Origin of the sequence: Mesorhizobium sp. M6A.T.Cr.TU.016.01.1.1, from assembly GCF_003952585.1 — a bacterium.
GTDB classification, from domain to species: Bacteria; Pseudomonadota; Alphaproteobacteria; order Rhizobiales; family Rhizobiaceae; genus Mesorhizobium; species Mesorhizobium mediterraneum.
The window spans coordinates 4,834,365-4,889,227 of sequence record NZ_CP034452.1 but is presented as its reverse complement, the minus strand read 5'-3'; the positions used below and the strand labels follow the sequence as shown (position 1 = coordinate 4,889,227).

The following is a 54,863-nucleotide window of genomic DNA, read 5'->3' as shown; positions in this document are numbered from 1 at the left end:
AGCTGGACCTCGTCCGCATCGATCGTCGCTTTGTCGGCGTCGACCGTGGCCGCGGCGGACTTCTGCGCGGCGATCGCCTGATCGTAGGTCTGCTGCGTGCCGGCCTGCCTGGCGACAAGATTCTTGGCGCGCTGAAGATCGGCCGTGGCACTTGCAAGCAACGCCTGGTCCTTGGCGAGTGTCGCCTGGTCACGGGCCAGTTGCGCCTTCAGAGCACGATCGTCCAGCGAGAACAGAAGGTCGCCAGCCCTCACCATTTGCCCGTCCTTGACGGCGATCGATGTGATCTGGCTCGAGATCCGCGCGTTCACGCTGACCACGGCGGGGGAGGATACGAAGCCGATGGCGTAGCGCCGGATCGGGAAGTCGGCCTTCGAAGCGGTGGCGGCAACCACCGAGGTAGAACGTGCGGCATTTGCGGCGGCCGCCGGTTTGTTAGGTGCCGCCTGCTCCGCTGACAGCATCTGCCGGACCTTCTCCGTTGCGGCGGGCGAAAGATAGAGCCCAGCCGCGACAAGGCAGGCGACCGCAAGCACCGCAAGCACGATCTTTCCACGCATCGCCAAAAAGCCTTCTATCCGACACGCCGTGGTTCGGTGGTCATATCTGGCAAAACTCGCAGCCTGGTGCCGCGGTTTCACCAAATAGATAGAAGGCGCCGAGGGCGAAAAAGTGCCAAAACCCGGCATTACGAAGATTTAATGTGCAGTGCACAATAAAGCGACAGCTACCGCAGCATCGGCCATAGCGTCGCCGCCAGCAGCACGCCCATGGCGATGTTGAACCATTTCAGCCGCACCGGATCCGAGAGAAAACCGCGCAGCGCCATGCCGAAACCTGCCCACGCCGAAACACTCGGCAGGTTGACGACGGTGAAGGCTATCGAGATCAACGCCACCGAAAGAAACGGATGCTCCGGAATGGCATAGACGGCCATGGCGGTGATCGCCATCACCCAAGCCTTGGGATTGACCCACTGGAATGCTGCCGCATCGATGAACCGCATCGGTCGCGCCTTGGCCTCGCCCTTACCGCTGAGCGAACGCGACATGGCGATCTTCCAGGCGAGGTAGAGCAGGTAGACGCCGCCCGCGATCTTCAACCCGGTGTGCAGCACCGGAAACGCAGTCAGCACGGCGCCCAGACCGAAGCCGACGGCCAGCAACAGCACGAGAAAGCCGATGCTGATGCCCAGCATGTGCGGAATGGTTTTGGCGAAACCGAAATTCACGCCGGAAGCCAAAAGCATGAAGTTGTTCGGACCCGGCGTGATTGAGGTCACGAAGGCATAGACCAACAGGGCGAGGAATGCATCGAGGGTCATGGCTTCCTCCAAGCAGGTCAGCAATATTGTCCTTTTACCTCAGACGCACAAAGGCCACCTCACGGCGGCAGCCGGGCCAGAAGATCAGGATCAAGGCGACAGAATAAATACAGGCGGCGCCAGAGCACTGGACCCAAAGCGCCGGGCGATCACATCCCTTGCGGACCGCGGTTCAACGCCGCCACGCCGGTGCGGCAGATTTCAACCAGGCCGAGCGGCTTCATGATGGCGATGAACTGGTCGATCTTGGAACCCTTGCCGGTGATCTCGAAGATGAAATGCTCGGTGTTGGCGTCGATGACGCTGGCGCGGAAGGCATCGGCCAGCCTCAGCGCCTCGACGCGGGCTTCGCCGGTGCCGGCCACTTTCACCAGCGCGAGCTCGCGCTCCAGAGGCCGATCCTGGCCGAGCTCATGCGAGCGCACGGTGAGATCGACAACACGGTGCACCGGCACGATGCGCTCGAGCTGGTGCTTGATCTGCTCCAGCACATGCGGCGTGCCGCGCGTCACGATGGTGATGCGCGACAAATGCTTCTCATGCTCGGTTTCGGAGACCGTCAGGCTTTCGATATTGTAGCCGCGTCCGGAGAACAGGCCGATGACCCGGGCCAGCACGCCCGGCTCATTGTCGACCAGCACGGAAAGCGTGTGAGTCTCCGGCTTTTCCGTTTCCTTGGCGATGAAGTAGGCGGAGCCGGTCGGTTGAAGCTGTGCGTTCATGACATGAATCTCGATTTCAAACTTTTGAGCTAATTCTCTGTTTCCGCACGGCTTCTTCCAACAAGCCCTGCCTCGGCCTGGGGGCTACACCAGTTCCCTGCCCTTGGCGTCGATGGCGTTGGCCACCGCCTCGTCGGTCGCCTCGTCCGGCAGAAGCATCTCGTTATGCGCCTTGCCCGACGGGATCATCGGGAAGCAGTTGGCAAGTGTGGCGACCCGACAGTCGAAGATCACCGGTTTCTTCACCGCGATCATCTCCTTGATCGCGTCGTCCAGCTCGTCCGGTTTCTCGCAGCGAATGCCATGGCCGCCATAGGCTTCGGCGAGCTTGACGAAATCCGGCATCGCCTCGGTGTAGGAATGCGACAGCCGGTTGCCGTGCAGAAGCTGCTGCCACTGCCGCACCATGCCCATATACTGGTTGTTGAGGATGAAGATCTTGATCGGTGCGTCGTGCTGCACCGCCGCGCTCATCTCCTGCATCGTCATCTGCACCGAGGCATCGCCGGCAATATCAATGACCAGCGCATCCGGGTGTGCGATCTGCACGCCGAGCGCCGCCGGCAGGCCGTAGCCCATCGTGCCGAGCCCACCGGAGGTCATCCAGCGGTTCGGCTTCTCGAAATGATAGTGCTGCGCCGCCCACATCTGGTGCTGGCCGACCTCGGTGGTGATGTAAGTGTCCATGTCCTTGGTCAGCGCGTAGAGCCGCTGGACGGCATATTGCGGCATGATCACATCGTGATTCATCTTGTAGGCAAGCGAATCCCGCGCGCGCCATTTCGCGATCTGCTCCCACCATGGGTGGAGCGCCTTCTTGTCGGCCTTGGCAGTCGCCCGCCACAGCCGCACCAGATCCTCCAGCACCCGGCCGACGTCGCCTATGATCGGCACATCGGTGTGGACGTTCTTATTGATCGAGGACGGATCGATATCGATATGGATCTTCTTCGAGTTCGGCGAGAACGCGGTGAGCCGGCCGGTGATACGGTCGTCGAAGCGCGCGCCGATGCAGACCATGACGTCGCAATCATGCATCGCCATGTTGGCTTCATAGGTGCCGTGCATGCCGAGCATGCCCATCCAGTTCTTGCCCGATGCCGGATAGGCGCCAAGGCCCATCAGTGTCGAGGTGATCGGGAAGCCGGTGAGGTCGACCAGTTCGCGCAGCAAATGGCTGGCTTCCGGGCCGGAATTGATGACACCGCCGCCCGTATAGAGGATCGGCCTTTTGGCGTTGGCCATCAGTTCGACCGCCGCCTTGATCTTTTCCAGGTCGCCCTGGACCTTAGGCTGATAGCTCGTGCGCGGCGCCGTCTGCGGCGGCACATAGATGCCCTTGGCGAACTGCACGTCCTTCGGGATGTCGACGACGACCGGACCGGGACGTCCTGTCGTCGCGACATGAAACGCCTCGTGGATGATTGCCGCGAGCTCGTTGACGTCCTTCACCAGCCAATTGTGCTTGGTGCAGGGCCGCGTGATGCCGATCGTGTCGCACTCCTGGAAGGCATCCGAGCCGATCAGCGATGTCGGCACCTGGCCGGTCAGGCAGACCAGCGGGATCGAATCCATCAGCGCATCCTGCAGCGGCGTCACCGCATTGGTGGCGCCCGGCCCCGAAGTCACCAGCATGACGCCGGCCTTGCCGGTCGAGCGCGCATAGCCCTCCGCCGCATGGCCCGCGCCCTGCTCGTGACGGACAAGGATGTGCTCGACCTCATCCTGCTGGAAGATCTCATCATAGATCGGGAGAACCGCGCCGCCCGGATAGCCGAAAACATGCTTGACGCCATTGTCCTTCAGCGCCTGCACCACCATTTCGGCGCCGGTCATTTCGCGCCGCTCGTTCTGTCCACTGCTCATCGGTCTGGTCCCGTACTGTCCGCCATCAGGCGATTGCTGGTCGTTTAGTCGTGTTTCGGGCAATAAAAAAGGCCCCCGAGGGAGCCTGTGTGTGCGCATGGGAGGTTTTCGCCCGGCGGTTACACCGCCTTGCCCACGCGCTTTCCTACTACGAGAATGAGTGCCGTTTTCATGGTGGCGGACAATAGAATTGGTTTTGCGCCGCTGTCAACGGCCAATGTGCACAACGCCAAAACGGTTCGGGGCGGTTGGCCGTGTCAGACAGGCCCGTTGGCGCCCATCGCGTTGAACCACCGTTCCGGTACGACCGCCGGCAGGATCAGTGTCCGCGATCGTCCCGATAAGCCATTGAAACCACGCCAAACTATTTGACGACGTGACGCGGCGCATAGTTTGCCGCGATACTCCGGCCAACCGGACTGGGAGGGTCCGGCAAAGCCACGATGACGACCAGGACTTCACGGGAGGAAATTTGATGCTCGACAAGGCCCCAGCCCAGAAACTGACCGACCTGCTCGACCAATTCGGTGCAGCGCTCGCCGCCGGCGACATCGACAAGGCGGTCGGGTGCTTTCAGGAAGACTGCTACTGGCGCGACCTGGTGACCTTCACCTGGAACATCAAGACCATGGAAGGTCGCGACCAGGTGCGCGACATGCTGATGAGCCAGTTGGCGAAGACAAAACCTTCGAACTGGGCGATCGCCAAGGGCGAGGACGCCAGCGAAAACGGCGAGCTGCTGGAGGGCTGGATCAGCTTCGAAACGGAGGTTGCGCGCGGCTTCGGCCATATCAGACTGAAGAACGGCAAGATCTGGACGCTGCTCACCACCATGGTCGAGCTGAAGGGCCATGAGGAACCCGCCGGCTTCGCCCGGCCGTTGGGCGCCAAGCATGGCCACGGCAAAAATCGTCCAACCTGGAAGGAGGAGCGCGAGAAGGAGGCGACTGAACTCGGCTTTATCAGTCAGCCCCACACGCTCATCGTCGGCGGCGGCCAGGGCGGCATCGCGCTCGGTGCCCGGTTGCGGCAGCTCGGCGTGCCGACCATCATCGTCGAGAAGAACGAGCGCGCCGGCGATTCATGGCGCAAGCGTTACAAGTCGCTCTGCCTGCACGACCCGGTCTGGTACGATCATCTGCCCTATATCGATTTTCCGAAGAACTGGCCGGTCTTCTCGCCCAAGGACAAGATCGGTGACTGGCTGGAAATGTACGCCAAGGTCATGGAGCTGAATTACTGGTCCTCGACCGAGGCCAAGAGCGCCACCTATGACGACAAGAAGAAGGAATGGACCGTCATCGTCCACCGCGACGGCAAAGATATCACGTTGAAGCCGAAGCATCTGGTGCTGGCGACGGGACAGTCAGGCAAGGCCAATTTGCCGAAATTCAAGGGCATGGACAACTTCAAGGGTGATCAGCACCATTCCTCCAAGCACCCCGGCCCCGATGCCTATGCCGGCAAGCGCGCCGTCGTCATCGGCTCGAACAACTCAGCCCATGACATCGCCGCAGCCCTTTGGGAGGCCGGCGCCGATGTCACCATGGTGCAGCGCTCGACCACCCATATCTCCAGATCCGACACGCTGATGGAAATCGGACTGGGTTCGCTCTACTCGGAAAAAGCCGTGCAAGGCGGTATGACCACGGCCAAGGCCGACCTCGTCTTTGCGTCCCTGCCCTACAAGATCCTGCATGAATTCCAGATCCCGGCCTACGCCGAGATGAAGAAGCGCGACGCCAAATTCTACGAGGGGCTGGAAAGGGCAGGATTCATGCTCGACTGGGGCGATGACGATTCCGGCCTGTTCATGAAATATCTCAGGCGCGGCTCAGGCTACTACATCGATGTCGGTGCTTCCGACCTCATCATCGATGGCTCGATCAAGCTGAAAAGCGGCGTCGAGGTCAAGGAGGTCCGGGAGCATTCGGTCCTGCTTAGCGACGGATCGGACCTGCCGGCCGACCTCATCGTCTACGCCACCGGCTATGGCTCGATGAACGGCTGGGCGGCCGACCTGATATCCAGGGACGTTGCCGATAAGGTCGGAAAATGCTGGGGCCTCGGCTCCAACACTACCAAGGATCCCGGCCCCTGGGAGGGCGAATTGCGCAATATGTGGAAGCCGACGCAACAGGAAGCACTGTGGTTCCATGGCGGCAATCTGCACCAGTCGCGCCACTATTCGCAATTCCTGTCGCTGCAGTTGAAGGCGCGGCACGAAGGCATCGCAACGCCGGTCTACGGGCTGCAGCAGGTCCATCACAAGGGATAGAAATTCAGAGCAGTCACCGGGACTGGCCGATGCGCTTCCAGTAGATAAGCGTACCGGTCAGCCCGCCATGCGGCTTCAACGCGTAGTCCGGTATTTCGCCGGCTAGCGTGAATCCCAGCCTCTCATAGAGGCCGGAGGCGCCCTCCTCTGCCGCTGTATCCAGGACCAGCAACGTGCGGCCTTTCTCGACAGCGAGGCTTTCGGCCGCCCGCATCAGGCGAGTCGCCACGCCCTTGCCGCGATGATCGACACGGGTCATCAGCTTGGCGATCTCGGCCCGGTGCGGCTGGTTGGGAGGACAGTCGTGCAGCAAGGTGACGGTGCCGACCAGAGCCTTGCCATCCCATGCACCGAGCACCGCTCTTTCGCCTCTTGCCGCGGCCATAAGCGATCTGGTCCAGAAGGCGCCTGCAGCTTCCGGCGCCAGCGGATGCATGAAACTGACTGATCCGCCGGTCGCAACCGTCTCAATCAGCATATCGACCAGCATTGCCTGGGCTCCCGCAGCCTGGGTCAGAGCCTTGATTTCGATGGAGCTCATGCGTGCGATGTCCTTTGACTGCGTGGAGCGATCTGCGTGTTCCAGCCGTCAATCCAGACGACTGACTCGGCGTCGCTTTCGTGCTGCCTTGATCGCGGCGATGCGATCGGTGTCCTTTGGCTGCAGATGCAGCCCGCGTTCCAGGATTTCGAGCGTATATTCCTCATAGGTCAGGCCCAGCCGCTCGGCCTTTTCCATCCGCATCAGCATCACGTCGCGGCTCGGCGCCTTCCACGCCTTGGCATGCGCAGCCTGCCAGGCAAGGAAGATATAAGGGTCGCCCTTGCCCCATGGAGGTCCCTTGTAGTCGTCGAGTGGCGGTCCGCCATTGTCGGTGCGTTTGGGACGGCGTGCCATGCGTTCAGCCTCTTGCCAGCGCAACCAAATAGTCGGCGGCGTCCGGTCCAGGAGCATGGAAGGTGCAATTCGACGGCGCGCCAAGCGCCAGGCAGTCACCGGGTTCGAGACTATGCACGACATCGCCCTCGGTGAATTCCAGCCGTCCGGAAATCAGCCAGATCTGCTGTCTGATGAAGGCGTAGGACGCGGCCGGAAAACTCACCTTGGCTCCCGCCGGCAATTGCACCCGGATCAGTTCGAGCGGCATGTCCGAGACCGGCGAAAGATGCCGCCTGATATAGCCGGTGGCGGGATCGCGCCAGACCGGCTGATCGCTTTGGCGAAGCAGCCCGCCGCCCTGCAGCTCCGCCCGCGCGATGAGGGTGGAAAGCGTCATGCCGAAGGCCGCTGCGATGCGCACCAGAAGTGCTGCGGTCGGGCTCGTCTTGCCGCGTTCTATCGTGCTGAGCATGGCCTTAGACACGCCGGAGCGGTCCGCGAGCTCCGCCAGTGACCAGTCCTTCAAAGCCCTTTCGGCGCGTATTCTCCTGCCGATGGTCGAGGAGATATCGTTCGCTATAACAGTCATTAATCCGATATATCGAAATTTCGGATTCGAGCAAGAGGCCGATCGGTTCAATTTTCGCGAATGGCTTAATGCCCTCTACACCATCCGACCTCACCCCACCTTAACCTCGCCGCCGTAAGGTCGATCGCCTGGGGAAATGGGAAACAGCCTGTCCATGTTCGTCGACCGCGAAGCCTCCGTTGGAGAGCCGGCATTGCAGGAGCGCCGCAAGGCGGAGCAGAGCGACAAGCGCATTCTGGGCAATGTCGTCCAGTGCGACGGCGCGCGCGCCACCATCAGCGCCTATGCCGCCGATGTCGAAGGCACGGTCACCGGCCATTGGAGCGTCGGCAAGATGATCTCCATCAATCTTGGCACCACGCGAACCGTCGGCCTGGTCTACGAGATCGGCAAGTCGGATCGCGCCTGGAGCAATGAGGGCCAGAACCCGATCGAGGTCAGCATCGAGCTTATCGGCGAGGTGCGCGACGGCGCCGAGCCCGGCGCCAAACCGATTTTCGACCGCGGCATCACCATCTATCCGCATATCGGCGCCATCGCCCACCGCATTCGCAGCCGCGACCTGCAGGCAGTCTATGATCTCGCCGGACGTCATTCGATCACCATCGGCACGCTGTCACAGGACGAGGCGATCGACGCCAACATCGCCATCGACGACACGCTGGCGCGCCACTTCGCTATTGTCGGCACCACCGGCGTCGGCAAATCCACCGCCGTCTCGCTGCTTTTGCGCAAGTCGATCGCCGCCCGGCCCGACCTGCGCGTCCTTATCCTCGATCCGCACAACGAGTTCGCCGCATCCTTGCCCGAACACTGCGTCAGGGTCGATTCGACGACGCTGGACCTGCCCTTCTGGATGTTCAAGCTCGAGGAATTTGCCGAAGTGCTGTTTCGCGGGCGCGAGACCGTGCCGGAAGAGATCGATGCCTTGCGCGATCTCATACCCGCCGCCAAGAACCTGTACCGCAATCCGAATTCGGGCGGCTATCTCAGGCGCGGCAGCGATGCGCTGACCGCGGATACGCCGGTGCCCTATCGCGTTGTCGATCTCATCAAGCAGATCGACGAGCGCATGGGACTGCTGGAAAGCAAGAACGACCGCCCCACTCTCAAATCGCTGAAGACGCGCATCGAATCGGCGGCCTCGGATCCGCGCTACCGCTTCATGTTCAACTCGCGGCTGATCGAGGACACTATCCACGAGACGATCGGCAATATTTTTCGCGTGCCGCATCACGGTCGCCCGGTGACCTGCTTTGAGATGGCCGGCATGCCGTCGGAAGTGGTCAATTCGGTCTGCTCGGTGCTGGCGCGCCTGGCCTTCGACCTAGCGTTGTGGAGCGAAGGCCGGCTGCGATTGCTTTTGCTGTGCGAGGAAGCCCACCGCTATATGCCGGCCGATCCGCGCCTCGGTTTTGCTCCGACCCGGCACGCGCTGTCGCGCATCGCCAAGGAAGGCCGCAAATATGGCTGCTATCTTGGTGTCGTTACCCAGCGCCCGGGCGAGCTCGATCCCACCATCCTGTCGCAGTGCTCGACCTTCTTCGCCATGCGGCTCGCCAACGAGCAGGACCAGGCGATCATCCGCTCGGCGATCGCCGATTCCTCGGCCTCGACGCTGGCGTTCCTGTCTTCCATGGGCCAGCGCGAAGCCATCGCCTTCGGGGAAGGCGTTGCGACGACCATGCGGCTGAAATTCGAAAAACTGTCCGAGGATCTGATCCCCGGCACGGCCAAGCGCGAGGAAGCCTTGCCTTCCCAGGTCGGCAACGATGTCGATCTGGTGGCGATCGTCGAAAGGCTGCGCAACGTGCCAAAACCGCAGCAGGCGATGGCCTTCGCCGAAGTTGTCGATTCGAGCCGGCAGGCCGGCGATCCCAACTATCGCAAGCCGCCCGCCCCGACTGTCGCACGCGTCCAGCCGGACGACGATTTCGACATGCGCTACGGCCTGAAACCCGCGACCTTCGGCCTGCGCCCGCAGAACGATTGAGCCCAGCAGCGAATAAATCCTGAAAACTTTGTCAGTCTCTAAGCTTGGGTAAATCCCGGAAGGGAATTCATCAGGCCGGATCGAATGACGTGGCTTTCGAGAACCGGAGCGGAGCGGACATTCGAGTCCGTGAGCACGCGCATGCCCCCGAAAATCGGAATCGATTTTCGGAAAGGATCATGCGCAAACTAAAAGTGCTACAGCGTCCTTTGCGCGTCCAAAGGACGCGCGGCGCTGTAGTAGCGCAGAGAGCTGCGTCAGTCGGCCGGCCTCATGAATTCTTCTCCGGGATTTCAGGCGCAGACGCGGTTGCGGCCTTGCCTCTTTGCCTCATAAAGCTGGCGATCGGCGCGGCGATAGAACTCTTCGGCGGTTTCCTTGCGATCCCAGACGGCGAGGCCGACGCTGGTGGTGATCTTCAGACGAACATTGCCTGACAGTATCGACATGTTGGCGATTGCCTTGCGGATGCGCTCGGCGAATTTGGACAGCAGTTCGGCGTCCATGTTGGGGGTGACTACTGCGAATTCCTCGCCACCCAGGCGCGCAACCACGTCGTGATAGCGCGTCATGTCCTTGAGACAATTGGCGACTGCCCGCAACACCTCGTCGCCGACATCATGGCCGTGGGTGTCGTTGACCTGCTTGAAATGGTCGAGATCAAGGATCATCAGCCCGACCGGCTTCTCGATGCGGCGGAACTCTTCGAGATATTCCTTCAGTGCATCGTCGAAATAGCGCCGGTTCTGCATGCCGGTCAGGCTGTCGGTCAGCGCCGCATGCTCCAGCGTTTCCGAACGGGCGCTGAGCGAAACCGTCATGGCGCGCAGCTTGCCTTCTTCCGTCGCCTGCTTGCGGATCAGTGGGTAGATGAAGAAAATGCCGAAGAACAGGGCAGTCGCCAAAAGAACGCCGGTCGCAAACAACAGTTTGTTGAGATAGATGATCTTCTCAACCCCGGAAGGCGTATTGATCTCTGCCGCGAAGGCCTGCAGAAGCCCATAGGCGTGAAGCGTCACCAGGCCGGCGGCCAGGATCACAAAGATAAAGACGAAAAAGGCTGATTCCGCCTTGTGAAAACGCATCTGCTCCCCGTTGGAAAATTCCCAAAGGCTTTATGGCACGGACGACCTTACGGACGGTTAATTAGGACAACTTCGACGGGAAGTCTCCCCTCAAGATCAACTTTTCAGGTTGCACTGGAAAAGGCGTCCGAGATCGTGGATCCCGCACGATCATCGGGGCGCAGTCTCAGCCATTCCGGACCCAACTGATGCCTGAACCAGGTCGCCTGGCGCTTGGCATATTGTCGCGTCGCGATCTTTGCGCGCTCGATCGCTTCCGGAAAACTCAGCTCCCCGGCTATTGCGGCTTGGAGTTCGCGAACGCCGATCGCCTTCATCGCCGGCAAATCGGAATCGAGACCAAGACTGGCGAGTTGCTTGACCTCATCGACGGCGCCCTTCTCCAGCATGCGGTCGAACCGCGCCTCGATCCGCTCCACCAGCGCCGCCCGGTCCGGTTCGATCACGAAGAAGCGTGCGCTGTCCCTGTCGATCAGCGGGCGGCCACGCGCCGCCTGCCATTCCAGGATGGAACGGCCTGACGCGTCGAGCACCTCCAACGCCCGCACGATGCGCTGGCCATCGGTCGGCTTCAGCATCATGCCTGCTGCGGAATCCTCGCGCAGCAAGATGCGGTGCAGCTTGGCCGCGCCCTGCTCCCGGAGTTCGTAGCGCCAGCGGTCACGGATCGGCTGCGGAATGTCGGGCATTTCCGAAATGCCTTGCGCAAGCGCCCGGAAATAAAGCCCGGTGCCGCCGACGAAAATCACCGGCCGCTCTGAGAGCGTGCCCTCGTCGATGAGCTTCATCACGTCGCGCAGCCAGGCGCCGGTGGAATAGGCGATGGAGGGATGGACATGCCCGTAGAGATAATGCGGGACGCGAGCGAGTTCGGCAGCGGTCGGCCGCGCCGTCAGCACGTCGAGCACAGAATAGCCTTGCATGGAATCGGTGTTGACGATGACGCCGCCCTTGCGCTCGGCGAGATCGAGCGCGAGAGCGGACTTGCCGCTGGCGGTCGGCCCGGCTATCAGGATCGCGTTCTCAACGCGGCCCTCGCCCGCCTGCCCGCCGGAATTTTTGATGCCGCTGATCGCCACGCTCGTATCCCATCCCGCCGGCCGCGCATTGTCGCCGGCGCTTGCGAATATGGCGTCACGGTCGGTCGGCGCAAGCACTGTTCGCTGGCTGGCCGAAGGCATCGCCTGCGAATTCGCTTTGCCCGAGGCGGCCGGAGCCGCTGAAACGACCGCCAGCCTGCGCGCCGTGCTCGCACCCGAACCGGTCGACGTGATCGTTCAGCAGGTCGAGGCAAGGCGAAAGAAAATCCTTATCGCCGATATGGATTCCACGATGATCGATCAGGAGTGCATCGACGAGCTTGCCGATGAGATCGGCGTCAAGGATTACGTCGCCGCCATCACGGCGCGATCGATGAATGGCGAGATCGCTTTCGAGCCGGCCTTGCGCGAGCGGGTGGCGCTGCTGAAAGGCCTCGACACTGCCGTGGTCGACCGCGTCATCACCAACCGCTTGACGCTGGCTTCCGGCGGCCGCGCGCTTGTCCAGACCATGCGCGCCAATGGCGCATGGACTGCACTCGTGTCGGGTGGCTTCAACGTCTTCACCGCACGCATCGCCGCCATGCTCGGCTTTCAGGAGAACCGCGCCAATCGGCTGATCGAGCAGGGCGGCCACTTCACCGGGCTGGTGGCCGAGCCGATCCTGGGGCGCGCCGCCAAAGCCGATGCGCTACTCGAGATTTCGGCCCGCCTGGGGCTGACGACCGCAGACGCCATTGCTGTCGGCGACGGCGCCAACGACCTCGACATGATCCGCCTTGCCGGCGCGGGTGTGGCACTTCATGCCAAGCCTGTCGTGGCGGCGGAGGCAAAATTCCGCATCGACCACGGCGACCTGACCGCGCTTCTCTATCTGCAGGGCTACCGGCGGGAGGAGTTTGTAGAGTGACGCCGATCCGCACCGAGCGGCTAATCCTGCGCAACTGGGAGGATCGCGACCGCGAGCTCTTCCACCGGATCAATTCCGACGAACGCGTCATGGAATTCTTTCCATTTCGCCGCGACCGCGCTGCCGCGGACGCCAAAATGGACGAGTTCCGCGCCTGGATCGCCGAGGATGGCTACGGTTTCGCCGCCGCCGAGATAATTGAAACGCGCCAATGCATCGGCTTCGTCGGCCTCCTCGATACCGATCATTTGCCCTTCCTGCCCGCCGGCACCGTCGAGATCGGCTGGCGGCTGGCGCCCGAATTCTGGGGCCATGGCTATGTCACCGAGGCGGCCGAAGCGTGGCTCGCCTACGGCTTCGAAACGCTCGGCCTCGACGAAATCGTGTCCTTCGCCGTTAGGGATAATCACCGTTCCACCGCGGTCATGAAGCGCCTGGGCATGATCGCCGACCCGGCCAGCGATTTCGACCACCCCGGCATTCCGGACAGCCACGCCGCGCTCAAGCAGCATGTGTTCTACAGGCTGACAGCCAAGGATTGGCGAAAAAACCGACCCTAATCAGTGCTTGTCAAACGGAAGCTCGTCGCCGGGTTGCGGCGGTTTGACGCCGACGCGATCGAGCACTTTCGAGAAATCATCGCCCGATGCATCACCAGCCCGTCGACGCAGGAAATCGGCCGCTGTCTCCATGGCTCCCACCTTTTGCGCCACAGCCGAAGCGATCCACTGGTTCAGCGACACACCATCAGCCTTTGCCAGACGTGCAGCCGCCTCCTTGATCGACAAGGGAAGTTTCAACGGATAAGTCGCCTTGCTCATATTCGAAATCCTTCTAACAATTCGGCGGGGCTGACGACTGGAACTTCAAAACGGCCTGCCGCAGTCACAAAATCGCGGCGATTGTGAGTGACCAATGCGTCTGCCCGACCATTGATCGCTGCCTCAAGCACCATCTCATCCTTCGGGTCATTCAATTGCGGGCGCCAGAAAAAGTGCAGTTCGACCGGCTCTGCCAAGACAGCGAAGCCGGCCAGCAAACGATCCAGATCTGCAAGCGACAATCCGTGAATTGCCCTTTGCTCAGGGCGGGTCAGCACGGTTTCATATTCAAGAAACAGCGCTGTTGTCACCAATGGGCAAAACTGTCGATTTGCGACCAACCGCAAAACGGCAAATGACGCACCATTCCTGCTGCGCAGACCTGCGGTCAGAACGTTTGTGTCCAATGCGATCCGCTTCACAGGTCAAAATAGTACATCCCATGGGATGTTTCAACGTGCCTGTGAAGCTACCAGACTCAATCCATCCGGATCGTCACAAACCGCAACTCGCCGGTCTTCGACGCCAGCATCAGCAGGGCGTTCTTGCGTCCCTGCTCCTTCAATGCGGCAATCCGGTCCATGACATCCTTGGGCGTGGCGACCGATTCCTGCGCGATCTCGGTGATCACCTCGCCGGCCTGGATGCCGCGTTCGGCGGCGGCCGAATCCTTGGTGACCTCGGTGATGACGACGCCGGAGACTTCGGCGGCGATGCCGAATTTCGTCCGCGTCTCGTCGTTGAGCTCGCCAACGGTCATGCCGAGCACGGAAGCCGTCGAAACGGCAGGCGCCTTGTCGCCATTGTCCTGATCGGTGCTGCCGTCCTCGCTGCTGGCAAGCTTTTCGCCATCTTCGAGCCGGCCGAGCGTCACCTTCACGGTCTGCTCGACACCCTTGCGCACGATGACCACGTCGACAGCCTTGCCGACCGAGCTTTCCGCGACGACACGCGGCAGGTCGCGCATTTCATTGACGTCCCTGCCGTCGAACTTGATGATGACGTCGCCCGCCAGGATGGTGCCGTTGTCGACGGGTCCGCCCTTGATGACGCCAGCGACCAGCGCGCCCTTGGCCGTCGCCATGCCCAGGCTTTCGGCAATGTCGTCCGTCACCGGCTGGATGCGCACGCCGAGCCAGCCGCGCCGCGTCTCGCCAAATTGACGGAGTTGGTCGACGACGCCCAACGCGAGCTGCGAGGGAATGGAAAAGCCGATGCCGATCGAGCCGCCGGACGGCGAGATGATCGCCGTATTGATGCCGATTACCTCGCCGCTGCTGTTGAACAGCGGTCCGCCGGAATTGCCGCGGTTGATCGCGGCATCGGTCTGGATGAAATCGTCGTAGGGACCGGAATTGATGTCGCGGTTGCGGGCCGAGACGATGCCCACCGTTACGGTGCCGCCAAGGCCGAACGGATTGCCGATCGCCATCACCCAGTCACCAACACGCATCTTGCTGGAATCGCCGAATTTCACCGCCGTCAGTTTGTGCCCTTTCGGATCGACCTTCAGCACCGCCACGTCGGTCTTGGTGTCGGTGCCGACCAGCGTCGCCTTTAGCGTCACGCCGTCTGAGAAATTCACCTCGATGTCGTCGGCATCGGCGATCACGTGGTTATTCGTCACCACGATGCCCTGCTCGGCGTCGACCACGAAGCCGGAGCCCAGCGACTGCACCTTTTGCGAGCGATCGCCCTGTTCGCCGGGACGGTTCTTGAAGAAATCGTCGAAGAAATCCTGAAAGGGCGAGCCCTCTGGAAGCTGCGGCATCGGCACCGCGCCAGGCCCCTCCGTGCCCTTCACCCTCTGCGAGGTCGATATGTTGACCACGGCACCCAGCAGGCCCTGCGCGAGATCGGCGACCGAAGCCGGGCCATCCGCGGCGGCCGTCGGCGTCACCAGCGACGGGACGGTAGCGGCGCCAATAAGAAGTGCTGCAGCACCCGAAGTGAACGTCCGCCTCGCCGCGCGCAAAAAGCTGTTGGATGTCATCGAGAAGTCTCCCGGTGTCTCAGAAAGGAAAAGCGCTCGCCGAAAACGCTGCGTCGAGTCATGTTGGCAAGAAATACGGCACGTTTGCGGCTATGGCTATCGGCATAGGATAAATCCTCCGTTATCCGAAATCATAGTCCGATCACGTCACCCACCACGCACCAGCCAGACGATGCCGACGCCAACGGCGATTGCGATCAGCCCGGCGATCCGCAGCGCACTCTCCGGCATCGACAGAACTTCGCCGGCAAGTTTCTTGGCGAGGCCAGGAAAGCCGCCATAGACCAGGCCCTCTACGACGAGAACCAAGCCTATTGCCGCCAGAAAATCCTGCACCGGCCGTTACTGGCCGGTGCCTGGCTGCGCTGCCGGCGCAGCAGATGCTGCGGGCGGCGCTGTCGGTGTATCCGCGCCGGCAGGGTTGCGGAAGAAACGGAAGAATTCCGAATTCGGCGACAGCACCATCGTCGTCCCGGTATTATCCAGCGCCGTGCCGTAGGCATTCATCGACCGGTAAAAGCCGAAGAAGGCCGGATCGCGCTGGTAGGCGTCCGCGAAGGTGGCGCTGCGTTGAGCTTCGCCTTCACCACGCAGGATTTCAGACTCCCTCCGTGCCTCGGCGACGATCTCCACCACCTCGCGGTCGGCGCGAGCCCTTATGCGCTGCGCCGCCTCGTTGCCGCGCGCCCTCAGCCGCTCGGCTTCGGCCAGACGCTCAGCCTTCATGCGGTCGTATGTCTGTTGCGAGACTTCCGCCGTCAAATCGGTTCGGCGAATGCGGACATCCTCGATCTGCAGGCCGAGCGACGTGGCGTCGGGCCTCAGTTGATCGCGCACTTCACGCATCATCACGGCTCGCTCTTCCGAGAGCGCCGCCTCGAAGTCGCGCAGACCGTAAACACGGCGCAAGGCGGCGTCGAGACGCGTCCTCAATCGTGCCTCGGCCAGCTCGATCTGACCGGACACAGCGGAGCGGAATACGCGCGGATCCGAGATCCGATAGGCGATGAAGGCGTCGACCTCATAGAACTTGCCGCCCGAAACCTGGACGCGGATGTTGTCGAGGTCGAAGCGCAGCACCCTGTTTTCGATCAACTGCACGCTGTCGGCATCGAAGAAGGCGAACGGCGCCTTGAAATAGATGCCCGGCTGGCTCTTGACGTCGACGATCTCGCCGAACCTGAGCACCAGCGCCTGCTGGCGCGCATTGACAACGAAGACCGACGAATAAAGCAGGAACAGGATGACCGCTGCGATGACGGCGATGATGGGAAGACGGTTGGCCATCACTGGGTTCCTCCGAGGACCGGCGCCGGCGCCTTCTGCTGCAATGCCGGCAGCGGCAGATAGGGAACAACCCCTTGTCCGTTGCCTTGCTCGATAATGACCTTGCTGGAATCCTTCAGAACCCTCTCCATCGTTTCCAGATAAAGCCGCTGGCGCGTCACATCCGGCGCTTTGGCGTATTCGTCATAGACCGAGATGAAGCGCTGCGCCTCGCCTTCGGCCTCCTGCACGACCCGGTTCTTGTAGCCGGCCGCCTCCTCACGGATCTGTGCGGCCTCGCCGCGTGCCTGGCCGAGCTTCTGGTTGGAATACTGGTTGGCCTGCTCGACGAACTTGTCCTCGTCCTGTTCGGCGCGCTGCACCTCGTCGAAGGCATCGGCCACTTCGCGCGGCGGTGCGGCATCCTCGATCGAAATCGCGTTGACGTTCAGGCCGGCCTTATAGCCGTCCAGCGTCGTCTGGATGATTTCGCGCACTGACGCCGCAATGCCCTCGCGATCGTCGCGGAAGATGTCCTGCGCCGGCCGTCGACCAACCGCTTCGCGCATGGCGCTTTCGGCGACCTGCCGCAGCATGCCATCGGGATCGGACACGTCGAACAGATAGGCCCGAGGATCGGAGACCTGATAGGCCACAGAGAACTGGACATTGACGATGTTCTGGTCACCAGAGAGCATCAGGCCTGAACCGTTGCCTGAGGCCGTGCCGCCACCGATGTCGACGAGTTGTTCGGCGATGACGGCGGTCTCGACCGTTTCAATGGGCCACCAATGGAAATGCAGGCCTGGCTGGGAGAGCTCAGCCTTTGGCACGCCGAATCTGAGTTCGACCGCAACCTCGTCGGGCTGCACGGTATAAACCGCCTTGAACGCCCACAGCACGACAAGCGCTGCCGCGATCAGCCCGAACACGGCTGGGCTTGCGCCACCGCCACCCGGCAAAGCACGCCGCAACCTGTCCTGGCCGCGCCGGATGATGTCTTCGAGATCGGGAGGCGAGCCCTGCGGACCGCTTGGCCCCTTTGGTCCCTGCCCCCAGGGTCCTGGATTGTTGCCGCCGCCCCATGGGCCGCCGCCTCCGCCGCTTTTGTCATTCCAGGGCATGAATGTCCTTTCGCTCCCTCACGCGCCGGCCTGACGACGCAAAAATCCAGTATGGTTCTTCTATAGGGACGCGACGGCGCGCTTTCAACGCGATCGGTCGTCGTCACCGTCCGTTTTGGACCGTCGCGACCCTTTATCGTCTCTCAATGCACGTCGCGGCGTCGCTCGTAAACCGAATAGCGTGTCGCATGGCTATCCTTTTCACCGGCAGGAATGTCCTGCGAGCGGACGATGCGCCACGAATCCGGGTCGATAGGCGGGAAATGCGCGTCGCCGTCGACCGCGGCAAGGATATGGGTGACATGCAAGCGGTCGGCCAGCGGCAGCGCCTGGGCATAGATCTCGCCGCCGCCGATGATGCAGATTTCGTCGGCGCCTGCCATGCAGCGCCCGCGCACCTTCGCCAGACCGATCGCGTCGTCGAGCGAATGCACGACTTCGACGCCCTCGGCGCGCCAGGTCTTGTCGCGGGTGACCACGACGTTGAGCCTCCCAGGCAGAGGCCTGCCGATGCCTTCATAGGTCTTGCGGCCCATGATGATAGGTTTGCCCATCGTGTCGGCCTTGAACCGCTTGAGATCGCTGGAAAGTCGCCACGGCAAACCGCCGTCGCGCCCGATCACGCCGTTTTCGGCGATGGCGACATAGATCGCGACGTCCATCAGCCACCGCTCCCGCCATCGCCGCTATCGGTAGGCACCAGCAGCAAAATGTCGATGTCGCGCTCGGGGTAGAAATTTTGCGCCGTCATCTCGAAACGCGTCGGCCCGACTTTCCTGACGTTTTCGCCACAGAACGAGACCAGGTTCTTCGGGTCGCCCTTGTCGACAGTCAGCTTGAATTTGCCGATGGTGCCCGTCGCCCAGTTGCCGCCAGTGGTCAGGATATAGGCGATGCGGTTTTCGAAATATCTCGGAGTGCCGTCGGGATTGCCCTTCGCTGCCTTGCGGATCGCATTCTCGAACGTCTGGTCCATGCAGTAGCGGGTCTTATAGGCGGCGTATTGGCCCTGGAACTGGCCGTCATAGAAGAAGCTGACCGAGGAGGTGCCGCCAACGCTCGGCTTGTAGCGGTGGGCGACGCGGACTGCCTTGTTGGCTGGAAAGGTCGAGCGCCACCAATAGGTCGAGCGCAATTGCCAGAACGGCACGTAGACGGTCTTCATGCCCGAACCGTCGTCGGCGGTGTCCTCGATGATAAGGCCGCGATCGACCCAGTCGTCGGCAACCGCTTGCGGCAGCTTTGCCAATGCCGCCTTGGCCGCGTCGCCGAACGGGTAAAACGGCACGTTATGCGCCTTCAGATCGGCGCTGATGTCGATGCCGAGCGCAAACGCCTTCTGCTCAAGCTGCGGTTTTGCCACCACGCCGTCGATCGTCACCTCGAAGCCGAGGAAATTGTCGCTCTGACCGTCGGGAATCGCCGGCATCTCGTTGGGGTCGCCTTCGATGTCGGGCATCGGGAAGGCGACGATCGCGTCGACATCCCTGTCGGTGTTGTTGCGGAAGACATAGTCGACCGTCACCTTTTCCGGCGAGATATAGAGATCCTCGCTCTCCATCGCGACGGCGTCGCTGCGCGACAGGATCAGGCCGCCCGTTCCCAATTCGGCGATTGAATCATTGGCGAATACGGGCGTGGCCGAGAGCGCCAGCGCTGCGGTCAGGACATAACGGAACATGGAAGCTCCCTTGGCGAGAATGCCGGTATGACTCTAGCCGTTTCAATGTGGAGTTTCAAAGCCCTTCCGCGTACTCGTCGGCGCTTGCCAGGCTTGTCTGGACACCGACGTTCCGATCGGGCAGGAGTTCGGCCATGCGCAAGCTTCTCGTCATCGGCATCGGCGCCGGCAATCCCGACCACATGACCGTGCAGGCCATCGACGGCTTGAACCGCGCCGAGGTGCTGTTCATTCCCGACAAGGGCGCGAAGACGAACGATCTCGCAGAACTGCGCCGCCAGATCTGCGACCGATTCGTCACCAATCCAAACTCGCGCCGCGTCGAGTTCGACGTGCCGGTGCGGGCCGAGCCGGCCCCCTCCTATCGCTCGACCGTCGACGACTGGCACGAGGCGATCGCCGCGATCTATGAAGGCCTGATCCGCGATGAGCTTTCGCAAGACGGCTGCGGCGCCTTCCTGATCTGGGGCGATCCCTCGCTCTACGACAGCGCGTTGCGCATCCTGGAGCGTGTGCGCGTGAGAGGCAATGTCGCGTTCGAGCTCGAGGTGATCCCAGGCATCACCGCTGTCCAGGCGCTTGCCGCCAGCCACAGAACCGCGCTGAACCGCATCGGCGATGCGGTTCAGATCACCACCGGCCGTCGGCTCACCGAGGAAGGTTTGCCCGACAATGCCGGCAGCACCGTCGTCATGCTGGACGGCAAATGCGCCTTCAACACGCTGGACGACAAAGACCTCGTCATCCACTGGGGCGCCTATCTCGGCACGCCCGACGAGATCCTGATTTCCGGCCGCCTCGGCGATGTCGGCGACGAGATCGCGAAGACACGCGAGGAAGCCCGCCGGAAAAAGGGCTGGATCATGGACACCTATCTGCTGCGCAAGCCCGGCGAGCCTGAGGAGTAGGAGGGGTAGGCTTGGCCGGCACAGACTCCACCGACCTCACCCGGCATCGATCTCCGCCTGCAGTGCCTCCATATGCGGCGCCGCCGCGGAAGCCGCAGCCCGTTCGATGGCGCGAAAGCGGCTGACCACCGCGAGCCCCACCGAGGTCAACTGGGCGCCGCCGCCCTTTTTCCCACCGGTCTGCGCCGCGACCAGCGGCTTGCCGAACACCCGGTTCATGTCCTCGACCAGATCCCAGGCGTGTTTGTAGGACATTTCCATGCCGCGCGCCGCAGCCGAGATCGAGCCGAAGGCGGCGATCTGCTCCAGGAGCTCGATCTTGCCCGGCCCGATGCGCCCTTCTGGATCGAGGTTTATCCGCAAGCTCAGCGACGGCATTTGCTCCTCCGCAGTCACGCCACATCCATCCTAGAAGCTCTCCAGCGATACCGCTATTCTAAAATGATATAGCGACAATCATCCGGTGGTCATCCATCCGCCTCGACAGGCAAGCCGGCGCCCGTGTTCGCCCGGTCGAAGCTTACCGTCTTGACCACCGCGTAGACCTTTCGACCGAGCCGAAGTTTCAGCGTCTGTCGCGATTGCTCGGTGATCCGGGCAAGCACGGTTGCGCCATTGCAATCGATGCCGATCTCGACCGTAGGCCCCTCACCCGGTTCTATCGCCACGATCGTGCCCGGCAAGATGTTGAGCGCGCTGAGGCCCGTCGGCTGTCCGGTGGCGATCATCACATCGCGGGCACGGATGCGGATGCGCACCAGCGCGCCGACCGGCGTTGTCAGAAGCGGCACGCGGATCTCGCCCGCTGCAGAGCCAAGCACGGTCATGCCAAAGACTTCGTCGTGGCGCAGCACCGCGGTGTCCAGCACCGCGCCGCCCTCGCCGCGCTCTTCTGCCGGCAACAGGTCGAGCCGCTGCATGATCGCCCCGGTCGGGCCGCAAGCAGCGACTTTGCCTTGCGCCAGCACAACGACGTCGCTTGCCAGCCGCGCCACCTCAGAGATCGAATGGCTGACATAGACGATCGGGATTTTCGTCTCGTCGCGCAGCCGCTCGATATAGGGCAGGATTTCTGCCTTGCGAGCCTCGTCGAGCGAAGCCAGCGGCTCGTCCATCAGCAACAATTTCGGGCTGGCGAGCAGCGCCCGGCCGATCGCCACGCGCTGTTTCTCGCCGCCGGAGAGCTTTGCCGGGCGCCGGTCGAGCAAAGGACCGATGCCGAGCAGTTCGACCACCGCATTCATGTCCGCATAGCGTTCCGCCGTCGGCGTGAACCAGTGGCCGTAGCGCAGATTGCTGGCCACGCTCATATGCGGAAACAGCCGCGCATCCTGGAACACCATGCCGATGCGGCGCTTGTGCTTCGGCACGAACAGGCGCGCATCAATATCGACGAGCACACGGCCGTCGGCCGCGATCCGCCCCTTGTCGGGCCGGATCAGTCCGGCAATCATGTTGATCAGCGTCGTCTTGCCGGAGCCCGAGGGCCCGAACAGCGCAGTCAGCCGCCCGGCGCTCTCAAAGCGGGCGTCAACCTCGAAATCGCCAAGTCTATGGCTGATATCGACCACGACCGTCATTCGGTATCCATCCGCTTGCCGACGCGCCGCGCCAGCACTTCCGACGCGATAAGTGCTGCCATCGAAATGACGATCGAGATCAGCGTCAGCCTTAGCGCGCCGGCATCACCGCCCGGCACCTGCGTGAACGTGTAGATCGCCGACGGCAGCGTCTGCGTCTCGTTGGGGATGTTGGAAACGAAGGTAATCGTTGCGCCGAATTCGCCCATCGCCTTGGCGAAAGACAAGATCGCGCCGGCGATCAGGCCGGGCAGGATCAGCGGCAGCGTGATCGTGCCGAACACCCACAGCGGATTGGCGCCAAGCGTTCCGGCTGCCGCCTCGATTCTGCGGTCGACCGCCTCGATCGACAGCCGGATCGCCCGCACCATCAATGGAAAGCCCATGACAGCGCAGGCCAGTGCCGCACCGGTCCAGCGAAAGGAGAAGACAATGCCGAAATGCTCGGCCAGAAAGGCCCCAGCCGGGCCGCGCCTGCCGAAGGAGAGCAGCAGCAGATAGCCGACAACCACCGGCGGCAGGATCAACGGCAGATGCACCAGCCCATTGAGCAGCGTCTTGCCCCAGAATTGTCCACGGGCCAGCACAAGCGCGATCAATATGCCGGGCGGCAGGCTGGCAATCATCGCCACTGTCGCCACCTTGACGGACAGCCGGACCGCATTCCATTCGTCGGGAGTGAGGTCCAGCAGCCAGTTCATCTTTTGGCGTGTGCCTCAGTTGCTCGGCGTAAGGACCGTAAAACCCTGCGCCTTGAAGAGCTCGCCGGCCTTGGCGGACTGCAGGCATTTCAGGAATGCCGGCGTGTCCTTGTCCTTCGAATCCGCCATCTGGGCAATCGGGTAGACGATCGGCGGGTGCGAATCCTCCGGGAAGGTGCCGATCACCTTGACGCCGGGCTCGGCATGCGCGTCGGTGGCGTAGACGATGCCGAGCACTGCTTCGCCGGTCGAAACAAGCTTGAGCGCGGCGCGTACATTCTCGGCCTGCGCCACCTTGCCTTCGACCGAGGACCAGACGCCGAGCGATTCAAGTGCTGCCTTGCCATATTTGCCGGCCGGCACCGCCTTGAAATCGCCCATTGCAAGCCTGCCGTTGGCGATCAGCCCGGCAAGATCAAAACCGTTTTCGATCCTGGTTTCGACCATCGAATCCTTCGGCGCCACCAGCACGATCTCGTTGCCGAGCAACTTCACTTCCGTACCCGGCTTGGTCAGCTTCTTGTCGGACAGATATTTCATCCAGTCGAGGTCGGCTGAGATGAAGACATCGGCTGGCGCGCCGCCCTCGATCTGCTTGGCCAATGCGGAGCTTGCGGCGTAGGAAATAGTCGCCACCTCGCCGACATCGGCCTCGCAGGCGGTGTTCACGGCGTCCAGTGCGTTCTTCATGCTTGCCGCGGCGAAGACAATCAGCCTGTCATCCGCATGGGCAGCCGGCATAGCGGCGATCAACATCGTCATGAGACCGCCAATGGCGGCCGCCGTCAATCCGAAACCCTTGCGCACCAGCATGAAACTCTCCCCGGGGGCTTGAAAATCCGATCAGCGCGAGTCTGCCAATCGATATATCCAAATGAATATAACAAGGGAAGGCTTTTGCCAGACTTAGCCCGGACAATGGCTCAGTTAGTGGTCCGGTCAATGGCATTGCGTGTTGTTGCCACCGCTCGCGATCGATTGAGGTGGATACAGCGCAACGTCGCGGGCCGGTGCCGCAAGTCAAAGCATCGGATATCGTGGTCGGCACCGACAAACGGACAGCAGCCGAGCGATTTCGAGACAGGATCGGTAAAACCCCGATGTTTGCGGCTCACACCGCGATCGGCGCCTTGATTGTCGCATCGGCGAGGTAGTTTTCCAGCCGGAAATCCTCGAAGCGGAAGGCAAAGAGGTCCTTCACCTCCGGATTGATCCATAGCGTCGGCAGCGCCTTGGGCGTGCGGCGCAACTGTTCGCGCGCTTGCTCGAAATGATTCGCATAAAGATGCGCGTCACCCAGCGTATGGACGAAATCGCCGGGCTTCAGCCCCGTCACCTGCGCCACCATCAGAGTGAGCAGCGCGTAGGAAGCGATGTTGAACGGCACGCCGAGAAAGATATCGCCGGAACGTTGGTAGAGCTGGCAGGAGAGCCTGCCCTCCGAGACATAGAACTGGAACAGGCAATGACAGGGCGGCAGCGCCATCGCTTCCACTTCGGCCGGGTTCCACGCCGAAACGATCAGCCGTCGGGAATTAGGATTCTTGCGTATCTCCTTCAAGAGATTGGCAATCTGGTCGATGGCGCTGCCATGGCCGTCCGGCCAAGAGCGCCATTGCTTGCCATAGACCGGGCCGAGATCGCCATTCTCGTCGGCCCATTCGTCCCAGATCGAGACGCCGTGGTCGTTGAGGTATTTGATGTTGGTGTCGCCGGCCAGGAACCACAAAAGTTCATGCACGATCGACTTCAGGTGAAGCTTCTTGGTGGTGGTGACCGGAAAGCCGCGCGCAAGGTCGAAGCGCATCTGGTAGCCGAACACCGAGCGCGTTCCGGTGCCGGTCCGGTCGCCGCGATCGGCGCCGTTTTCCAGCACATGCTTCAAGAGGTCGAGATACTGGCGCATCGGCTTCGGCTCGATTCGGGGGCTCGATTCGGGTTACCGGCCATCATAACCGACTGGCTGCCGGCCGAACATATCAAAGCGCAGAATGCTCCAACAAACAGTTACACTCTGGGGCTGGCGCGAAAATCGCGCCAGCATCCGCCGCTGCAGGATGATCCTCAGAGGCTGGCGAGCTTGCCCAGGTCCTTGGCGACCAGGTAATAGAAGGTCACACGGCTCTTGGTGTTGTCGGCCTCCATCGCCTTGCAGGTCTTTTCGATGGCCGCGTCCGCCTTGCTGCCGTCGGCGATGCCGAGCTTTTTGGCAACCCAGTTGGCCTTGACGCGATCGAGTTCCTTGGGGTCCGTGCAGGACACCAGCGAGGAATCCCGATTTCTGAGCGCAATGCCCAAATGCTTCACGATCTTGGCGACCGCGTCGGCATCTGCCGCGGCGTCGTACTTCTTCACGTCTGCGAGATAATCGGCCATCAAATTTCCCCTCGTCGGCGCCACGGGATCCGGTCGATGAGGGTTGTGGCGCGCTGCCGCAAAATGTGCGCTAAGTCGGTAACGCCTCACCGCCGCAAAGCTTCGGTTGAGACCGTTCACAAGTCAAGCCTTCGCGATGCCGTTCGACTCAGCGACAAAGCATCATTGAGGCCTTTCATTTTCCACGATCGGTCCCTATATCTGTTTGGTCGGCTTGACCGACTATGGCGATAAACAGGCGATGAAATAAGCCGTTCGGACCCGGGGGCGGTACCCGGCGCCTCCACCAAAAACCGCTCTTGTCGAAGAGCGGCTTTTGCTGGGGGCGAAATAGGATCGACGAAGGTGTAAAGATCGTACTTTTGCCCGGCATTGTACCACCGTTATCGGGCTAAACTTATAGTTGCCAACGACAACTATGCGGAAGCACGTCTCGCCGCGTAAGCGGTGCGATAGCTTCAATTCAAGCCCTAGTGGTTCGCACTTCTAGGCGGGGTTCGGAGGTACCTGGCAACAGAAACCTCCACTTCTCCCCCTTCGATTTCCCCCTTTCGATATCAAGCCTTATGACGGCAGCAGGCTTGCCGACCGTGCTTCTTGCGCTGCGCCCCGTCGCGAAGCTGTCTTGCTGGCAAATGCGGGCTGTCGCATTCATCCAAAGGACCAAAAGAATGCAAAACGATTCCGATCGATTCTTCGTGCTGACCGGTGGTCCGGGTTCCGGCAAGACCACATTGATCGAAGCCTTGCGGAAGGCCGGCCTCGCCACCTCGCCCGAAGCCGGACGCGGCATTATCCGCGACCAATCGGCGATAGGCGGCCTTGCCCTGCCCTGGCGAGATCCGGCACTGTTCGCCGAACTGATGCTGTCTTGGGAAATGCGTTCGTATCACGCAGCGCTCGAACAGAACGGCCCCGTCTTCTTCGATCGCGGCGTGCCGGACACCCTTGGCTATATCAGGCTAACTGGCCTGCCGGTGCCCGGCCACGTCAGGAATGCCGCCGAACGCTTCCGCTACGCCAGTCATGTCTTCATCGCACCACCTTGGCCGGAGATCTTTCGGCAGGACAGCGAGCGAAAGCAGACCCTCGACGAGGCTGAACGCACCTATCGCGCGCTGGCCGAAGTCTACACGGAATTGGGCTATGAGCTGGTCCCGTTGCCCTTGGCGCCGGTCGAGGCGCGACTGCTATTTATCTTCGCCGAGGCAGGCTTGTAGCTTGATCTCAGACGTCAAAAAGGCCGGGAATGAACCCGGCCTTTCTGTCGTCGATAGCGATTGCTTTATTCGGCCGGCGCTTCGACAACCTCCCGCCCACGGCCGAGCGTCACCTTGGCCAGCGTGAACGAGATCACCGCACAAAGCGTGATGCCGGCCACCATCGGCAGCGGCGTGCCGTCGAAGAACACCCCGGCGATGCCCATGGCGACCGCACCGATGGCGAAGTGCAGCGTGCCCATCAGCGCCGAGGCCGTGCCGGCGATCGCGCCATGCTCTTCCATGGCCAGCACCGAAGTCGTCGGGATCACTAGGCCGAGGAACCCGTAGCCGACGAACAGCAGCGCCGCCATCACGTCGAGCCGGTCGACGCCGGACGCCATCACGGCGAACAGGACCACCATCGTCGTCGCATAGCCGACCACCGCGAGCCGCACCACGGGCCTTAGCCCGAACCGTTCGGACAGCACCCCCGTCAACTGCGACATGCCGATGAAGGCGACCGCGTTGATCGAGAAGAACACGCTATAGACCGACGGCGATAGCCCGTAATGGTCGATCAGGATGAAAGAGGAGCTCGATAGATAGACGAAGAAGCTGGCGATCCCGAAGCCGCCGATAGACGCCAGGCCAAGGAAGTTGCGGTCGCCCATCAGGAAGCGATAGGCGGAGAGCGCAGTGCCGAACGAACTGCCTGCACGCGCCTCGACCGGCCGTGTCTCCTTGAGCGAGGTCGCCAGCAGGATGGTGGCAAGCACCGCCCCACCCGTCACCGTCCAGAACACGGCACGCCAGCCGAAATTCTCGATGATGACGCTACCGGTCAGCGGCGCCAGGATCGGCGACACCGAAAACACCAGCATCAAGAGCGACATCAGCTTGGCAGCGTCGGTCCCGGTATGCAGGTCACGCACGATGGCGCGCGGCACCGCCATGCCTGCGCTGGCGCCGAGCCCTTGCAGGAAACGGAAGGCGATCAGCCATTCGACCGAGGGCGCCAGCGCCGAGCCGATGCCGCCGACCATGAACAGTGCGAGGCCGCCATAGAGCGGCAGCTTGCGCCCGACCATGTCGGAGATCGGTCCGACGACGATCTGGCCAAAGCCCATGGACAGAAAGAAGATCAGCAGGCTCATCTGCACGGCAGCGGTGCTGGCCTGCAGATCCGCGCCGATCGAAGGCAGCGCCGGAAGATACATGTCGATGGCGAACGGACCGATCGCGGACAACAGGCCGAGCACGACCGCGATGCGGAGGAATTGGGGATTCATGGTAGCAGGTTCTTTCAAATCTGGTTTGCCGCCGACCGGCGTGTAATCCTAGGACGTTCCACCCCCATGGAATTCCGACTTCTTCAGCGGAGGGAAACCTTCATCTAAGTCCATAAATTTAGACACTCTTGTCTAATTCGTCAATCACCTCTATATAGTTTTTATGAAAGCCAACGCTTCTCCTGACACCATCCCGCCACGCGGCCACGAGGCCAAGCGCGTCTCCATCATGGAGGCTGCCGGCGAGGTGTTCTGCCGCGAAAGCTTCGCCGGCGCCAACATCGACATGATCGCCGCCGAGGCCGGCGTTTCGCGCCAGACGATCTACAACCACCATGGCGACAAGGAGAAACTCTTCGTCGCAATCGTCCGCGACCTCACCGAGCGTTGCAATGCCGGCATATTCGCCACCATTTCCACCTTTCCCGACCAGCCCAAAGACCTCGAGGCCGATCTGATCGCCTTCGCCGTGCGTATGAACCGCAACTGTGTCTGCAACCGCGATGGAAAATTCCTGCGCAAGCTGATCCAGACCGAGGGCGAGCGCTATCCCGAGCTCTTCGCCGAATGGCGAGAACAGGGACCGGGCAGGACATGGCCAGCGATCGCCGCCCGCTTCGCCCGCCTCGCCCATGCCGGTTTCCTCGACATCGATGACCCTGATGTCGCGGCACGCCAGTTCCTGGCTCTTGCCAATGCCGAATTGCAGACGACCTTCATGCTCGGCGGCACGCCTGATGACGACGAGGTGCTGCAATCGGCGACACATGGCGTGCGCACCTTCCTGCGCGCCTTCGGCAAGCGGCAGCCGGCTGCCGATGCGCAAAAGCACAGCGCGCTCGCTGGCGCATGAGCGATCAAATCTGAGGCATGCCCTCTCGCATCTGCCCTGCCGGCGTCTATATCCGGTTTACGCCGCGCTCAAGCTTGATTACAGCTATGCAGACGATTCAATGGAACCCGACAGCCACATGGCCGACGACCACATCCGCTACGACATTCTGGCCCAGGAGGCATTGCGCGGCGTCATGCGCAAGGTCCTGGCCGAGGTCGCGCGCACCGGCCTTCCCGGCAACCATCATTTCTTCATCACTTTCCTGACCGGCGCCCCGGGCGTGCGCGTGTCTTCCCGCTTGCGCGAGCGCTATCCCGAACAGATGACCATCGTCATCCAGTTCCAGTATTGGGACCTGAAGGTGACCGACACCGGCTTCGAGGTCGGGCTGTCCTTCTCCGACGTGCCGGAAAAACTGGAAATCCCGTTCTCGGCCGTGCGCGGCTTTTACGACCCGTCCGTCAATTTCGAGCTCGAATTCGACGTGAAGACGGAGACCTCGGCGGACGAGGAATTGGCCGGCCAGCCCGCTTCCGAACCGCTGGCCATCGTCGCCGAGAAGAAGCCTGAGAAGAAGAAGGCCACTGAGGCCGAAAAGAAGCCTGCCGCGGCCGACGCCGCCGCCAAGGGCGCCGAAGTGGTGTCGCTCGACGCCTTCCGCAAGAAGTGATCCGACGGGCCGCGCTATATGGCCGACATCGTCAACCTCCGCCAGGCCCGCAAGCAGAAGGCACGAGCCGACAAGGAGCGCCTGGCCGAACAGAACCGGACGCTGCACGGCCGTTCCAAGGCCGACCGGGAGCGTGACCGTCTGATCGCCGACAAGGCAGAGAAATTCGTCGCCGGCCATCGCCGCAAAACCTCGAGCGATCCGGATTCCCCCAACATCGGACCGAAAAGTGCGCCGCGGTTTTCGGACAAATCCGATGCTTGAAGTGAAGTGAGTCACGCCCGGTGAGCCCGGTCGAGAAACGCTCGGTGACCATACGCGGCCATCGCACCAGCTATTCGCTCGAAAAGCCGTTTTTCGACGATCTCGTCGCCATTGCGGCAGCGCGCAAACTGACGCTCGCCGCCCTCGTCGCCGAAATCGACGAGGCCCGGCCGCGCGATGCCAACCTGTCTTCGGCGCTCAGGCTCTACGTCTTGGATTGGGCGAAGCGAGGGATGGAAAGGTAGATCTACCCCCCGCCCAGCGACTTCAGCAGACTGTCGATCGACGAAGGTTCAAGCTTGGGTTTTGGCGCGGATTCTGCTGGCGGTGGGTTGTCATTGGCCGGCGGCGGCTGAGGCGCGCGCTCCACTTTCTGCGCCCGCGCCGCGGCGGCCCTACGTTCGGCGGCGACCCTGCGTTCGGCGTCGAGTTTGGCCTTTTCTTCCGAAGCGATCCGCATCGCCTCTTCCGCCTTCCGGCGTTGCTGTTCCTTCGCCGCCTCGTCCGCCGCTTTTTGCGCCGCCTTGGCCTTCGCTTCGGCATCCGCCTTGGCCTTTGCCTCCGCCTCGGTCTTCGCTTTGGCCTCGGCTTCAGCCATCGCCTGCGCATCCGCCTTGGCTTTCGCTTCCGCTTCAGCCTGAGCCTTTGCCTCGGCTTCAGCTTTCGCCTGCGCATCCGCCTTGGCCTTCGCCTCTGCTTCGGCCTGAGCCTTTGCCGCGGCTTGAGCCTTTGCCTCGGCTTCAGCCTTAGCCCTCGCATCTGCCTCGGCTTGCAGCCGCGCCGCTTCCTGCTGCTTGCGCAATTCCTCGGCTGCCCTGTCACGCTCGGCCTGCAGGGCCGCGTAGTAGCGCACCTCGCGCCGCAACCGCTGTTTTTCAAGCAGTGCCGCCTGCATGGCCTCGACCCGCTGCTGCTCCTTTTCAAGTGCGCGCTGGGTCAGAAACTGCGCCAGCGGCTCACTGTCGAATTGCCGCTTCGCGGCGCCAAACGGCCCATCGACGCTGAAATTCACAGTCGGATCGGAGCCGACCAGCGCTTCGTCGCCGGGCCGATAAGTGATCGAACCACTGGTGGCGACCGTGCTGGCATTCAGGTCCGCCGTGATGTCGGCGGACAGCGTCGCCGCCGGATTTTCAAGATTGACCGGCGGTGCCCTCAGCGTGCCGCCGGCAATTGTGAAGGCAATGTCCGTATCCCCAGCCGGAAAACTGCCGTTTGCGGCGATCTGCGGCGCGAAACCGGCGGTCTTGGCCGCATCGATATCGCGCCCGATCGCGTCGGCCTTGGCGATGAAGGCGCCAAAGGCGTCAGGATTGACGCCGGCAACAGTCAAGCCTTTCAGCGCCGCCGTGCCGGAACCGGACAGCGCCGCAATCATCGCATCGACCGATTTGCCGCTGGTCGAAAGCGTCGCCGAGAAATCGCCGCTTCCGCTGATGCCGGCCTGTGGCACTACGGTGGCCAGATCGGCCCCGGCAAGTTTCATCTGGCCGGAGAAAAGCCCGGTGCCGTCATTGTTCTTCAGCTCGAATAGCCCGGAAAGCGCACCGCCGGAGAACTTTGCCTTGAGGTCCGAGACGCGGATGCCTTCCTGGTCGAGCTTCAGCGAAAGCGCCGCGTCATAAGCTGTGGCAAGCGGGCCGGCGACCAGCGATGCCGTGGTCAGGTCGAGTTCGGCGGTGAACGGCAGGCTGGACTTCTGGTTGAATGGAGCAGTCGGCCAAGCCCCGCCGGTGCTCAGCAAGGCCTGGTCGCCAAACAGTGCCACCGCCATCGGATCGAGATCCAGTTCATCGAGCGCCAGCGCGCCAGCAAGATGCGGCACCCCGTCCTTGACGTCGACATTGACGTCACCTGAAACCGCCGCCTCGTTGATGGCGCCGCTGAGGCCGGACAACACCAGAAGGCCATTGCCGAAGTCGGCGTCGGCCGCAAGCCACGTCGACATGCCTGTCCCCATGCTCGGCAAGCCGACGCCTGTCGTCATCAGCCACGGCTCGATGTCGGCGGCTTCCAGGCTGACCTTGCCCTTGGCGGTGGGGCCTTGTGGCGTGCCGGCAACCGTCCCGTCGAAGCCGGCTTTGAAGTCGTCGCCGGCGAGGCTGAAGCTCGTCATCATGCCGCCGCCAAGCGTGCCTCTTGCCGAGATGTCGGTGGTCGCCTCGCCAACCATGCCGAGCGGCAGCGCCGGCAGGCCGCAAAGCGCTAGGAGCGCGGTTGCGTCGGCATTCCTGGCGTTGAACGTCAGCGACACCGGTGCCTCGAAAAGCCGATCGGCTACCCCTTTGCCGGACAGCGACGCCGAAAACGCCGAGCCGCCTGCCTTGCCTTGCGCGCTGACCGCCAGTCCCGTCGTGCCATCGCCATTGGCGGCGGCACTCGTCACCAGATCGACCCGCGCATCCTGGAACAGCTCGGGATAGGCCGCCCCACGCGCTGCCAGCCCCTTCAGCACGGCGTTGCCCGGATAGTGCTGCGCCGCGACATCGACCAACGGCTTGAGGTCGACGGCGACCACGGAGGCATCGAGCTTGCCGGTCGGGCTCGCTGGGAAATCCTTGATCCGGCCGGTGGCGCTGATCGAGGCGCCGGCAAGCCCGCCAACCGAGAGCCGGTCGATTTCGAGCAGACCGTCGCGCAATCTCAGCGCCGTATCGACCGTATCGGCGGTCAACCCGCCGGCATTGACCGGCCCAGCCTTGATCTGAAAATCGAGGTCGCGGTCGGAAAAACGGTTGGCACCCTTGTCGCTGATGAAGATCGAGGCGAAGGCGGCGAGGCCGTCGACATCGAGCTCGCCACCTTCGAGCCGCATCAGCACCGACGGCCTGGCATCGTCGGGCTGGCTGGAATCGATGCGGCCCAAAAATTTCGCCTTGCCGAGAACGAGCTCGAGGTCGCTGAAGGCCTGGCGCTTACCGGTCAGGTCGACCTTGGCCTTGAAGCCGGCGGCCGGCAGCCGGCGGATCGCCTCGTCGACATCCTTCGACAGCCAGGCGGCAAAGCCGGAAGGCTGCCCCACGGCCAGAAGCAGCGAGCCGGTGAAGCCGAAATGATCCTCGACGCTAAGCATGCCGTTTGCTTCCAGCCTAGCGCGGCCGGGCAGCGTCGCGGCCAGCGACTTCACCGACCAGCCGGCATCGGCCGGCTCGGCGGAAAGGCGGACGTCGCGAACCGTCGTGTCGCCGGCCACCACCGCCGGCAGCTTCACCTCGACGGTGCCCGGTATGGTCGGCTTCGGCAAATCGAGCAGCGCCTGCTCCAACGCCGCGACACGCGCCGACAGCGTCAGCCCAGTGCCGGCCGCGGCACCAACCGCCTCATCGAACTGTACCTGCGCGCCATTGGCCTCGATCGAAAAGCGAGGGTTCGGCCCAAGCTCGACGGCAGCCTTGCCGTCGGCGGTGTAAGGATTGTCGAGCGGCCCGGTCTCGAAGCGGAATTCATCGACACCAAGCTTCCGGTGGTCGAGCGAGAATTTGCCGTTCAGCCTGAATCCCGGCTCCGGCTTGCCGGCGCTGGCCTTTATCGTCCCACTGTCCGCGCCGTCAATCAGCGCCGAACTCTTGTCGGCGCCATTCTTGTCAGAACCTGCGACCTTGAACTGGCCCGAATAGATCGCGGCGCCGTTGACGATACCGGCATTGCCGTCGGCCTCGACGACCAGCGGATAGGCATCCGGATCGGCCTTGAGCCTGAGCCGCATCTGCCCGTCGCCGCCGGCCCTGCCTGTGGACGCGATGACGGTGCTGCGCAGGCCGTCGAGCCGCAGCGAGCCGTCCATCCGCCAAGGCCCGGCCAGCGATTTGGCAGAGATCGTCGAATTGATCTCGGAAATGAGATGGCTGCGCCCGCCGGCGGCATGGCGCAGCGCGATCTCTCCGTCCGTCACTGTCAGCTTCTCGATCGAGATCTGGCCGGGATCGAAGGGCGACGACGGGCGTATCGCCCAGTCGACCGTGCCATCGGCGGCAACGTCGATCGTCGCCTTCGGCCGCACCAGCCGCATGTCGAAGATCAGCACCTCGCCGCTCAGGAAGGGCGCCAGTTCCGCATCCATCGAAAAGGTCTCGACGGTCATTGCCGGCTGGCCGCCGGGGCCGCCGGCAACGGTGACGTTCGAGAAGGTCACCGAGGGAAACGGCAGCAGTTTCGCCGTCGCATCGCCTTGAACGGTTACCTTGCGGCCCAGAATGGCGCTCGCCTCGCGCTCGAAATCGGCACGGTAGCCCGTCCAGTCGATAAAATACGGCACCACCAGCGCCGCACACAGCACCAGCACGAAAAGGCCACCGAAGATCACGAACAGGCGTGCGAGCATCAGCTCCGAAGCAGTTGATTGAAAATCAGCCGCACTCTACCCGCATCCGCGTGTCGATAAAGTGGCAATTTCCCGGCCGACAGGCTTCTAGAGCAAAAGATGGTAGCCAAGAAAACTCAGCGAGCGTCGCGCTTTGCCTGCGCCACCTTGGCCGCCTTGCGCTGTCGGCCGAGTTCCATCGGCCGAACCAGGTTCGGCGCCCTCTGGTTCACCACCGCCCGCATGCCTTTGTGTGCGGTGCGCGTGTTGAACTCAGGACCGTCTGCCGCAGCGCCTTGCTTCATGGACAGCGCCTTGCGTGCATTGTCGACCAGCGAAACACGCGCCGCCAACTGGCGGCGGCGTTCGGCCTCGCCATTGAGCCGCCGCATGGCCATCGCCAGAACCTCGAGCTTCAGCTGCGAGCCACCGTCGGCCTTTGAGGCGGCAGCTCCTTTTGGCGCACCCTTGCCGCGTATCTCGCGGCGGCGCCGATGCGCCTCGCCCTGCGCCTTGTCGCGCCGCTCCCGCAACAGCTTGACCAGGCCGGAAAGCTCGGCGTCGGCAAGATCCTGCACCGCCGGATGGTGCGACTTCTCGACGAGAGCATGTTCGTCGGCGCTTAGCGCTCGAGCCTCTTCCTTGCGTGAAATCGCCATGACACCATTCCTCCGTCTGTGACGCCTGCCTCAAAACCTCATGTCCTTGGAGCCTCGGTCCAAATGGTGGTGCGGTCAAGCCGAGCACCATTTGATCTTCGTCCACTATGCGGCCGGCAGTATCTTCCCAGGGTTCATGATATTCAGCGGGTCGAGCGCTTGCTTGATCGTGCGCATGATGTCGACGCTGTGGCCGAGCTCATGGCGCAGGAAGCCGACCTTGCCCTGTCCGATGCCGTGCTCGCCGGTGCAGGTTCCATCCATGCCGATCGCCCGCATGTTCAGCCGCGCGACAAACTCTTCCGTCGCCGCGATTTCCTTCGGATCGTCCGCGTCCATCAGCACCAGCACATGGAAATTGCCGTCACCGGCATGGCCGACGATCGGCGCGATCAGTCCCATTTCGGCAATGTCGGCCTCGGTTTGCGTGACGCATTCGGCAAAGCGCGAGATCGGCACGCAGACGTCGGTCGACAGCCCCTTGGCGCCCGGCCGCAGCGTCAGCGACGACCAATAGGCGTCGTGCCTGGCCTTCCACAGCTTCGTTCGCTCCTCGGCGACACTGGTCCACAGGAATGGTCCGCCGCCATATTCTTCGGCGATCATGCCGAAGGTCTCGGCCTGCTCGGCAACGCCGGCGTCGCTGCCATGGAACTCGACGAACAGGCACGGGCTTTCGGGATAGTCGAGTTTCGAATAGCTCTTCATCGCCCGCATCTGCAGCGCGTTGACCAGTTCGATGCGCGCCACCGGAATGCCCATCTGGATCGTCGCGATCACAGCGTTGCAGGCCGCCTCGACGCTGGGAAACGGGCAGACGCCGCCGGAAATCGCCTGCGGAATGCCCTGCAGCTTCAGGGTCAGCTGGGTGATGATGCCGAGCGTGCCTTCCGAGCCGATCAGGAGCCGCGTCAAATCGTAACCGGCCGAACTCTTTTTTGCGCGCTTTCCGGTCGTCACCGTCTCGCCGTCGGCCATCACCGCCGTCAGCGACAACACATTCTCGCGCATCGTGCCGTAGCGCACCGCATTGGTGCCCGACGCCCGCGTCGCCGCCATGCCGCCGAGCGACGCATTCGCGCCCGGATCGATCGGGAAGAACAGGCCGGTGTCGCGCAGGTGCCGGTTGAGATCCTCGCGCGTCACGCCGGGCTCGACCGTGCAGTCGAGATCCTGCGGGTTGACTGCGAGGATGCGGTTCATCCGCGACGTGTCCAGCGAGATGCCGCCGCCCGGCGCGTTGGTGTGGCCCTCCAGCGAGGAGCCGACGCCGAAGGCGATCACCGGCACGCGGTGCGCTGCGCAGGCGCGCACGATCTCCTGCACCTCCGCCGTCGTCTCCGGAAACGCCACGCCATCCGGCGCCTGGGTCGGGATATAGGTGGTGGTATGCGCGTGCTGCGCGCGGATCGCCTCGCCGGTCTGGAACCGCTCACCCAGCCGCTGCTTGAGGATGCCGAGCACCGCGGCGATCCCTTCTTCATTGCGCTCGACCGGATTGAGGTCGCTCAGAGCCATCGATTCCTCCGCGAATGGACCAGCGCCCACTCTCGTTATTCGTTTATGGATGCGTAGTCTCACCGACCACGCTCTGTCCAGCGAGAAGGAAGTTTTCGATGCCCATCCCCGCCCCCTTCGTCTCTCGTGCCATGGCCATCGAAAAGGACTGGATCGACTACAACGGCCATCTCAACATGGCCTATTACAACGTGCTGTTCGATCGCTGCTCCGACAAAGCGTTCGAAATGATGGGAATGGGGATGGAGGAGTATGTGAAGCAGCGGCGGCTGACCATCTACACGGCCGAAGTCCATGTCTGCTATGTCAGGGAGCTGCATCTCGACCACAAGGTCATAGTCTCCTTCCAGCTCCTCGATCACGACGAAAAGCGGCTGAGAGCCTATCAGGAAATCCGCCATGTCGACGGCTGGCTCGCCGCCACTTCCGAATCGCTGTCGCTGCATGTCGACATGTCCGGGCCGAAAGTGGCGCCCTTCCCGGCTGATGTCCTGGCCAGGATCGAGGCCATGCGCGCCGCCCATGGCGCGCTGCCGATGCCGGAGCGCGCCGGCCGTTCGATCGGTATCAAGGCGCGCCGCGGTTAAAAGTGTTCCGAGGGCAATGCTAAGCCGTTGTTTTCATGCGTGTCGTTGCCCTAAAGCCACTATCCGCTGTTGACTGACAGCCATTCGTCGTAAGCCGGCTTGAACCGCGACCCGACCGCCGTTAACCTTACCGAGGTTTTAACGTGAACAAGCCGAATTGAGGCGTTGAACGACTCAGCACGGCGGTCGAGAACCGTCCCTATCGAGTTGCGATACGGGCGGCTGGGCGGAAGCGGTTCGGGGAACGTGCATGAAAACCGACATCAAGGTCGAGGCGGACAGGCTGGCGGCCGACCCACGCATCAGCGACTATGACTTCTGGCGCTCACTGAAGAACCTCAACAACGAGATCTTCCACATCGCCAACAACAACGAGCCGATCCCCTTCGCCATGATCCGCTGGCGCGCCATACTAAAACAGGCGCGCTCGAAACGCGGCCACGTCTGACCGCCGCCATTGTGAAATAGCTCCCAGCTTGCGCTGCCTCCTCCGCTTGCCGGCACTTCTGCCGTCGCGCCAACGCGTTCCCGCGACGGTTACAGCGTCGGGAAACTGCACTATTGTGCTAATCTTCAGCTGGAGGAGCTTGGGATGGATCGATTTGTCGACGCAGTGTCTAAGTCACTGAAGGAAAAGAACTGGCTTTCAGCACTCAGCCTAAGCCTTTTGCTGCCTGACATCTGCGGAAGGTTGGAAAAATCGAACGCAAAATCGACGGAGAGATACATTGAATGGTTCGACTGGTGGGTAGGGCCCCGCTACACCCATGAGATCGGGCCGTCCCACCAGCGTCACGTTTTTCTTTCGGGAGCAGACTGTTATTCTCTCAGATGCGCGCTGTCTCACGAGGGGCGGGACAACATTGAAGACCAGCGCGCTCGAAAGGCGCTGAAAGACTTCATGATTGTTGAGCCGCCCCCAGTTGGTGCAGGCATGATACATTGCAACCAGATTGACGACACCTTGCAGTTGCAAGTCGACATTTTCTGCACGGACATAATTGCGGGCGTGCGCAACTGGATGGCTTCGGTAGAAGGCAAAGCCGCCATCAATGCAGGGCAGCAGTCGTCCTTGATCTCGATTAAAAGTATTAGATGATCTCAGTCCGTCTTCACTTCTTCGAACATCTCCGGCCCGAGAAAGATCTTGCCGCAGCAGCCGGTAAATCTGCGCCAGATGTATAAACTTCAAACAGAGCTGATGACCATGGCAGTAAACGAACAATCCGTGCTGACGTACATCAAGTTGATGGAGGAAATTAAAGTTCGTTTCGCGTGGTTGGATTACCTGATGTCTGGCCAACTCCAAACGCCTGCGAACTTGAGAGAAGAGAGCTGTTACCTACAAATTAGGATGGTATGCGAACTTATAGCTCTAGGGTGTGCTGTGATGCACGACAACGTCCCTAACATTACGAGGGTAAGGAAGGATTATCAGGCAGACAAAATCGTAAACGAAATGGCAAAAGCCTACCCTGACTTCTTCCCGGAGCCTCTGGCCGCTCAAGACGTGCCACATGGCATGATCACGAGATTCAACGGAGATGCGTTGACCAGAGACGGTCTTGTCGCACTCTACAGGAGGTGCGGAGAAATACTGCACAAGGGCTCCGTCAAGAACTTGGGTAAGAACGTGGCGCCCAAACTTGATGACATCCATTCGACATCACAATTGATACGAAATCTGATCAGCAGGCATCAAATACGACACTATGATCAGGACGCATTCTGGATCGTAGGCATGAACCATGGAGGCACTGGCCAAGTCGGATACATGTATTTCGAAAAGGCCTAGCGACCTATTGTGTGGAATCCTTTGTTGCTCGGTTCCGCGCGCCTGCCGCTCCCAGTTCTTTCTCGCCCAGCTCTTGCTCACTGAGCCTGCCATACCGCTCGATCGCTGCTTCCAGATCAGCGAGCGAATCGTCCTCGACTGAGGCATTGACCACAGCGCCAGAAAAGTGTCGATCGGATACGTGGCTCTCAAGGTTGCCGCTTCAGCGCCCACAGCGGCGAGCGCGCCACCACCGGTGACGACTGGATGATCGCGGTGTTGGTCATTGCAAACGGAATGATGCGGTCGATCACCCGTTCGAGCTCGGCCACCGAGCCGACATGCGCCAGCGCGATGAAACAGTCCTCGCCGGTCACCCGGTCGCACTGGGCGATTTCCGGCAAATCGCGGATGATCTCGGCCACCACTGCCAGTTGCCCGGGCACCGGCCTGATCCGCAGCCATGCCGATAGTTTCATGCCGAGCCCGGCCGGATTGATCCGCACCGTGTAGGCCTCGATCACGCCGCTCTCCTGCAGCCGCCGGATGCGCTCGGCCACGCTCGGCGCCGACAGGCCGACCGAGCGCGCAAGTTCAGCCGTGCTGGTGCGCGCATCCTTTTCCAGCAGGCGCAGGATTTTCAGATCCGCGGCATCCAGATCGGCATTTTCGTTTCGAAGGCGTTTCAACGAAAACTCCTTGGCATTGGAAAACCAATGGTCTCTTTGGCTGATCACTGTCCATATAAAACGGAAAGATTGCCTGCGATAATGATTCAATGGATGATCCAGTGCAAGCCCCAGCTGCAATCCCTGCCCTCGCCGGCCCAGTCTTTGGCAAGCTGGCGAGCTCGCTGCCGCCGCATGTCTGGTTCGGTGTCAGCGCTGTGTTCCATTATCTCGGGCCGGCTTTCGCCGTGCTGCTTTTCCCGCATGTCGGCGTGCTCGGCATGGCCTGGCTGCGCATCGTCACGGCCGCCCTGGTCTTCGCGCCAATGACCCGGCCGTGGACGGTCTTTGCCCGCGCCGACCGGCCGACACGACTGTTGCTTCTGGCCTTTGGTGCTTGTCTGGGCGTGATGAATTGCTCCTTCTACCTGGCGCTCGACCGGTTGCCGATCTCGCTGGTCGCGGCGATCGAATTCGTCGGCACCATCGGTGTCGCGCTGGTCGGCGTCAGAAGCCCGCGCAATCTCGGCGCGCTTGCCGTTGCGGTCATCGGCACCTTGCTGCTGATCGACGTCAAATGGTCGAGCGACCCGATCGGCCTGTTCTGGGCCTTCCTCAACGGCGCCCTGTTCGTTGGCTACATCGTGCTTGGCCATCGCGTCGCCCGCGCCGGCGCTGGCGACGGCATCGCCGGCCTTGGTGCCGCCATGGCGGTGGCCTTCCTCATCGTGCTGCCGATAGGCTTCAGCGATGCGTTGCCGGCTTTCTCGGCCCCGCCACTGCTCATCGCCGCCATCGGCGTCGGCATCTGCTCGTCGGTCATCCCCTATATCTGCGACCAGCTTGCCATGTCGCGGCTGCCGCGATCGAGCTTCGCGCTGATGCTGTCGTTGCTGCCAGTCACCGCCACGCTGATCGGCGTCATTGTGCTCCGCCAGATACCCAGCTCCACCGATTGCCTCGGCATCGCCCTGGTGGTGGCCGGCGTCGCTTTCCACAAACCGGCAAACGCCTGATCAGGCAAGCTTTTCCCTGAAGAAGGTGCTCGTCCGGCCCCAGGCGAGGTCCGCTGTGTTCTTGTCGTAGCGGGCCGCTGATGTGTCGTTGTTGAAGGCATGATTGGCGCCTTCATAGACATAGACCGTGTGCTCGACCTTGGCTGCATCGAGTTCCTTCTTGAAGGCGTCGATACCGGCATTGATGCGGGTGTCGAGCCCGGCATAATGCAGCAGCAGCGCTGCCTTGATCTTCGGCACATCCTCGGCCTTCGGCTGCATGCCGTAATAGGCGACAGCGGCAGCCAAATCCGGCGTGTTGGCAGCCAGTGTGTTCACCGTGCCGCCGCCCCAGCAGAAGCCGACCGCGCCGACCTTGCCGTTGCCATCCGCGTAGCTCTTGAGGAAAGCGACCGTTGCGACCGCATTGGCGGTGGTCTGCGCCGGATCGAGCTTGGAAAACTGGTCACGCGCCTTGTCTTCGTCGGCCGGCGTGCCGCCGAGCGGCGACAGGAAGTCCGGGGCGAGCGCCACGAACCCTTCCAGCGCCACGCGCCGCGCCACATCGCGTATATGCGGGTTGAGCCCTCTGTTCTCATGCACGACGATGACGGTGCCGAGCTTGCCGGATTGGCCGGCTGGCTTGACCAGATAGCCCTTCATCTCGCCACCGCTGCCGGGATAGCTGATGTCCTCGCCCGTCACGCGTGAATCGTCCTCGGCAACGATCGCCGCCCGGGCTGAATTCGCCGCCAGCAGTGGTGCGATTGCGGCGGCCGCCGCACCTGATCCGGCAAGCCTGGTCAACTGTTCCATGAAGCGCCGCCGGTCGAGCGTCAGATGCGTGTATTCATCATAGGCGTCGATCATCGCCTGGGTAATGGCGGGTCTCGTGACGGCTGGGCTGGCAGGGCTCGGTTTCGTCATGGCGCGCTCTCCTCGGCTTCTGGAAATACTCCCGCCGCGCAACATAGGGTAGAAGCCGGCATGATCCAGTCACGGATGAGTGAGGTCCCAGCACGCAGCGCGCTCCACAATGTCGGTCGGCCTGCATTAGCTATGGACCGCCGGAGCGTTTTCCTTAGGATGCCCAAGGGGACATCCGTAAGCTTGCGGCTATGTCGAGCTTGGGTGGGGCATGCTGGCATACAAAGTGGGGAAATGGCGCACGCTCGGGCTGATGGCCCGTTTCGCGGCCGAGCCGCTGACGGCAGCGCGTAACGCGCATCGCGCCTTCGGCCTCTTCATCCGCGCTGACTACCCGCACTCGACCGCGGCAAAGCCGCGCCGCGTCTTCATGATCGCCGATGCCGAACTCTACAAGACCATGCTGTCCGATACCGAGACTTGGCGCAACGTCCAGATCAGTGCGACCAGCAAGAGGTCGGGCGCCTCACAACGCCTGTCCTACGGCATGACGAGACTGCGCGGCGAACGTCATGAGCACTATCGCAAACTTTTCGCACCGCCGCTGAAGCGACCAGCCGTCATGGCGATGAGCCCTGAGATGGCGCGGATCGCCGCTGAACAGGTCGCGAGTTGGCCGCTCGGCGCCGCCTTTCCGCTGACAGAGGCCGCAAAGACGATGGCCAAGCATTTGGCGATCGGCCTTCTCTTCGGCGACGACCACCGGCGCGCCATGCCGATCGCCGAGATGATTGCGCGGGCGATGCAGGCGAGCTGGATCGTCCCCACCCCCGCTTTCTTCCGCTGGCTCCGCGAGGCCGAGGGTCAGGAACGCGCCATCCTTTCCTGGGCGGAGGAAAAGCGCGGCAACAAGGACGCGCAGGACATCCTGTCGATCCTCGTCAACAACACCGACGAGGTGGGCAAGCCACCCTCGGTCGAACTGATCGGCGGCATCGTCAGCTTCGTCTTCGGCGCTGCCTATGACACCTGCCAGAACGCGCTGGCCTGGACCGTGATCCTGCTCACCCAGCATCCGGACGCCATGGCAGGACTGGTCGCGGAGATCGACGCGGCAACCGGCGGCAGGCCTGCTACAATGAACCGGATCGGCACGCTGCCGCTGCTCGACGCAACGATCAGGGAAGCGATGCGGCTTTTCCCGCCGGTGCCCTTGCAGATGCGCAGGGCGACCAGGACGACGATACTGGGCGCAGAGCCGATTACCCGCGGCGATCTGGTTTTGATCAGCGCCATGACGATCAACCGCGATCCATCGCTCTATCCCGATCCCGACAGCTTTCGGCCGGACCGATGGGCCACAATCCGGCCATCGCCGTTCCAGTACACGGTATTCGGCGCAGGCGGCCACATGTGCCCCGGCGTCACCTTCGGCCTGCAGATGATGAAGATCGCGTTGGCCACCATCCTGTCGAAGCGCTCGGTGGAGCTGTCGCCGGCAGCGCGGATCGCCTACCGCACCAGAGTAACCCTGGCGCCGATCGGCAACGTCGAGGTGATCATGCGCCCGCGCGGCGAGGCTGCCCGTTCGGTCCGGGCGACCGGCCGGTTCCGCGAGCTCGTCGTGATCCCGGCACTGACATAGGAAACTGCCAATGGTCGCGCAGCAGAAAATGATCCGCATCTACGACCGGGTCATGAAGAGCAGCAAGCAGCGCCGCTACTACGGCGGCAGCGGATTCTACAATTTCGGCTACTGGGCGACGGGCGCCACGTCGCAGCGCGAAGCCAGCGAAGCGCTTGTCGACACGTTGCTGGCGCGGCTGCCGAAGAAGGACGGCCGCATCCTCGACGTCGCCTGCGGGCTCGGCGCATCGACGAAACGGTTGCTGCTGTCCTATCCGCCGGAGGCCGTCACCGCCATCAACATCTCCGCCGCCCAGGTTGCGACGGCGCGCCAGAACGCTCCCGGCGCAGCGGTGCTGCAGATGGATGCCGTCAAGCTCGCCTTCGCCGACGAAAGTTTCGACGCGGTCATCTGCGTCGAGGCGGCCTTCCATTTCGATACGCGTGCGGCTTTCGTCGCGGAAGCCTTCCGGGTGCTCAAGCCCGGCGGCGTGCTGGTGCTGTCCGACATCCTGTTTCGGGGCTTCACCTCTGCAATCTCTGATCGCCTTGGCGTGCCGAGGGCCAATCTGGTCTCCGACATTGCTTCCTACCGGGTGCTGTTCGGCGTGGCCGGCTTTCAGGACGTCAAGGTAGAAGACGCCACCGACAATTGCCTTGGCGGCTTCCGCCGCAGCCTCGTCGCGTGGCCGGCATCGGAACGGGCGAAAGGCACCATGAGCCTGAAGTCCAGCCTCGGCACCGCCATCGTCTGCCGGCTCATCGCTGGTTATTTCGGCGCTGTCGCCAAGGCCTATCTGCTGGTCTCGGCGCGAAAGCCGTAACGCGATCGCGCCACGCCGTCATCACGTTTTTGTAATTGATGGCAAATCTTGACGTTCCTGCCACAATATAAAGGAAAGCTGCTGGTGGTGACGTCGCCCACGCTGGCTGGCTCTGACAAGAAGGAACAAACGCGCATGACCTTCCCCACCCCGATCCTCGTAAGCGCATTCGTGCTTGCCGGCGCTGCCCTACTGACGCTCCGGTCCGCAGCCTTCGCTGCCACCAGGCGATCGATGGTCAAGGTCCGCAGCAACCGGCGCCGTGCTGCAAGCAGCGTGAAAAGCAATCCTGGCCTCTGAAAGAACTCTCTACTTCGGCAGCGTGTAGGCCATCACATAATCCCCCGGCTTGGTGCCGACCGAGCCATGGCCGCCGGCGACGATGACCACGAATTGGCGTCCATCGGCGACCGTGTAGGTCATCGGCGTCGACTGCCCGCCGGCCGGCAGCCGGGTCTGCCAGAGCTGCCTGCCGGTCGTCAGATCATAGGCGCGGAAGAAGTCGTCGACCGCAGCACCAAGGAAGGCGACGCCGCCGGCGGTGATCATCGGCCCACCGATGCCCGGCACGCCGACCTTGAACGGCAGCGGCAGCGGCGTCATGTCGTAGACGGTGCCGTTGCGATGCTTGTAGACGATCTTGCCGGTCCTGAGATCGGCGCCCGCGACATAGCCCCAGGGCGGTGCCTGGCAGGGGATGCCGAGCGGCGACAGAAACGGCTTCAATATCACTGCATAAGGCGCACCTTCATTGCGGTTGAGGCCCTGTTCGCTGCCTTTGGTATCGCCCGGCGGCGGCACGTCCGCGCGCGGCACCAGCTTGGAGATGAACGCCAGGTATGTCGGCATGCCGAATATCACCTGCCGGACCGGATCGACCGCCACGCCGCCCCAGTTGAACGTGCCGAAATTGCCGGGATAGATCAGCGAGCCTTGCAGCGACGGCGGCGTGTAGCGGCCCTCGTAGCGCAGTTTAAGGAACTCGATCCGGCAAGCCAGCTGGTCGAACATGGTGATGCCCCACATGTCGGCGCCGGTCAGCGGCTTCGGATTGAAGCTCAGGTCCGAAACCGGCTGCGTCGGCGAGGTGTGGTCGCCCTCGATCGCGCCGCCCGGCGCCGGCACTTCGTTGATCGGGACGATCGGCTCGCCGCTGCGCCGGTCGAGCACATAGAGGTCGCCCTGTTTGGTCGGCCCGACCAGCGCCGGCACGACGCCGGCAGCCGTGGTGATGTCGACCAGCGTCGGCTGCGCCGGCACGTCCATGTCCCAGAGATCGTGATGCACGGTCTGCCGCACCCACCGCAATTGTCCGGTGTTGAGATCGAGCGCTGTGACCGAAGAGGAGAATTTCTCGTCATTGGCGCTCCGCCCGGCGCCGAGCTGATCCGGCGTCTTGTTGCCGAGCGGCACATAGAGCAAACCGAGCTTCTCGTCGGCGCTCGCCGTCGACCACATGTTGGGCGAGTTGTTGGTATAGGTCTGACCCGGTGCCAGTGGCGTCGTCTGGTCCGGATTGCCCGAATCCCAGTTCCAAATCAGGGCGCCGGTGTCGACGTCGAAGGCACGGATGACGCCGGACGGCTCCTGCGTTGAATAATTGTCGTTGACCGCGCCGCCGACGATGATCTTGTTGGCGACGATCAGCGGCGCCGACGTCGAATAATAATAGCCCGGCTTCGGATATGGCATGTTGGCGAGCAGGTTCAACGTGCCGCCTTCGGCAAATGTGGGACAGACCTGGCCATTCGCGGCGTCGAGCGCGATCAGCCGGGCGTCGGATGTCGGCAGATAGACGCGTGCTGCACAGGGCTGGCCGGCGGCGATTTTGGCATCGGCATAATAGGACACGCCGCGGCACGTCTGGTGCTGGCGGTCCTTGTCCAGCTTGACCTGGGGATCGAAGCGCCATTTCTCCTTGCCGCTCGCGGCATCTATGGCAATGGCGAAATTGTGCGGTGTGCAAATGTAGAGCGTGTCGACGACCTTCAGCGGCGTCACCTGATAGGTTGTCTCAGTGACGTCGTCGGGCCCTTTCACGTCACCGGTGCGATAGGTCCAGGCCGGCTGCAAATTGGCAACGTTTTCGACGGTGATCTGGTCGAGAGGCGAATAGCGCTGGCCATACTGGGTGCGGCCGTAAAAATGCCATTCGCCGGCTGGCACGTTGCCGCCGAGGTCGGCCGTTGGCGTCACCTCATCGGTATTGAGTTCGCCGGCGATATCCTTTGGATCGGTTGTCATCGAATAGCCGGCGACGGCAAGCGACGCCAGCACCGCGAGGATCAGCGGCGCGCGTCCATCGGGACCGGTGAGCCCGCGCCGCGCCCACGGCGTCAATAGCCACAACGCGATAAGCACGATGATGCCGCCGCGCGGACCGAGTTCCCACCAGTCGAAGCCGATTTCCCAGACCGCCCAGCAGAGCGTGCCGATGACGATCGCCGCGTACAGCCACAGCGCCATGGATTTGCGCCTGTAGAGCAGCCAGCCAGCGACGAGGAAGGCGATGCCAGCAATGATGTAGTACCAACTGCCGCCCAGCGAAGCTAACCAGATGCCGCCGCCACCAAGCGCCAGGCCGATGAGGAAAAGGATGAGGGAGGTAACGACGACAGCCAAGACGATGCTCCTTCGACTGGTGCGCGCTTCGCAACGCGTCAATGGGCAACCCGGCATTGCGTTCCTGCCCCGAGCACAACTTTCTCCGGCCCGCCGTGGCTGTCAAGCAAGCTCCGCGTTTTAGGCGTGGACCCACAGCAAGCTCGACGTTTTGGGTCGCGGACCCATCCAGATTGTGGACTGGACTGAGAACAAAACGGAGACACTTCTGGCCTTTCGCTGCCGAATCACTACATTCGGGGGAGATGTCCGGCTTTTCGGAAGATATGCCTTTTTTTGACGAACCGAACGCGCGGCCCGTGGCCCCGTCGGGCATTGCTGCGCGCGCCATGGCTGCCCGCAGCGGCCACAACAATGCGCCCGATTATCTGAACGGGCTCAACCCCGAGCAGCGGCTGGCGGTGGAAACCACCGAAGGCCCGGTTCTGGTGCTGGCCGGCGCCGGCACCGGCAAAACGCGCGTCTTGACCACCCGCATCGCCCACATCCTCGCCACCGGCAAGGCCTTCCCGTCGCAGATCCTCGCCGTCACCTTCACCAACAAAGCTGCGCGCGAGATGAAGCAGCGCATCGGCCTCTTGATCGGCGAAGGCAATGTCGAGGGCATGCCGTGGCTCGGCACCTTCCACTCGATTGGCGTGAAGCTGCTTCGCAGACACGCCGAGCTTGCCGGGCTCAAATCCGACTTCACCATCCTCGACACCGACGATGTCGTGCGCCTGATCAAGCAGCTCATCCAGGCCGAAGGCCTGGACGACAAGCGCTGGCCGGCCAAGCAGTTCGCCCAGATGATCGACGGCTGGAAAAACAAGGGGCTTGGCCCCGCCGACATTCCCGAGGGCGACGCCCGCGCCTTCGCCAACGGCAAGGGCCGAGAGCTCTACAAGGCCTATCAGGAGCGGCTGAAGACGCTGAATGCCTGCGACTTCGGCGACCTCCTCTGCCACCCCATCCGCATCTTCCGCGCCAATCCGGACGTGCTGAAGGAATACCACAAGCGTTTTCGCTACATCCTCGTCGACGAGTATCAGGACACCAACACCGCGCAATATATGTGGCTGCGCCTGCTGGCGCAGCGGCCGGGCGGGCCGCAACCACCACGAAGTGGCTCTCCGGGTGGTCGCGTTCCAAGTCTTTCCGGAGTTACGGATAGAACGGAGGCGGGTAGCTATAGACCGGCAACTACGAAGGACGAATCGGGAATTCCGGCCGAAGGCCGCAAGGACGACCGTCCGTCCGAGCCGTTGCGAGGCCCCCGCGGAGGGCCCGTGCCGGCAGGCGCGGAACAGCCCGTGAGCGATAACAAAGTTAATATCTGCTGCGTCGGCGACGACGATCAATCCATCTACGGCTGGCGCGGGGCCGAGGTCGACAACATCCTGCGCTTCGACAAGGATTTCCCCGGCGCCACGATCATCCGGCTGGAGCGCAACTATCGCTCCACCGCGCACATCCTCGGCACCGCCTCCCACCTCATCGCCCACAATGAAGGCCGCTTCGGCAAGACGCTGTTCACCGAAAAAGTCGCAGAGGACGATGAGAAAGTGCACGTCCATGCCGCCTGGGATTCCGAGGAGGAGGCCCGCGCCGTCGGCGAAACCATCGAAGCCTACCAGCGGCAGAAGCACAATCTCAACGACATGGCGATCCTGGTGCGCGCGTCCTTCCAGATGCGCGAGTTCGAGGATCGTTTCGTCACGCTCGGCCTCAACTACCGCGTCATCGGCGGCCCGCGCTTCTACGAGCGCCTCGAAATCCGCGATGCGCTGGCCTTCTTCCGCGTCGTCGCCCAAGGCGCCGACGACCTCGCCTTCGAACGCATCGTCAACGTGCCGAAGCGCGGGTTGGGCGAAGCCACCATCCGCCAGATCCACGATACCGCCAGGGCGCTGCGCATCCCGATGCTGGAGGCCGCCGCCAAGCTCGCCGAAAGCGACGAGTTGAAGCCGAAGCCGCGCGCCGCACTGCGCGAGGTATCAGCCAATTTCGAGCGCTGGCAGAAGACGCTGGAAACCACGCCGCACACCGAACTGGCCGAGACCATACTGGAGGAGAGCGGCTACACCGACATGTGGAAGAACGACCGCTCGGTGGAAGCTCCCGGCCGGCTGGAAAACCTGAAAGAACTGATCCGCTCCATGGAGGAGTATGAATCGCTGCGCTCCTTCCTCGAACATGTCGCCCTGGTGATGGATGCCGAGCAGAACGCCGAGCTCGACGCCGTCAACATCATGACGCTGCATTCGGCCAAGGGCCTCGAATTCGAGACCGTTTTTCTGCCCGGCTGGGAGGAAGGCCTGTTCCCGCACCAGCGCGCACTCGACGAGGGCGGCCGCTCCGGGCTGGAGGAAGAACGGCGGCTGGCCTATGTCGGCCTGACCCGTGCCAAGAAGAACCTGCATTTGTGGTTCGTCTCCAACCGCCGCATCCATGGTCTGTGGCAATCGACGATCCCGTCGCGTTTCCTCGACGAATTGCCGGAAGCCCATGTCGAGATCGCCGAAAGCGGCAACAGCTACGGCGGTTACGGCAATTCCTATGGCGGCGGCTCGTTCGCATCGGGCCGTGGCGGCCAAGGAGCAGGAAGGCAGAACCCCTATGGCGCCTCGCGTTTCGACAATGTCGGAGCCGAGAAATCTGGCGCCTTCTCCAACACCTATGCGACGCCGGGCTGGCAGCGCGCGCAACAGAACCGCACCGAGGCAACCGACCGCAACTGGGGCTCGCGCTCCGGCCATCAGGTCGAGCGCATCGGCTATGGCGAGACCGACTCGGGCTATGGTGCCGGCCGCACCTCGATCAAAGGCCGCACCATCGACGGCGAGCTGGTCGCCAAATCCGTCGCCGACACGCCGTCGGCCTTCAATGTCGGCGACCGCGTCTTCCACCAGAAATTCGGCAACGGCAACATTTCGGCCATCGACGGCAACAAGCTGACCATCGACTTCGACAAGGCCGGCCAGAAACGGGTTCTAGACGGGTTTGTCACCGGGGTGTGAGAGACAGCAAAATCAATAAAAAGAGCTGGATCAGACGCACGCCGACCCTCGCCGCAATCGACATCGCCACCTACATCAACAAGGTCGCGTCCTGGTCCTTCATCCTGTTCGGCGTCACCATCGTGCTCTTCGCCACGGTGCGCGCCACCGGCGCGGTGATGCCGCCTCTGATCATCCTGGTGATCTCGGTGCTTCTGGTGCGCACCAGCTTCGCCTATTTCTTCCGAAGCGTGATCGGCGAGGAAGCGCTGTGGTGGAGCTTTCCGGTCGGCTCGATCACCTCGCTCGCGCTGGCAGCGGCCTATTACCGCTTCGGTCGCTGGCGCACTATGCACATGATCGAGGGCAGGCCGGCTGCCGGCGAGCCGCCGGACACCGGCCTCGGCGTGCCGCGCCAGCGCGCGCATCTTTCGCCCGAAACGCCGAACGGCTGAACGAAGGGCTCACAGCGCATATCTGGCGCCAAACGCGAGCGCCACCAGGGAAAAGATCGTGATCATGCCGGCAAAGGCCAGGCTTGCCATTGTCGCGCTTATCACCGTCGACAGGATGCCAATACCGATGACCGGCAGCGCATTGCCGCAAAAGCAGCAGATAAAGAAGGCTGAGACCACTTCGGCGCGGCGGCTGGCCGGCGCGATCTGGTTGACCACTTGCAGGCCGCCACGATAGCCGAGCGCTGCCGCGACGCCGCAGAACGCAGTCGCGGCGATCATGATGGCCATCGAAGCAAAGACCTGCGCCGCCACGACCAGGACGACGGTCGGGATCATCAGGGCCAAAGCCGCGAGCATGGTGCTGCGGCTCGAAAGGCGTGTCGTCACCAATATGGTGACGGCGGCCACGATCGCCAGTTCGAAGAACAAGGCGCCGGCCAGGGCATGGTTGGTCACATGGAGCTGCTGCGCCAGTATGCTCGGCGCGAGCGCCGCGTAGAAACCGACCAGCGCCATGGCGCCGAAGCCGGTTACCGCTGGCGCCACGAAACCGGCGCGGATTTCACCAGGCACCGAGAACCGTGGCTGCATGGAGATATCGGCCAGTTTTCCCGGTTGTGAAATGGTTTCTCGCGTGCGCCAGACCAGCGCCGCGACAAGGGCAAGCACCGCCAGATAAACGACGAATGTCAGCCTTAGTGGCCACGGCGCATATTCGGCAAGCAGTCCCGCCGCCAGCGCGCCAAGACCGAGACCAAAGAAATTGGTGCTGGTGGCAATGATGGCGGCACGTGATTTGTCGTCGGTAGCGACCAGCTCGGCGAGCCAGGCGGTGCCGGTTCCCGCACCGACGCCTATACCCAAGCCGCTCAGAATCCGGGCGATGTCGAGCCACGCGACATTTTCGGCGAACAGGAAAAACAGCGCGCTGACGACCGCCACCGTCATCGCCGCCAAGGCGGCCGGCCGGCGGCCGATGACGTCCGACACGCGCCCGAACATCAAAAGCGCCGCCAGGTTACCGATGACATAGACGGCATAGACCAGGGTAAGGGTGATCTGCGAGAAGCCGAACGCCTGTTTGTAGATGACGTAAAGCGGCGTCAGCACCGTGCTGCCGGCGAAAAGAACTGCGATCATGGCAGCAACGGCGGCCATTGCCGCCCTGCCGCCGAGCTCGTTATCGCACGTCATGGCGATCATTTCGACCTCCAGTTGTCAGGGAATCGTGACGCTAACGCCTGTTTCGGGCCAGGTGTTCCCCTCCTCGGACGTGCTCCTGACAGGTTTGGCGGTATTGCCGGTGGCGCTGCGCGAAATCATCTTTTAACTTCAGCGCATTGGTAAGGAGAATCCATGGGCAAGGGACGGGTCGAGGCATTTACCGATGGCGTCATGGCCATCATCATCACCATCATGGTGCTGGAATTGAAGGTGCCGCATAGCGCGGAATTTTCCGCGCTGGCACCTCTATGGCCCACTTTTCTCAGCTATGTGCTGTCCTTCATCTATGTCGGCATCTACTGGAACAATCTGCACAACATGTTCCACACCGTGCAGCGCGTCGATGGCCGCGTGCTGTGGGCCAATCTGCATCTGCTGTTCTGGCTGTCGTTGATGCCCGTGACCACCGCCTTCATGGGTGAAAACCATTTCGCGCCGGTGCCTGTCGCCGTTTACGGTGTTGTCCTGGCGCTTTGCGCGGCCGCCTACTTCATTCTGGTCGTCATACTGCATCGGCTGCATGGCAACGACACTGCCTTCGCCAGAGCGGTAGGCACCGACCGCAAGGAAAAGATCTCGGTGGTCCTCTACATCGCCGCCATTCCGCTGACCTTCGTCAATCAATGGATCAGCGTCGCGCTCTATGTGCTGGTTGCCATGATCTGGTTCGTGCCGGACAAGCGGTTCGAAAAGCAGATCGAAAAATAGGTCCGCCTAGCCTCGCATCGCTTTCAGCTTTTCCGCCACCGAGGCAGCAAGGTCGGCGTAGCGCTCCTCCAGCCGCTCGGCCGCCTTGATCACCGAAAAATCATGGCCGAATTTTTCCAGCGCCATGCGCAGCTTCTCGACGAACTCCGCCTGTTTTTCGAGCGCCGAAAACAGCGTCTTCACTTGCGCTTCGCTGATGTCGGGATTGGCAAGCATTTGCGGCACTTCGCGGCTCATCTGGTCGCCGGTGGCGGTCTGTTCTTTCAGGATCTCGATCCAGTCGGTCAATCGGTAAATCTCCTTTTTGTCAGGACAGCATGCGCAGCGCCTGCCGATGTGGTCAACCCAAGGACGCCAAAGCGGGCTTGCGCGAGCCCCTTGCCGCGTTAAGTTCGGCGCAACTTGAACGAGGATAATCGCCATGACCACCGACGCCGAAATCCAGACCGCTTTGCCTGCGCTAGCCTCCGGCAACGTTGCCGTCATCACCGGCAGCGCCAGCGGCATCGGCCTTGCCGCGGCCAAGCGGCTGGCGGCGATGGGCCTGAAAATCGTGCTGGCCGATATCGGTGGCGCGCGGCTCGACGAGGCTGCCCGCGCCGTTGCCACGATTGCCGGCGATAACGCGGTGCTTGCTGTCGCCACCGATGTCTCGAAGGCCGACGAGCTAGACCTGCTGGCCGAAAAGGCATTCGGTACCTTCGGCGAGGTGTCTTTGTTGATGAACAATGCCGGGGTCGGCAACAATCCCGGCAAACCCTGGGAGAACCGCGACGCTTGGAAGCGGCTGCTGGACATCAATTTCTGGGGCGTCGTCCATGGCGTCGAGGCCTTCGCGCCGCGCATGCTGGCGGCCGGCAGGCCGGGCCTGATCGTCAACACCGGCTCCAAGCAAGGCATCACCACGCCGCCCGGCAACCTTGCCTACAACGTCTCCAAATCAGGCGTGAAGACCTTCACCGAAGGCCTGGCACACGCGCTGCGCAACGAGCCCGGCGCAAAGGTTGCGGCGCATCTGCTCATTCCGGGGTTCACTTTTACCGGCCTGACCGAGGGCGCGACCAAAAAACCCGCCGGTGCCTGGACAGGCGAGCAGGTGATCGACTTCATGCTGACCGCGCTGGTGCGTGGCGACTTCTACATCCTGTGCCCCGACAACGAGGCGACACGACCCATGGACGAAAAGCGCATGGCCTGGGCGATCGGCGACATCATCGAGAACCGCCCTGCTCTGTCGCGCTGGCACCCGGACCACAAGGACGCTTTCGCGGCGTTCATGGAAAGCTGACGCTTACGCCGCACGGCTCTTCGAGCCGCGCTTTTGCGCAGCGGCTTTCTTGACCGCCGCATCGGCGATCTTCTGGTCATGCCGTTTCGCCGCCTGTTCACATTTTTTGCGGATCTCCTCGACCTCGGATTCGGTCAGGTGCTCGATGCCGATAAAAGTATTGTGAGCTTTGCCGGCCCGGATCAACTCGTCGAGTTTCGTCTGAATCGCCGTGCCATCGCGGTTCTGGGTGTTCTGGATGAGGAACACCATCAGGAAGGTGACGATCGTCGTGCCGGTATTGATGACGAGTTGCCACGTATCGGAAAAGCCGAAAATCGGCCCGCTTATCGCCCAGGCCATGATGATCAGGCAGCAGATGGCGAATGTCGACGGCAGACCGGCGAGATGGGCGACGTAGTTGGCGATCTTCGTGAAACGCTTCTCTATCATGGCAGGGAGAAACAACCGGCAACCGCTCCGGGTTCCCTGAAAGGAGGGATTTCACGGAATTTCACGGACATAGCCGTGCACGCACCCGCAAGATCAGGGTATTTCGTTTTCCCAGCGGTCGAGGAAAACCTCGATGGACAGCGCCTGCATGTCGAGGACCGCCTTGGCCAGTTTCTCGACCGGCCAGTCCCACCAGGCAAGGCTTTCGATCCGCGCGGCGATGTCCGTCGCGAAGCGTTGGCGCAATTGCCTGGCCGGAACGCCGGCGACAATCGCGTAGGCAGGAACGTCGTGCGTGACCACCGCATTGGCGCCGACGACCGCGCCATTGCCGATGGTCACATCAGGCATGATCACCGCGCCATGGCCGATCCAGACATCATGGCCGATGCCGACGGATTGCGCCCGCCGCCGTTCCCGGAAAGCCGCGTCGACGCCCAGCCAGCGAAAATACTCGTTCGGGCGGTAGCTGACCTTGTGCTGGGTCAGCCGCTCAATCGGATGCCCCAGCGCGTTGATGCGGCTGTTGGCGGCGATCGAACAGAACTTGCCGATGGTCGTGTAGATCGCCTCGGCGTGGCGCTCGAAATAGGAGAAATCACCCACTATGACTTCACGCAAGATGACCCGCTCGCCGATCGAGGCGTAGCGTCCAAGTTTGCACGCTTTCAACTCCGCGGTCGGATGGATACGCGGCTCGGGGTCTTTCAGGACGAGGTTTTCGGGGCGGTCCATGCCGCGGCTTTACGCCCGAGCGATTGGTCCCGCAAGCGGGACCAATCGTCCGTCGCCTGTGCCAGAGCCTATTTTGGCTTCCCGTTGGTCCACACCACGTTCTGGCCGTAGAGCGGCACGGTGGTGACCGACATTTTCGCCGAACCGTCCTGCACCTGGCGCGAGTGCGACAGATAGATCAGGGTCTCATTGGTTTTGTCGTAGATGCGGTTCACCACCTGCTTCTTCCAGATCAGGCTGATGCCTTGCTTGAACACCTCCTCGCCGGCCTCGCTCATGTCGATGTCGCTGATGGTGATCGGCCCGGTCTGGCGGCAGGAGATCGAGGAATCGGACGGATCCTCGAACCAGTTGCCCTTTTGCAAGCGATCGATCACGCCGCGGTCGAAATAGGAGACGTGGCAGGTCACGCCTTCGACCTTCGGGTCCTTGATCGCCTCGACGATGATGTCGTTGCCTAGCCAGTCGACGCCGACCTTGCCGACCTCCTGGGCGACAGCCGCACCAGCACCGACGACAAGGCATGCGGCCAAAGCGCCGCCGATCAGTTTTCGCCCAATCAGTCCTTGCAAGGTTAGCCTCCTGCGGTTCGAGTTTTGCCGACCTCAGGTGGGACGGGCGGCACCGCTTTGCAAGCGGATCATTTTTTGACAGGAATGCAGGTTGCGGCAACGCGACATCTTTGCGCGCGCGAGATCAAACCGTTAAGAGTGTTCGCCGAACAAGCTTTGCGCCGATACGGCGCCAATGAAAATCACGACGGACACCAATTGATGATGCGTTCGATACTGGTCGGCATTCTCGTCCTGATGGCAGCAGGCATCGGCTGGCTCACCTTCGACTGGTACCGCGGGCATTATGGCGGCGAGCCGTTCGGCGCGCCGTTCACGCTGGTCGACCAGAAGGGCGCTCCGGTCACCGAGGCTGCCTTTCGCGGCCACCCCAGCGTCGTCTTCTTCGGCTTCACCCATTGCCCGGAAGTGTGCCCGACCACGCTGTTCGAACTGGCCGGCTGGCTGAAGACGATGGGGGACGACGGCAAGAACCTGCGCGCCTATTTCGTCTCGGTCGACCCGGAGCGCGACACGCCCGAAATCATGAATGCCTATATCAGCAATTTCTCCGACCGCATCCTCGGCATCACTGGCGATCCGGACAAGGTCCACGCCATGGCCAAATCCTTCGGCATCTATTCGAAGAAGG

The 54,863-nt window shown here is 62.4% G+C and carries 58 protein-coding genes and 1 other RNA gene (2 of these 59 cut by a window edge); 24 read left to right on the top strand and 35 right to left on the bottom strand.

The window, feature by feature from the left end; all coding sequences use genetic code 11:
- The 4 genes from EJ075_RS23650 to EJ075_RS23635 form a co-directional block, all read right to left on the bottom strand.
- A protein-coding gene (locus tag EJ075_RS23650) for an efflux RND transporter periplasmic adaptor subunit (RefSeq protein ID WP_126105947.1) crosses the window boundary here: on the bottom strand, window positions 1-560 show its start. The gene continues 676 nt to the left of window position 1, outside the view; 560 of the gene's 1,236 nt are visible here — the first part of the coding sequence; it begins with the start codon at window positions 558-560; the stop codon falls past the left edge of the window.
- Between the two features lie 167 nt (window positions 561-727).
- Entirely contained in the window at window positions 728-1,324 is a 597-nt protein-coding gene (locus EJ075_RS23645) for a LysE family translocator (protein WP_126105946.1), read from the bottom strand.
- 149 nt (window positions 1,325-1,473) lie between these two features.
- A complete protein-coding gene (ilvN, locus tag EJ075_RS23640) occupies window positions 1,474-2,046 on the bottom strand; it encodes an acetolactate synthase small subunit (RefSeq protein ID WP_095483396.1) in 573 nt (190 codons plus the stop codon).
- An 84-nt stretch (window positions 2,047-2,130) separates the two neighbouring features.
- Window positions 2,131-3,912: an acetolactate synthase 3 large subunit gene (locus EJ075_RS23635; protein ID WP_126105945.1), complete on the bottom strand. Its 1,782-nt coding sequence runs from the start codon at window positions 3,910-3,912 to the stop codon at window positions 2,131-2,133.
- A 475-nt stretch (window positions 3,913-4,387) separates the two neighbouring features.
- Here EJ075_RS23635 and EJ075_RS23630 point away from each other — a divergent pair, with 475 nt between their 5' ends.
- A complete protein-coding gene (locus EJ075_RS23630) occupies window positions 4,388-6,190 on the top strand; it encodes an NAD(P)/FAD-dependent oxidoreductase (protein WP_126105944.1) in 1,803 nt (600 codons plus the stop codon).
- A gap of 13 nt (window positions 6,191-6,203) precedes the next feature.
- Here EJ075_RS23630 and EJ075_RS23625 read toward each other — a convergent pair whose 3' ends face one another.
- Genes EJ075_RS23625 through EJ075_RS23615 form a run of 3 tightly spaced genes read right to left on the bottom strand, consistent with a single transcriptional unit; the run spans window position 6,204 to window position 7,659 of the window.
- Window positions 6,204-6,731, bottom strand: coding sequence for a GNAT family N-acetyltransferase (locus EJ075_RS23625; RefSeq protein WP_126105943.1), 528 nt, complete (start codon window positions 6,729-6,731; stop codon window positions 6,204-6,206).
- A gap of 48 nt (window positions 6,732-6,779) precedes the next feature.
- Window positions 6,780-7,088 carry a hypothetical protein gene (locus EJ075_RS23620; protein WP_126105942.1) on the bottom strand — a complete coding sequence of 103 codons (309 nt, stop codon included), beginning with the start codon at window positions 7,086-7,088 and terminating at the stop codon, window positions 6,780-6,782.
- A gap of 4 nt (window positions 7,089-7,092) precedes the next feature.
- Window positions 7,093-7,659 carry an XRE family transcriptional regulator gene (locus tag EJ075_RS23615; protein WP_095483391.1) on the bottom strand — a complete coding sequence of 189 codons (567 nt, stop codon included), beginning with the start codon at window positions 7,657-7,659 and terminating at the stop codon, window positions 7,093-7,095.
- 154 nt (window positions 7,660-7,813) lie between these two features.
- On the opposite strand from EJ075_RS23615, the gene EJ075_RS23610 reads away from it, so the two are divergent.
- Window positions 7,814-9,652 carry an ATP-binding protein gene (locus tag EJ075_RS23610; protein WP_126105941.1) on the top strand — a complete coding sequence of 613 codons (1,839 nt, stop codon included), beginning with the start codon at window positions 7,814-7,816 and terminating at the stop codon, window positions 9,650-9,652.
- A gap of 293 nt (window positions 9,653-9,945) precedes the next feature.
- On the opposite strand, the gene EJ075_RS23605 is transcribed toward EJ075_RS23610, so the two are convergent.
- Together EJ075_RS23605 and miaA are read right to left on the bottom strand one after the other, a co-directional pair.
- On the bottom strand, window positions 9,946-10,737 hold the full coding sequence (locus EJ075_RS23605; protein WP_126105940.1) for a GGDEF domain-containing protein: 792 nt from the start codon (window positions 10,735-10,737) through the stop codon (window positions 9,946-9,948).
- Between the two features lie 104 nt (window positions 10,738-10,841).
- Window positions 10,842-11,810, bottom strand: a complete 969-nt coding sequence (miaA, locus tag EJ075_RS23600) for a tRNA (adenosine(37)-N6)-dimethylallyltransferase MiaA (RefSeq protein WP_126107432.1) — start codon at window positions 11,808-11,810, stop codon at window positions 10,842-10,844.
- Here miaA and serB point away from each other — a divergent pair.
- Both serB and EJ075_RS23590 read left to right on the top strand, forming a co-directional pair.
- On the top strand, window positions 11,800-12,687 hold the full coding sequence (gene serB / locus EJ075_RS23595; RefSeq protein ID WP_126105939.1) for a phosphoserine phosphatase SerB: 888 nt from the start codon (window positions 11,800-11,802) through the stop codon (window positions 12,685-12,687). The genes miaA and serB overlap by 11 nt on opposite strands.
- Window positions 12,684-13,247 carry a GNAT family N-acetyltransferase gene (locus EJ075_RS23590; RefSeq protein WP_095483387.1) on the top strand — a complete coding sequence of 188 codons (564 nt, stop codon included), beginning with the start codon at window positions 12,684-12,686 and terminating at the stop codon, window positions 13,245-13,247. Before serB ends, EJ075_RS23590 begins: the two co-directional genes overlap by 4 nt.
- Here EJ075_RS23590 and EJ075_RS23585 read toward each other — a convergent pair whose 3' ends face one another.
- From EJ075_RS23585 to EJ075_RS23550, 8 genes are all read right to left on the bottom strand, one after another.
- Window positions 13,248-13,508, bottom strand: coding sequence for a pilus assembly protein HicB (locus EJ075_RS23585; RefSeq protein ID WP_095483386.1), 261 nt, complete (start codon window positions 13,506-13,508; stop codon window positions 13,248-13,250).
- The gene (locus EJ075_RS23580) at window positions 13,505-13,915 is read right to left on the bottom strand and encodes a putative toxin-antitoxin system toxin component, PIN family (RefSeq protein ID WP_245457996.1); all 411 of its coding nucleotides are present in this window, start codon (window positions 13,913-13,915) and stop codon (window positions 13,505-13,507) included. The genes EJ075_RS23585 and EJ075_RS23580 overlap by 4 nt, the downstream gene beginning before the upstream one ends.
- Before the next feature lie 71 nt (window positions 13,916-13,986).
- Window positions 13,987-15,501 carry a DegQ family serine endoprotease gene (locus EJ075_RS23575; protein ID WP_126105937.1) on the bottom strand — a complete coding sequence of 505 codons (1,515 nt, stop codon included), beginning with the start codon at window positions 15,499-15,501 and terminating at the stop codon, window positions 13,987-13,989.
- A 147-nt stretch (window positions 15,502-15,648) separates the two neighbouring features.
- Entirely contained in the window at window positions 15,649-15,837 is a 189-nt protein-coding gene (locus EJ075_RS23570; protein ID WP_126105936.1) for a DUF2065 domain-containing protein, read from the bottom strand.
- A gap of 6 nt (window positions 15,838-15,843) precedes the next feature.
- The gene (locus EJ075_RS23565) at window positions 15,844-16,788 is read right to left on the bottom strand and encodes a protease modulator HflC (RefSeq protein ID WP_126105935.1); all 945 of its coding nucleotides are present in this window, start codon (window positions 16,786-16,788) and stop codon (window positions 15,844-15,846) included.
- Entirely contained in the window at window positions 16,788-17,891 is a 1,104-nt protein-coding gene (gene hflK / locus EJ075_RS23560) for an FtsH protease activity modulator HflK (RefSeq protein WP_126105934.1), read from the bottom strand. The genes EJ075_RS23565 and hflK overlap by 1 nt, the downstream gene beginning before the upstream one ends.
- A gap of 143 nt (window positions 17,892-18,034) precedes the next feature.
- On the bottom strand, window positions 18,035-18,553 hold the full coding sequence (locus EJ075_RS23555) for a dihydrofolate reductase (RefSeq protein ID WP_126105933.1): 519 nt from the start codon (window positions 18,551-18,553) through the stop codon (window positions 18,035-18,037).
- Window positions 18,553-19,572, bottom strand: a complete 1,020-nt coding sequence (locus EJ075_RS23550; RefSeq protein ID WP_126105932.1) for a DUF4424 domain-containing protein — start codon at window positions 19,570-19,572, stop codon at window positions 18,553-18,555. Before EJ075_RS23550 ends, EJ075_RS23555 begins: the two co-directional genes overlap by 1 nt.
- Before the next feature lie 134 nt (window positions 19,573-19,706).
- Between EJ075_RS23550 and cobF the strand changes: the two genes are divergently transcribed.
- Window positions 19,707-20,480 (top strand): precorrin-6A synthase (deacetylating), encoded by a 774-nt coding sequence (cobF, locus tag EJ075_RS23545; RefSeq protein ID WP_126105931.1) that lies wholly within the window; start codon window positions 19,707-19,709, stop codon window positions 20,478-20,480.
- A 36-nt stretch (window positions 20,481-20,516) separates the two neighbouring features.
- On the opposite strand, the gene EJ075_RS23540 is transcribed toward cobF, so the two are convergent.
- The 6 genes from EJ075_RS23540 to EJ075_RS23515 all read right to left on the bottom strand — a co-directional run bounded on the left by EJ075_RS23540 (window position 20,517) and on the right by EJ075_RS23515 (window position 25,137).
- Complete coding sequence (locus EJ075_RS23540; protein ID WP_095483377.1) at window positions 20,517-20,858, bottom strand: winged helix-turn-helix domain-containing protein; 342 nt, start codon at window positions 20,856-20,858, stop codon at window positions 20,517-20,519.
- Window positions 20,859-20,947: 89 nt separating this feature from the next.
- Complete coding sequence (gene modC, locus EJ075_RS23535; RefSeq protein WP_126105930.1) at window positions 20,948-22,060, bottom strand: molybdenum ABC transporter ATP-binding protein; 1,113 nt, start codon at window positions 22,058-22,060, stop codon at window positions 20,948-20,950.
- Window positions 22,057-22,761, bottom strand: a complete 705-nt coding sequence (gene modB / locus EJ075_RS23530) for a molybdate ABC transporter permease subunit (RefSeq protein WP_126105929.1) — start codon at window positions 22,759-22,761, stop codon at window positions 22,057-22,059. Before modB ends, modC begins: the two co-directional genes overlap by 4 nt.
- Window positions 22,762-22,776: 15 nt before the next feature.
- Window positions 22,777-23,574, bottom strand: a complete 798-nt coding sequence (modA, locus tag EJ075_RS23525) for a molybdate ABC transporter substrate-binding protein (protein WP_206437506.1) — start codon at window positions 23,572-23,574, stop codon at window positions 22,777-22,779.
- A gap of 298 nt (window positions 23,575-23,872) precedes the next feature.
- A complete protein-coding gene (locus EJ075_RS23520; RefSeq protein ID WP_126105928.1) occupies window positions 23,873-24,667 on the bottom strand; it encodes a thymidylate synthase in 795 nt (264 codons plus the stop codon).
- A gap of 158 nt (window positions 24,668-24,825) precedes the next feature.
- Entirely contained in the window at window positions 24,826-25,137 is a 312-nt protein-coding gene (locus tag EJ075_RS23515; protein ID WP_095518624.1) for a DUF2853 family protein, read from the bottom strand.
- A gap of 169 nt (window positions 25,138-25,306) precedes the next feature.
- On the opposite strand from EJ075_RS23515, the gene ssrA reads away from it, so the two are divergent.
- Together ssrA and EJ075_RS23505 are read left to right on the top strand one after the other, a co-directional pair.
- Window positions 25,307-25,665: a transfer-messenger RNA gene (ssrA, locus tag EJ075_RS23510) on the top strand.
- Window positions 25,666-25,808: 143 nt separating this feature from the next.
- A complete protein-coding gene (locus EJ075_RS23505; protein WP_126105927.1) occupies window positions 25,809-26,357 on the top strand; it encodes an AAA family ATPase in 549 nt (182 codons plus the stop codon).
- 65 nt (window positions 26,358-26,422) lie between these two features.
- On the opposite strand, the gene EJ075_RS23500 is transcribed toward EJ075_RS23505, so the two are convergent.
- Window positions 26,423-27,628 carry a multidrug effflux MFS transporter gene (locus EJ075_RS23500; RefSeq protein ID WP_126105926.1) on the bottom strand — a complete coding sequence of 402 codons (1,206 nt, stop codon included), beginning with the start codon at window positions 27,626-27,628 and terminating at the stop codon, window positions 26,423-26,425.
- A gap of 163 nt (window positions 27,629-27,791) precedes the next feature.
- On the opposite strand from EJ075_RS23500, the gene EJ075_RS23495 reads away from it, so the two are divergent.
- The 4 genes from EJ075_RS23495 to EJ075_RS23480 all read left to right on the top strand — a co-directional run bounded on the left by EJ075_RS23495 (window position 27,792) and on the right by EJ075_RS23480 (window position 29,642).
- Window positions 27,792-28,481 (top strand): TetR/AcrR family transcriptional regulator, encoded by a 690-nt coding sequence (locus EJ075_RS23495; RefSeq protein ID WP_126105925.1) that lies wholly within the window; start codon window positions 27,792-27,794, stop codon window positions 28,479-28,481.
- Between the two features lie 118 nt (window positions 28,482-28,599).
- Entirely contained in the window at window positions 28,600-29,133 is a 534-nt protein-coding gene (locus tag EJ075_RS23490; RefSeq protein ID WP_126107430.1) for an SspB family protein, read from the top strand.
- Window positions 29,134-29,151: 18 nt separating this feature from the next.
- Window positions 29,152-29,397: a DUF4169 family protein gene (locus EJ075_RS23485; RefSeq protein ID WP_095483369.1), complete on the top strand. Its 246-nt coding sequence runs from the start codon at window positions 29,152-29,154 to the stop codon at window positions 29,395-29,397.
- Between the two features lie 20 nt (window positions 29,398-29,417).
- On the top strand, window positions 29,418-29,642 hold the full coding sequence (locus EJ075_RS23480) for a ribbon-helix-helix domain-containing protein (RefSeq protein ID WP_126105924.1): 225 nt from the start codon (window positions 29,418-29,420) through the stop codon (window positions 29,640-29,642).
- Between the two features lie 2 nt (window positions 29,643-29,644).
- Here EJ075_RS23480 and EJ075_RS23475 read toward each other — a convergent pair whose 3' ends face one another.
- The 3 genes from EJ075_RS23475 to EJ075_RS23465 form a co-directional block, all read right to left on the bottom strand.
- On the bottom strand, window positions 29,645-33,718 hold the full coding sequence (locus EJ075_RS23475) for an AsmA-like C-terminal region-containing protein (RefSeq protein ID WP_126105923.1): 4,074 nt from the start codon (window positions 33,716-33,718) through the stop codon (window positions 29,645-29,647).
- Window positions 33,719-33,834: 116 nt separating this feature from the next.
- Window positions 33,835-34,356: a hypothetical protein gene (locus EJ075_RS23470; RefSeq protein ID WP_126105922.1), complete on the bottom strand. Its 522-nt coding sequence runs from the start codon at window positions 34,354-34,356 to the stop codon at window positions 33,835-33,837.
- A gap of 105 nt (window positions 34,357-34,461) precedes the next feature.
- Window positions 34,462-35,874 (bottom strand): FAD-linked oxidase C-terminal domain-containing protein, encoded by a 1,413-nt coding sequence (locus tag EJ075_RS23465; RefSeq protein WP_126105921.1) that lies wholly within the window; start codon window positions 35,872-35,874, stop codon window positions 34,462-34,464.
- 98 nt (window positions 35,875-35,972) lie between these two features.
- Here EJ075_RS23465 and EJ075_RS23460 point away from each other — a divergent pair, with 98 nt between their 5' ends.
- The 4 genes from EJ075_RS23460 (at window position 35,973) to EJ075_RS23445 (ending at window position 38,256) form a co-directional block, all read left to right on the top strand.
- Entirely contained in the window at window positions 35,973-36,461 is a 489-nt protein-coding gene (locus EJ075_RS23460) for a thioesterase family protein (protein WP_126105920.1), read from the top strand.
- Window positions 36,462-36,711: 250 nt separating this feature from the next.
- Complete coding sequence (locus EJ075_RS23455; protein ID WP_126105919.1) at window positions 36,712-36,909, top strand: hypothetical protein; 198 nt, start codon at window positions 36,712-36,714, stop codon at window positions 36,907-36,909.
- A gap of 144 nt (window positions 36,910-37,053) precedes the next feature.
- Complete coding sequence (locus EJ075_RS23450; RefSeq protein WP_126105918.1) at window positions 37,054-37,560, top strand: hypothetical protein; 507 nt, start codon at window positions 37,054-37,056, stop codon at window positions 37,558-37,560.
- A 48-nt stretch (window positions 37,561-37,608) separates the two neighbouring features.
- On the top strand, window positions 37,609-38,256 hold the full coding sequence (locus EJ075_RS23445) for a hypothetical protein (RefSeq protein WP_126105917.1): 648 nt from the start codon (window positions 37,609-37,611) through the stop codon (window positions 38,254-38,256).
- A 188-nt stretch (window positions 38,257-38,444) separates the two neighbouring features.
- Here the strand turns inward: EJ075_RS23445 and EJ075_RS23440 are convergent, their stop codons facing one another.
- Complete coding sequence (locus tag EJ075_RS23440) at window positions 38,445-38,924, bottom strand: Lrp/AsnC family transcriptional regulator (RefSeq protein ID WP_126105916.1); 480 nt, start codon at window positions 38,922-38,924, stop codon at window positions 38,445-38,447.
- Between the two features lie 89 nt (window positions 38,925-39,013).
- Here EJ075_RS23440 and EJ075_RS23435 point away from each other — a divergent pair, with 89 nt between their 5' ends.
- On the top strand, window positions 39,014-39,919 hold the full coding sequence (locus EJ075_RS23435; RefSeq protein WP_126105915.1) for a DMT family transporter: 906 nt from the start codon (window positions 39,014-39,016) through the stop codon (window positions 39,917-39,919).
- On the opposite strand, the gene EJ075_RS23430 is transcribed toward EJ075_RS23435, so the two are convergent.
- Window positions 39,920-40,825, bottom strand: a complete 906-nt coding sequence (locus tag EJ075_RS23430) for a dienelactone hydrolase family protein (RefSeq protein WP_126105914.1) — start codon at window positions 40,823-40,825, stop codon at window positions 39,920-39,922.
- Window positions 40,826-41,036: 211 nt separating this feature from the next.
- On the opposite strand from EJ075_RS23430, the gene EJ075_RS23425 reads away from it, so the two are divergent.
- Genes EJ075_RS23425 through EJ075_RS23415 form a run of 3 tightly spaced genes read left to right on the top strand, consistent with a single transcriptional unit; the run spans window position 41,037 to window position 43,515 of the window.
- Complete coding sequence (locus EJ075_RS23425) at window positions 41,037-42,410, top strand: cytochrome P450 (protein ID WP_126105913.1); 1,374 nt, start codon at window positions 41,037-41,039, stop codon at window positions 42,408-42,410.
- Window positions 42,411-42,420: 10 nt separating this feature from the next.
- Window positions 42,421-43,215 (top strand): class I SAM-dependent methyltransferase, encoded by a 795-nt coding sequence (locus tag EJ075_RS23420; protein ID WP_126105912.1) that lies wholly within the window; start codon window positions 42,421-42,423, stop codon window positions 43,213-43,215.
- Between the two features lie 48 nt (window positions 43,216-43,263).
- On the top strand, window positions 43,264-43,515 hold the full coding sequence (locus tag EJ075_RS23415; protein ID WP_126105911.1) for a hypothetical protein: 252 nt from the start codon (window positions 43,264-43,266) through the stop codon (window positions 43,513-43,515).
- A 9-nt stretch (window positions 43,516-43,524) separates the two neighbouring features.
- On the opposite strand, the gene EJ075_RS23410 is transcribed toward EJ075_RS23415, so the two are convergent.
- The gene (locus EJ075_RS23410; protein ID WP_126105910.1) at window positions 43,525-45,837 is read right to left on the bottom strand and encodes a glucose/quinate/shikimate family membrane-bound PQQ-dependent dehydrogenase; all 2,313 of its coding nucleotides are present in this window, start codon (window positions 45,835-45,837) and stop codon (window positions 43,525-43,527) included.
- 245 nt (window positions 45,838-46,082) lie between these two features.
- Here EJ075_RS23410 and EJ075_RS23405 point away from each other — a divergent pair, with 245 nt between their 5' ends.
- Both EJ075_RS23405 and EJ075_RS23400 read left to right on the top strand, forming a co-directional pair.
- Complete coding sequence (locus EJ075_RS23405) at window positions 46,083-48,836, top strand: UvrD-helicase domain-containing protein (RefSeq protein ID WP_126105909.1); 2,754 nt, start codon at window positions 46,083-46,085, stop codon at window positions 48,834-48,836.
- Window positions 48,833-49,270 (top strand): hypothetical protein, encoded by a 438-nt coding sequence (locus EJ075_RS23400; RefSeq protein WP_245457995.1) that lies wholly within the window; start codon window positions 48,833-48,835, stop codon window positions 49,268-49,270. The genes EJ075_RS23405 and EJ075_RS23400 overlap by 4 nt, the downstream gene beginning before the upstream one ends.
- A gap of 9 nt (window positions 49,271-49,279) precedes the next feature.
- Here the strand turns inward: EJ075_RS23400 and EJ075_RS23395 are convergent, their stop codons facing one another.
- Window positions 49,280-50,476: an MFS transporter gene (locus EJ075_RS23395; protein WP_126105908.1), complete on the bottom strand. Its 1,197-nt coding sequence runs from the start codon at window positions 50,474-50,476 to the stop codon at window positions 49,280-49,282.
- A 153-nt stretch (window positions 50,477-50,629) separates the two neighbouring features.
- Here EJ075_RS23395 and EJ075_RS23390 point away from each other — a divergent pair, with 153 nt between their 5' ends.
- Window positions 50,630-51,205, top strand: a complete 576-nt coding sequence (locus EJ075_RS23390) for a TMEM175 family protein (protein WP_126105907.1) — start codon at window positions 50,630-50,632, stop codon at window positions 51,203-51,205.
- Window positions 51,206-51,211: 6 nt separating this feature from the next.
- Here EJ075_RS23390 and EJ075_RS23385 read toward each other — a convergent pair whose 3' ends face one another.
- Window positions 51,212-51,493 (bottom strand): hypothetical protein, encoded by a 282-nt coding sequence (locus tag EJ075_RS23385; protein ID WP_029351415.1) that lies wholly within the window; start codon window positions 51,491-51,493, stop codon window positions 51,212-51,214.
- Window positions 51,494-51,626: 133 nt separating this feature from the next.
- On the opposite strand from EJ075_RS23385, the gene EJ075_RS23380 reads away from it, so the two are divergent.
- The gene (locus EJ075_RS23380; RefSeq protein ID WP_126105906.1) at window positions 51,627-52,493 is read left to right on the top strand and encodes an SDR family NAD(P)-dependent oxidoreductase; all 867 of its coding nucleotides are present in this window, start codon (window positions 51,627-51,629) and stop codon (window positions 52,491-52,493) included.
- A 3-nt stretch (window positions 52,494-52,496) separates the two neighbouring features.
- Here the strand turns inward: EJ075_RS23380 and EJ075_RS23375 are convergent, their stop codons facing one another.
- The 3 genes from EJ075_RS23375 to EJ075_RS23365 form a co-directional block, all read right to left on the bottom strand.
- Complete coding sequence (locus EJ075_RS23375) at window positions 52,497-52,925, bottom strand: low affinity iron permease family protein (protein ID WP_164547170.1); 429 nt, start codon at window positions 52,923-52,925, stop codon at window positions 52,497-52,499.
- A gap of 93 nt (window positions 52,926-53,018) precedes the next feature.
- Window positions 53,019-53,660, bottom strand: a complete 642-nt coding sequence (locus EJ075_RS23370) for a DapH/DapD/GlmU-related protein (RefSeq protein ID WP_126105905.1) — start codon at window positions 53,658-53,660, stop codon at window positions 53,019-53,021.
- Between the two features lie 68 nt (window positions 53,661-53,728).
- A complete protein-coding gene (locus EJ075_RS23365; protein ID WP_126105904.1) occupies window positions 53,729-54,232 on the bottom strand; it encodes a CreA family protein in 504 nt (167 codons plus the stop codon).
- A 201-nt stretch (window positions 54,233-54,433) separates the two neighbouring features.
- On the opposite strand from EJ075_RS23365, the gene EJ075_RS23360 reads away from it, so the two are divergent.
- Window positions 54,434-54,863: the 5' portion of an SCO family protein gene (locus EJ075_RS23360; RefSeq protein WP_126105903.1), read on the top strand. The gene runs 146 nt beyond the window's last position; only the first 430 of its 576 coding nucleotides appear in the window; the start codon lies at window positions 54,434-54,436; its stop codon lies off the right edge, out of view.

Excerpts from the sequence above, each read along its gene's own strand:
- EJ075_RS23645 (WP_126105946.1), bottom strand. The coding sequence starts at position 1,324 with ATGACCCTCGATGCATTCCTCGCCCTGTTGGTCTATGCCTTCGTGACC.
- ilvN (WP_095483396.1), bottom strand. The coding sequence starts at position 2,046 with ATGAACGCACAGCTTCAACCGACCGGCTCCGCCTACTTCATCGCCAAG.
- EJ075_RS23635 (WP_126105945.1), bottom strand. The coding sequence starts at position 3,912 with ATGAGCAGTGGACAGAACGAGCGGCGCGAAATGACCGGCGCCGAAATG.
- EJ075_RS23630 (WP_126105944.1), top strand. The coding sequence starts at position 4,388 with ATGCTCGACAAGGCCCCAGCCCAGAAACTGACCGACCTGCTCGACCAA.
- EJ075_RS23625 (WP_126105943.1), bottom strand. The coding sequence starts at position 6,731 with ATGAGCTCCATCGAAATCAAGGCTCTGACCCAGGCTGCGGGAGCCCAG.
- EJ075_RS23620 (WP_126105942.1), bottom strand. The coding sequence starts at position 7,088 with ATGGCACGCCGTCCCAAACGCACCGACAATGGCGGACCGCCACTCGAC.
- EJ075_RS23615 (WP_095483391.1), bottom strand. The coding sequence starts at position 7,659 with ATGACTGTTATAGCGAACGATATCTCCTCGACCATCGGCAGGAGAATA.
- EJ075_RS23610 (WP_126105941.1), top strand. The coding sequence starts at position 7,814 with ATGTTCGTCGACCGCGAAGCCTCCGTTGGAGAGCCGGCATTGCAGGAG.
- EJ075_RS23605 (WP_126105940.1), bottom strand. The coding sequence starts at position 10,737 with ATGCGTTTTCACAAGGCGGAATCAGCCTTTTTCGTCTTTATCTTTGTG.
- serB (WP_126105939.1), top strand. The coding sequence starts at position 11,800 with ATGCCGCTGATCGCCACGCTCGTATCCCATCCCGCCGGCCGCGCATTG.
- EJ075_RS23585 (WP_095483386.1), bottom strand. The coding sequence starts at position 13,508 with ATGAGCAAGGCGACTTATCCGTTGAAACTTCCCTTGTCGATCAAGGAG.
- EJ075_RS23575 (WP_126105937.1), bottom strand. The coding sequence starts at position 15,501 with ATGACATCCAACAGCTTTTTGCGCGCGGCGAGGCGGACGTTCACTTCG.
- EJ075_RS23565 (WP_126105935.1), bottom strand. The coding sequence starts at position 16,788 with ATGGCCAACCGTCTTCCCATCATCGCCGTCATCGCAGCGGTCATCCTG.
- hflK (WP_126105934.1), bottom strand. The coding sequence starts at position 17,891 with ATGCCCTGGAATGACAAAAGCGGCGGAGGCGGCGGCCCATGGGGCGGC.
- EJ075_RS23555 (WP_126105933.1), bottom strand. The coding sequence starts at position 18,553 with ATGGACGTCGCGATCTATGTCGCCATCGCCGAAAACGGCGTGATCGGG.
- EJ075_RS23550 (WP_126105932.1), bottom strand. The coding sequence starts at position 19,572 with ATGTTCCGTTATGTCCTGACCGCAGCGCTGGCGCTCTCGGCCACGCCC.
- cobF (WP_126105931.1), top strand. The coding sequence starts at position 19,707 with ATGCGCAAGCTTCTCGTCATCGGCATCGGCGCCGGCAATCCCGACCAC.
- EJ075_RS23540 (WP_095483377.1), bottom strand. The coding sequence starts at position 20,858 with ATGCCGTCGCTGAGCTTGCGGATAAACCTCGATCCAGAAGGGCGCATC.
- modC (WP_126105930.1), bottom strand. The coding sequence starts at position 22,060 with ATGACGGTCGTGGTCGATATCAGCCATAGACTTGGCGATTTCGAGGTT.
- modB (WP_126105929.1), bottom strand. The coding sequence starts at position 22,761 with ATGAACTGGCTGCTGGACCTCACTCCCGACGAATGGAATGCGGTCCGG.
- modA (WP_206437506.1), bottom strand. The coding sequence starts at position 23,574 with ATGCTGGTGCGCAAGGGTTTCGGATTGACGGCGGCCGCCATTGGCGGT.
- EJ075_RS23520 (WP_126105928.1), bottom strand. The coding sequence starts at position 24,667 with ATGCGCCAGTATCTCGACCTCTTGAAGCATGTGCTGGAAAACGGCGCC.
- EJ075_RS23515 (WP_095518624.1), bottom strand. The coding sequence starts at position 25,137 with ATGGCCGATTATCTCGCAGACGTGAAGAAGTACGACGCCGCGGCAGAT.
- EJ075_RS23505 (WP_126105927.1), top strand. The coding sequence starts at position 25,809 with ATGCAAAACGATTCCGATCGATTCTTCGTGCTGACCGGTGGTCCGGGT.
- EJ075_RS23500 (WP_126105926.1), bottom strand. The coding sequence starts at position 27,628 with ATGAATCCCCAATTCCTCCGCATCGCGGTCGTGCTCGGCCTGTTGTCC.
- EJ075_RS23495 (WP_126105925.1), top strand. The coding sequence starts at position 27,792 with ATGAAAGCCAACGCTTCTCCTGACACCATCCCGCCACGCGGCCACGAG.
- EJ075_RS23490 (WP_126107430.1), top strand. The coding sequence starts at position 28,600 with ATGGCCGACGACCACATCCGCTACGACATTCTGGCCCAGGAGGCATTG.
- EJ075_RS23485 (WP_095483369.1), top strand. The coding sequence starts at position 29,152 with ATGGCCGACATCGTCAACCTCCGCCAGGCCCGCAAGCAGAAGGCACGA.
- EJ075_RS23475 (WP_126105923.1), bottom strand. The coding sequence starts at position 33,718 with ATGCTCGCACGCCTGTTCGTGATCTTCGGTGGCCTTTTCGTGCTGGTG.
- EJ075_RS23470 (WP_126105922.1), bottom strand. The coding sequence starts at position 34,356 with ATGGCGATTTCACGCAAGGAAGAGGCTCGAGCGCTAAGCGCCGACGAA.
- EJ075_RS23465 (WP_126105921.1), bottom strand. The coding sequence starts at position 35,874 with ATGGCTCTGAGCGACCTCAATCCGGTCGAGCGCAATGAAGAAGGGATC.
- EJ075_RS23460 (WP_126105920.1), top strand. The coding sequence starts at position 35,973 with ATGCCCATCCCCGCCCCCTTCGTCTCTCGTGCCATGGCCATCGAAAAG.
- EJ075_RS23455 (WP_126105919.1), top strand. The coding sequence starts at position 36,712 with ATGAAAACCGACATCAAGGTCGAGGCGGACAGGCTGGCGGCCGACCCA.
- EJ075_RS23450 (WP_126105918.1), top strand. The coding sequence starts at position 37,054 with ATGGATCGATTTGTCGACGCAGTGTCTAAGTCACTGAAGGAAAAGAAC.
- EJ075_RS23435 (WP_126105915.1), top strand. The coding sequence starts at position 39,014 with ATGGATGATCCAGTGCAAGCCCCAGCTGCAATCCCTGCCCTCGCCGGC.
- EJ075_RS23430 (WP_126105914.1), bottom strand. The coding sequence starts at position 40,825 with ATGACGAAACCGAGCCCTGCCAGCCCAGCCGTCACGAGACCCGCCATT.
- EJ075_RS23425 (WP_126105913.1), top strand. The coding sequence starts at position 41,037 with ATGCTGGCATACAAAGTGGGGAAATGGCGCACGCTCGGGCTGATGGCC.
- EJ075_RS23420 (WP_126105912.1), top strand. The coding sequence starts at position 42,421 with ATGGTCGCGCAGCAGAAAATGATCCGCATCTACGACCGGGTCATGAAG.
- EJ075_RS23405 (WP_126105909.1), top strand. The coding sequence starts at position 46,083 with ATGTCCGGCTTTTCGGAAGATATGCCTTTTTTTGACGAACCGAACGCG.
- EJ075_RS23395 (WP_126105908.1), bottom strand. The coding sequence starts at position 50,476 with ATGATCGCCATGACGTGCGATAACGAGCTCGGCGGCAGGGCGGCAATG.
- EJ075_RS23390 (WP_126105907.1), top strand. The coding sequence starts at position 50,630 with ATGGGCAAGGGACGGGTCGAGGCATTTACCGATGGCGTCATGGCCATC.
- EJ075_RS23380 (WP_126105906.1), top strand. The coding sequence starts at position 51,627 with ATGACCACCGACGCCGAAATCCAGACCGCTTTGCCTGCGCTAGCCTCC.
- EJ075_RS23375 (WP_164547170.1), bottom strand. The coding sequence starts at position 52,925 with ATGATAGAGAAGCGTTTCACGAAGATCGCCAACTACGTCGCCCATCTC.
- EJ075_RS23370 (WP_126105905.1), bottom strand. The coding sequence starts at position 53,660 with ATGGACCGCCCCGAAAACCTCGTCCTGAAAGACCCCGAGCCGCGTATC.